Annotated in this window: 69 protein-coding genes (2 of these 69 running past the window's edge); 35 read left to right on the top strand and 34 right to left on the bottom strand. The window is 64.2% G+C overall.

Annotated elements, in window-relative coordinates; translation table 11 throughout:
• On the top strand, positions 1-5 hold the 3' portion of the coding sequence (locus AC2FNS_RS10855; RefSeq protein ID WP_496711198.1) for a Dabb family protein. Its footprint begins 313 nt before the window's first position; the window shows 5 of its 318 coding nt (coding positions 314-318); the start codon falls outside the window, past its left edge; it ends in the stop codon at positions 3-5.
• Positions 6-64: 59 nt separating this feature from the next.
• Here the strand turns inward: AC2FNS_RS10855 and rpmE are convergent, their stop codons facing one another.
• Both rpmE and rplS read right to left on the bottom strand, forming a co-directional pair.
• On the bottom strand, positions 65-286 hold the full coding sequence (gene rpmE, locus AC2FNS_RS10860; protein ID WP_496679373.1) for a 50S ribosomal protein L31: 222 nt from the start codon (positions 284-286) through the stop codon (positions 65-67).
• 11 nt (positions 287-297) lie between these two features.
• The gene (rplS, locus tag AC2FNS_RS10865) at positions 298-687 is read right to left on the bottom strand and encodes a 50S ribosomal protein L19 (protein WP_496679371.1); all 390 of its coding nucleotides are present in this window, start codon (positions 685-687) and stop codon (positions 298-300) included.
• A gap of 380 nt (positions 688-1,067) precedes the next feature.
• Here rplS and AC2FNS_RS10870 point away from each other — a divergent pair, with 380 nt between their 5' ends.
• Positions 1,068-1,871: a glycoside hydrolase family 25 protein gene (locus AC2FNS_RS10870; protein ID WP_496711199.1), complete on the top strand. Its 804-nt coding sequence runs from the start codon at positions 1,068-1,070 to the stop codon at positions 1,869-1,871.
• Here the strand turns inward: AC2FNS_RS10870 and trmD are convergent.
• The 10 genes from trmD to ffh all read right to left on the bottom strand — a co-directional run bounded on the left by trmD (position 1,868) and on the right by ffh (position 8,189).
• Positions 1,868-2,671 (bottom strand): tRNA (guanosine(37)-N1)-methyltransferase TrmD, encoded by an 804-nt coding sequence (gene trmD, locus AC2FNS_RS10875; RefSeq protein WP_496711200.1) that lies wholly within the window; start codon positions 2,669-2,671, stop codon positions 1,868-1,870. The two genes, AC2FNS_RS10870 and trmD, sit on opposite strands and share 4 nt — an antisense overlap.
• On the bottom strand, positions 2,668-3,483 hold the full coding sequence (locus tag AC2FNS_RS10880; RefSeq protein WP_496711201.1) for a hypothetical protein: 816 nt from the start codon (positions 3,481-3,483) through the stop codon (positions 2,668-2,670). Before AC2FNS_RS10880 ends, trmD begins: the two co-directional genes overlap by 4 nt.
• Positions 3,483-3,986: a ribosome maturation factor RimM gene (gene rimM / locus AC2FNS_RS10885; protein ID WP_496679364.1), complete on the bottom strand. Its 504-nt coding sequence runs from the start codon at positions 3,984-3,986 to the stop codon at positions 3,483-3,485. The genes AC2FNS_RS10880 and rimM overlap by 1 nt, the downstream gene beginning before the upstream one ends.
• Complete coding sequence (locus tag AC2FNS_RS10890; RefSeq protein WP_496679363.1) at positions 3,979-4,128, bottom strand: hypothetical protein; 150 nt, start codon at positions 4,126-4,128, stop codon at positions 3,979-3,981. Before AC2FNS_RS10890 ends, rimM begins: the two co-directional genes overlap by 8 nt.
• A gap of 6 nt (positions 4,129-4,134) precedes the next feature.
• On the bottom strand, positions 4,135-4,770 hold the full coding sequence (bluB, locus tag AC2FNS_RS10895) for a 5,6-dimethylbenzimidazole synthase (protein ID WP_496711202.1): 636 nt from the start codon (positions 4,768-4,770) through the stop codon (positions 4,135-4,137).
• 12 nt (positions 4,771-4,782) lie between these two features.
• Positions 4,783-5,160, bottom strand: coding sequence for a 30S ribosomal protein S16 (rpsP, locus tag AC2FNS_RS10900; protein ID WP_496679359.1), 378 nt, complete (start codon positions 5,158-5,160; stop codon positions 4,783-4,785).
• Between the two features lie 70 nt (positions 5,161-5,230).
• Positions 5,231-5,527: a chorismate mutase gene (locus tag AC2FNS_RS10905; RefSeq protein ID WP_005981236.1), complete on the bottom strand. Its 297-nt coding sequence runs from the start codon at positions 5,525-5,527 to the stop codon at positions 5,231-5,233.
• Positions 5,524-6,075, bottom strand: a complete 552-nt coding sequence (locus tag AC2FNS_RS10910) for a GNAT family N-acetyltransferase (protein WP_496711203.1) — start codon at positions 6,073-6,075, stop codon at positions 5,524-5,526. Before AC2FNS_RS10910 ends, AC2FNS_RS10905 begins: the two co-directional genes overlap by 4 nt.
• Positions 6,072-6,680 (bottom strand): GNAT family N-acetyltransferase, encoded by a 609-nt coding sequence (locus tag AC2FNS_RS10915; protein WP_496797763.1) that lies wholly within the window; start codon positions 6,678-6,680, stop codon positions 6,072-6,074. Before AC2FNS_RS10915 ends, AC2FNS_RS10910 begins: the two co-directional genes overlap by 4 nt.
• Complete coding sequence (gene ffh / locus AC2FNS_RS10920; protein ID WP_496711205.1) at positions 6,681-8,189, bottom strand: signal recognition particle protein; 1,509 nt, start codon at positions 8,187-8,189, stop codon at positions 6,681-6,683.
• Positions 8,190-8,447: 258 nt separating this feature from the next.
• Here ffh and AC2FNS_RS10925 point away from each other — a divergent pair, with 258 nt between their 5' ends.
• The gene (locus AC2FNS_RS10925; RefSeq protein WP_496711206.1) at positions 8,448-8,978 is read left to right on the top strand and encodes a prolyl-tRNA synthetase associated domain-containing protein; all 531 of its coding nucleotides are present in this window, start codon (positions 8,448-8,450) and stop codon (positions 8,976-8,978) included.
• Between the two features lie 70 nt (positions 8,979-9,048).
• Here the strand turns inward: AC2FNS_RS10925 and AC2FNS_RS10930 are convergent, their stop codons facing one another.
• Positions 9,049-9,630, bottom strand: a complete 582-nt coding sequence (locus AC2FNS_RS10930) for an FMN-dependent NADH-azoreductase (RefSeq protein ID WP_496688756.1) — start codon at positions 9,628-9,630, stop codon at positions 9,049-9,051.
• A 121-nt stretch (positions 9,631-9,751) separates the two neighbouring features.
• Here AC2FNS_RS10930 and AC2FNS_RS10935 point away from each other — a divergent pair, with 121 nt between their 5' ends.
• The 3 genes from AC2FNS_RS10935 (at position 9,752) to AC2FNS_RS10945 (ending at position 12,031) form a co-directional block, all read left to right on the top strand.
• On the top strand, positions 9,752-10,630 hold the full coding sequence (locus AC2FNS_RS10935) for a LysR family transcriptional regulator (protein ID WP_170367906.1): 879 nt from the start codon (positions 9,752-9,754) through the stop codon (positions 10,628-10,630).
• Positions 10,627-11,541 carry a DMT family transporter gene (locus AC2FNS_RS10940; protein WP_496688758.1) on the top strand — a complete coding sequence of 305 codons (915 nt, stop codon included), beginning with the start codon at positions 10,627-10,629 and terminating at the stop codon, positions 11,539-11,541. The genes AC2FNS_RS10935 and AC2FNS_RS10940 overlap by 4 nt, the downstream gene beginning before the upstream one ends.
• Positions 11,542-11,617: 76 nt before the next feature.
• Positions 11,618-12,031 (top strand): universal stress protein, encoded by a 414-nt coding sequence (locus AC2FNS_RS10945; RefSeq protein ID WP_496688760.1) that lies wholly within the window; start codon positions 11,618-11,620, stop codon positions 12,029-12,031.
• Here the strand turns inward: AC2FNS_RS10945 and AC2FNS_RS10950 are convergent.
• A complete protein-coding gene (locus AC2FNS_RS10950; protein WP_496679344.1) occupies positions 12,028-12,363 on the bottom strand; it encodes an ArsR/SmtB family transcription factor in 336 nt (111 codons plus the stop codon). The two genes, AC2FNS_RS10945 and AC2FNS_RS10950, sit on opposite strands and share 4 nt — an antisense overlap.
• 231 nt (positions 12,364-12,594) lie before the next feature.
• On the opposite strand from AC2FNS_RS10950, the gene AC2FNS_RS10955 reads away from it, so the two are divergent.
• From AC2FNS_RS10955 to AC2FNS_RS10980, 6 genes are all read left to right on the top strand, one after another.
• Positions 12,595-12,927 (top strand): AtpZ/AtpI family protein, encoded by a 333-nt coding sequence (locus AC2FNS_RS10955; RefSeq protein WP_490359927.1) that lies wholly within the window; start codon positions 12,595-12,597, stop codon positions 12,925-12,927.
• A gap of 2 nt (positions 12,928-12,929) precedes the next feature.
• Entirely contained in the window at positions 12,930-13,718 is a 789-nt protein-coding gene (locus AC2FNS_RS10960) for a F0F1 ATP synthase subunit A (RefSeq protein ID WP_496679342.1), read from the top strand.
• Positions 13,719-13,787: 69 nt separating this feature from the next.
• Positions 13,788-14,012, top strand: coding sequence for a F0F1 ATP synthase subunit C (locus AC2FNS_RS10965; protein WP_005981269.1), 225 nt, complete (start codon positions 13,788-13,790; stop codon positions 14,010-14,012).
• 86 nt (positions 14,013-14,098) lie between these two features.
• The gene (locus AC2FNS_RS10970) at positions 14,099-14,644 is read left to right on the top strand and encodes a F0F1 ATP synthase subunit B' (RefSeq protein ID WP_496679340.1); all 546 of its coding nucleotides are present in this window, start codon (positions 14,099-14,101) and stop codon (positions 14,642-14,644) included.
• 5 nt (positions 14,645-14,649) lie between these two features.
• Positions 14,650-15,210: a F0F1 ATP synthase subunit B gene (locus AC2FNS_RS10975; RefSeq protein ID WP_496679339.1), complete on the top strand. Its 561-nt coding sequence runs from the start codon at positions 14,650-14,652 to the stop codon at positions 15,208-15,210.
• Positions 15,211-15,379: 169 nt separating this feature from the next.
• Positions 15,380-16,240, top strand: a complete 861-nt coding sequence (locus tag AC2FNS_RS10980; protein WP_496711207.1) for a glycosyltransferase family 2 protein — start codon at positions 15,380-15,382, stop codon at positions 16,238-16,240.
• Between the two features lie 10 nt (positions 16,241-16,250).
• Here the strand turns inward: AC2FNS_RS10980 and AC2FNS_RS10985 are convergent, their stop codons facing one another.
• On the bottom strand, positions 16,251-17,021 hold the full coding sequence (locus AC2FNS_RS10985; RefSeq protein WP_496711208.1) for an FCD domain-containing protein: 771 nt from the start codon (positions 17,019-17,021) through the stop codon (positions 16,251-16,253).
• A gap of 159 nt (positions 17,022-17,180) precedes the next feature.
• Here AC2FNS_RS10985 and AC2FNS_RS10990 point away from each other — a divergent pair, with 159 nt between their 5' ends.
• From AC2FNS_RS10990 to AC2FNS_RS11005, 4 genes are all read left to right on the top strand, one after another.
• Positions 17,181-18,374 carry an aminotransferase-like domain-containing protein gene (locus tag AC2FNS_RS10990; RefSeq protein ID WP_496803845.1) on the top strand — a complete coding sequence of 398 codons (1,194 nt, stop codon included), beginning with the start codon at positions 17,181-17,183 and terminating at the stop codon, positions 18,372-18,374.
• 44 nt (positions 18,375-18,418) lie between these two features.
• The gene (locus tag AC2FNS_RS10995) at positions 18,419-18,823 is read left to right on the top strand and encodes a hypothetical protein (RefSeq protein ID WP_496688771.1); all 405 of its coding nucleotides are present in this window, start codon (positions 18,419-18,421) and stop codon (positions 18,821-18,823) included.
• 137 nt (positions 18,824-18,960) lie between these two features.
• Positions 18,961-22,416: a chromosome segregation SMC family protein gene (locus tag AC2FNS_RS11000; protein WP_496711210.1), complete on the top strand. Its 3,456-nt coding sequence runs from the start codon at positions 18,961-18,963 to the stop codon at positions 22,414-22,416.
• A gap of 54 nt (positions 22,417-22,470) precedes the next feature.
• On the top strand, positions 22,471-22,830 hold the full coding sequence (locus tag AC2FNS_RS11005) for a hypothetical protein (RefSeq protein WP_496711211.1): 360 nt from the start codon (positions 22,471-22,473) through the stop codon (positions 22,828-22,830).
• A gap of 73 nt (positions 22,831-22,903) precedes the next feature.
• On the opposite strand, the gene AC2FNS_RS11010 is transcribed toward AC2FNS_RS11005, so the two are convergent.
• From AC2FNS_RS11010 to AC2FNS_RS11025, 4 genes are all read right to left on the bottom strand, one after another.
• Entirely contained in the window at positions 22,904-23,437 is a 534-nt protein-coding gene (locus tag AC2FNS_RS11010; RefSeq protein ID WP_496679326.1) for an extensin-like domain-containing protein, read from the bottom strand.
• A gap of 470 nt (positions 23,438-23,907) precedes the next feature.
• A complete protein-coding gene (locus AC2FNS_RS11015) occupies positions 23,908-25,071 on the bottom strand; it encodes a lytic murein transglycosylase (protein WP_496679325.1) in 1,164 nt (387 codons plus the stop codon).
• Positions 25,072-25,085: 14 nt separating this feature from the next.
• Positions 25,086-26,006: an adenosylcobinamide-phosphate synthase CbiB gene (gene cbiB / locus AC2FNS_RS11020; protein ID WP_496711212.1), complete on the bottom strand. Its 921-nt coding sequence runs from the start codon at positions 26,004-26,006 to the stop codon at positions 25,086-25,088.
• Entirely contained in the window at positions 26,003-26,968 is a 966-nt protein-coding gene (locus AC2FNS_RS11025; protein ID WP_496711213.1) for a threonine-phosphate decarboxylase, read from the bottom strand. Before AC2FNS_RS11025 ends, cbiB begins: the two co-directional genes overlap by 4 nt.
• A 181-nt stretch (positions 26,969-27,149) precedes the next feature.
• Here AC2FNS_RS11025 and AC2FNS_RS11030 point away from each other — a divergent pair, with 181 nt between their 5' ends.
• Positions 27,150-27,512 (top strand): response regulator, encoded by a 363-nt coding sequence (locus tag AC2FNS_RS11030; RefSeq protein WP_490359939.1) that lies wholly within the window; start codon positions 27,150-27,152, stop codon positions 27,510-27,512.
• Here AC2FNS_RS11030 and AC2FNS_RS11035 read toward each other — a convergent pair.
• Positions 27,494-28,483 (bottom strand): glutathione S-transferase family protein, encoded by a 990-nt coding sequence (locus tag AC2FNS_RS11035; protein ID WP_496711214.1) that lies wholly within the window; start codon positions 28,481-28,483, stop codon positions 27,494-27,496. The two genes, AC2FNS_RS11030 and AC2FNS_RS11035, sit on opposite strands and share 19 nt — an antisense overlap.
• A 181-nt stretch (positions 28,484-28,664) precedes the next feature.
• On the opposite strand from AC2FNS_RS11035, the gene AC2FNS_RS11040 reads away from it, so the two are divergent.
• Positions 28,665-29,018: a hypothetical protein gene (locus tag AC2FNS_RS11040; protein WP_496679319.1), complete on the top strand. Its 354-nt coding sequence runs from the start codon at positions 28,665-28,667 to the stop codon at positions 29,016-29,018.
• 11 nt (positions 29,019-29,029) lie between these two features.
• On the opposite strand, the gene AC2FNS_RS11045 is transcribed toward AC2FNS_RS11040, so the two are convergent.
• Positions 29,030-30,202, bottom strand: a complete 1,173-nt coding sequence (locus tag AC2FNS_RS11045; RefSeq protein WP_496711215.1) for a MalY/PatB family protein — start codon at positions 30,200-30,202, stop codon at positions 29,030-29,032.
• A gap of 94 nt (positions 30,203-30,296) precedes the next feature.
• Here AC2FNS_RS11045 and def (AC2FNS_RS11050) point away from each other — a divergent pair, with 94 nt between their 5' ends.
• The 5 genes from def (AC2FNS_RS11050) to AC2FNS_RS11070 are packed head-to-tail and all read left to right on the top strand — an operon-like array spanning position 30,297 to position 32,707.
• On the top strand, positions 30,297-30,815 hold the full coding sequence (def, locus tag AC2FNS_RS11050) for a peptide deformylase (RefSeq protein ID WP_170361514.1): 519 nt from the start codon (positions 30,297-30,299) through the stop codon (positions 30,813-30,815).
• On the top strand, positions 30,812-31,306 hold the full coding sequence (def, locus tag AC2FNS_RS11055) for a peptide deformylase (RefSeq protein ID WP_496679312.1): 495 nt from the start codon (positions 30,812-30,814) through the stop codon (positions 31,304-31,306). The genes def (AC2FNS_RS11050) and def (AC2FNS_RS11055) overlap by 4 nt, the downstream gene beginning before the upstream one ends.
• A 6-nt stretch (positions 31,307-31,312) precedes the next feature.
• On the top strand, positions 31,313-32,233 hold the full coding sequence (fmt, locus tag AC2FNS_RS11060) for a methionyl-tRNA formyltransferase (RefSeq protein WP_496711216.1): 921 nt from the start codon (positions 31,313-31,315) through the stop codon (positions 32,231-32,233).
• On the top strand, positions 32,233-32,469 hold the full coding sequence (locus AC2FNS_RS11065) for a hypothetical protein (RefSeq protein ID WP_005981317.1): 237 nt from the start codon (positions 32,233-32,235) through the stop codon (positions 32,467-32,469). Before fmt ends, AC2FNS_RS11065 begins: the two co-directional genes overlap by 1 nt.
• Position 32,470: 1 nt before the next feature.
• On the top strand, positions 32,471-32,707 hold the full coding sequence (locus AC2FNS_RS11070; RefSeq protein ID WP_149776373.1) for a GlsB/YeaQ/YmgE family stress response membrane protein: 237 nt from the start codon (positions 32,471-32,473) through the stop codon (positions 32,705-32,707).
• A gap of 9 nt (positions 32,708-32,716) precedes the next feature.
• Here the strand turns inward: AC2FNS_RS11070 and AC2FNS_RS11075 are convergent, their stop codons facing one another.
• The 8 genes from AC2FNS_RS11075 to AC2FNS_RS11110 form a co-directional block, all read right to left on the bottom strand.
• Positions 32,717-33,133 carry a hypothetical protein gene (locus AC2FNS_RS11075; protein ID WP_496711217.1) on the bottom strand — a complete coding sequence of 139 codons (417 nt, stop codon included), beginning with the start codon at positions 33,131-33,133 and terminating at the stop codon, positions 32,717-32,719.
• On the bottom strand, positions 33,105-33,329 hold the full coding sequence (locus AC2FNS_RS11080) for a hypothetical protein (protein ID WP_496711218.1): 225 nt from the start codon (positions 33,327-33,329) through the stop codon (positions 33,105-33,107). Before AC2FNS_RS11080 ends, AC2FNS_RS11075 begins: the two co-directional genes overlap by 29 nt.
• A 41-nt stretch (positions 33,330-33,370) precedes the next feature.
• Complete coding sequence (locus AC2FNS_RS11085; RefSeq protein WP_496679303.1) at positions 33,371-33,994, bottom strand: trimeric intracellular cation channel family protein; 624 nt, start codon at positions 33,992-33,994, stop codon at positions 33,371-33,373.
• Positions 33,991-34,458 carry a ribonuclease HI gene (gene rnhA / locus AC2FNS_RS11090; RefSeq protein ID WP_496711219.1) on the bottom strand — a complete coding sequence of 156 codons (468 nt, stop codon included), beginning with the start codon at positions 34,456-34,458 and terminating at the stop codon, positions 33,991-33,993. Before rnhA ends, AC2FNS_RS11085 begins: the two co-directional genes overlap by 4 nt.
• Positions 34,451-35,035 (bottom strand): class I SAM-dependent methyltransferase, encoded by a 585-nt coding sequence (locus tag AC2FNS_RS11095; RefSeq protein ID WP_496711220.1) that lies wholly within the window; start codon positions 35,033-35,035, stop codon positions 34,451-34,453. Before AC2FNS_RS11095 ends, rnhA begins: the two co-directional genes overlap by 8 nt.
• Positions 35,032-35,484: a DUF3429 domain-containing protein gene (locus AC2FNS_RS11100; protein WP_496679296.1), complete on the bottom strand. Its 453-nt coding sequence runs from the start codon at positions 35,482-35,484 to the stop codon at positions 35,032-35,034. The genes AC2FNS_RS11095 and AC2FNS_RS11100 overlap by 4 nt, the downstream gene beginning before the upstream one ends.
• Complete coding sequence (gene ispH, locus AC2FNS_RS11105) at positions 35,481-36,431, bottom strand: 4-hydroxy-3-methylbut-2-enyl diphosphate reductase (protein ID WP_496803846.1); 951 nt, start codon at positions 36,429-36,431, stop codon at positions 35,481-35,483. Before ispH ends, AC2FNS_RS11100 begins: the two co-directional genes overlap by 4 nt.
• Positions 36,432-36,623: 192 nt before the next feature.
• Positions 36,624-37,196 (bottom strand): LabA-like NYN domain-containing protein, encoded by a 573-nt coding sequence (locus AC2FNS_RS11110; protein WP_496679293.1) that lies wholly within the window; start codon positions 37,194-37,196, stop codon positions 36,624-36,626.
• A 136-nt stretch (positions 37,197-37,332) separates the two neighbouring features.
• Here AC2FNS_RS11110 and folK point away from each other — a divergent pair, with 136 nt between their 5' ends.
• From folK to AC2FNS_RS11160, 10 genes are all read left to right on the top strand, one after another.
• On the top strand, positions 37,333-37,911 hold the full coding sequence (gene folK, locus AC2FNS_RS11115; protein WP_496679292.1) for a 2-amino-4-hydroxy-6-hydroxymethyldihydropteridine diphosphokinase: 579 nt from the start codon (positions 37,333-37,335) through the stop codon (positions 37,909-37,911).
• 86 nt (positions 37,912-37,997) lie between these two features.
• The gene (rpoZ, locus tag AC2FNS_RS11120; protein ID WP_496679290.1) at positions 37,998-38,351 is read left to right on the top strand and encodes a DNA-directed RNA polymerase subunit omega; all 354 of its coding nucleotides are present in this window, start codon (positions 37,998-38,000) and stop codon (positions 38,349-38,351) included.
• Between the two features lie 26 nt (positions 38,352-38,377).
• On the top strand, positions 38,378-40,510 hold the full coding sequence (locus AC2FNS_RS11125) for a RelA/SpoT family protein (protein ID WP_496688800.1): 2,133 nt from the start codon (positions 38,378-38,380) through the stop codon (positions 40,508-40,510).
• Positions 40,511-40,526: 16 nt separating this feature from the next.
• Complete coding sequence (locus tag AC2FNS_RS11130; RefSeq protein WP_496688802.1) at positions 40,527-41,225, top strand: DUF2062 domain-containing protein; 699 nt, start codon at positions 40,527-40,529, stop codon at positions 41,223-41,225.
• The gene (locus AC2FNS_RS11135) at positions 41,218-41,991 is read left to right on the top strand and encodes a pyridoxine 5'-phosphate synthase (RefSeq protein ID WP_496679286.1); all 774 of its coding nucleotides are present in this window, start codon (positions 41,218-41,220) and stop codon (positions 41,989-41,991) included. Before AC2FNS_RS11130 ends, AC2FNS_RS11135 begins: the two co-directional genes overlap by 8 nt.
• A gap of 1 nt (position 41,992) precedes the next feature.
• Entirely contained in the window at positions 41,993-42,436 is a 444-nt protein-coding gene (gene acpS / locus AC2FNS_RS11140; RefSeq protein WP_496679283.1) for a holo-ACP synthase, read from the top strand.
• Positions 42,437-42,465: 29 nt separating this feature from the next.
• The gene (lepB, locus tag AC2FNS_RS11145; protein ID WP_496679280.1) at positions 42,466-43,302 is read left to right on the top strand and encodes a signal peptidase I; all 837 of its coding nucleotides are present in this window, start codon (positions 42,466-42,468) and stop codon (positions 43,300-43,302) included.
• Positions 43,299-43,979: a ribonuclease III gene (gene rnc, locus AC2FNS_RS11150; RefSeq protein WP_496711222.1), complete on the top strand. Its 681-nt coding sequence runs from the start codon at positions 43,299-43,301 to the stop codon at positions 43,977-43,979. The genes lepB and rnc overlap by 4 nt, the downstream gene beginning before the upstream one ends.
• Positions 43,980-44,116: 137 nt before the next feature.
• Entirely contained in the window at positions 44,117-45,025 is a 909-nt protein-coding gene (gene era / locus AC2FNS_RS11155) for a GTPase Era (RefSeq protein ID WP_496803847.1), read from the top strand.
• Positions 45,022-45,351 (top strand): DUF1491 family protein, encoded by a 330-nt coding sequence (locus AC2FNS_RS11160; RefSeq protein ID WP_496711224.1) that lies wholly within the window; start codon positions 45,022-45,024, stop codon positions 45,349-45,351. Before era ends, AC2FNS_RS11160 begins: the two co-directional genes overlap by 4 nt.
• Positions 45,352-45,363: 12 nt before the next feature.
• On the opposite strand, the gene AC2FNS_RS11165 is transcribed toward AC2FNS_RS11160, so the two are convergent.
• Positions 45,364-46,137 carry an FkbM family methyltransferase gene (locus tag AC2FNS_RS11165; protein ID WP_496711225.1) on the bottom strand — a complete coding sequence of 258 codons (774 nt, stop codon included), beginning with the start codon at positions 46,135-46,137 and terminating at the stop codon, positions 45,364-45,366.
• Between the two features lie 98 nt (positions 46,138-46,235).
• The gene (gene trhA, locus AC2FNS_RS11170; protein WP_496711226.1) at positions 46,236-46,898 is read right to left on the bottom strand and encodes a PAQR family membrane homeostasis protein TrhA; all 663 of its coding nucleotides are present in this window, start codon (positions 46,896-46,898) and stop codon (positions 46,236-46,238) included.
• A 159-nt stretch (positions 46,899-47,057) separates the two neighbouring features.
• Here trhA and recO point away from each other — a divergent pair, with 159 nt between their 5' ends.
• On the top strand, positions 47,058-47,783 hold the full coding sequence (gene recO / locus AC2FNS_RS11175; RefSeq protein ID WP_496711227.1) for a DNA repair protein RecO: 726 nt from the start codon (positions 47,058-47,060) through the stop codon (positions 47,781-47,783).
• Here the strand turns inward: recO and AC2FNS_RS11180 are convergent.
• From AC2FNS_RS11180 to AC2FNS_RS11190, 3 genes are all read right to left on the bottom strand, one after another.
• Positions 47,767-48,159 (bottom strand): META domain-containing protein, encoded by a 393-nt coding sequence (locus tag AC2FNS_RS11180; protein WP_496711228.1) that lies wholly within the window; start codon positions 48,157-48,159, stop codon positions 47,767-47,769. The two genes, recO and AC2FNS_RS11180, sit on opposite strands and share 17 nt — an antisense overlap.
• A 25-nt stretch (positions 48,160-48,184) precedes the next feature.
• Positions 48,185-48,712 (bottom strand): hypothetical protein, encoded by a 528-nt coding sequence (locus tag AC2FNS_RS11185; protein ID WP_496679268.1) that lies wholly within the window; start codon positions 48,710-48,712, stop codon positions 48,185-48,187.
• A gap of 246 nt (positions 48,713-48,958) precedes the next feature.
• Entirely contained in the window at positions 48,959-50,650 is a 1,692-nt protein-coding gene (locus tag AC2FNS_RS11190; protein WP_496711229.1) for an acyl-CoA dehydrogenase family protein, read from the bottom strand.
• A gap of 143 nt (positions 50,651-50,793) precedes the next feature.
• On the opposite strand from AC2FNS_RS11190, the gene AC2FNS_RS11195 reads away from it, so the two are divergent.
• Positions 50,794-51,360, top strand: partial view of a sulfite exporter TauE/SafE family protein gene (locus tag AC2FNS_RS11195; protein WP_496803848.1) — the 5' portion only. It continues 198 nt past the right edge of the window; 567 of the gene's 765 nt are visible here — the first part of the coding sequence; the start codon lies at positions 50,794-50,796; its stop codon lies beyond the right edge, outside the window.

Consider the following 51,360-nt stretch of genomic DNA (forward strand, 5'->3'; position numbering starts at 1 on the left):
ATTGAGCCACACAAACAAAAAAGGCCGTCCCGACGGGACGGCCTTGAAACGCGATAGCGTGGGATCAGAAGCCCAGACCTTCGTATTTCTTCTTGAATTTCGACACACGGCCGCCCGCGTCCATCAAGCGCGACGAACCGCCGGTCCAAGCCGGGTGCGAGGACGGGTCGATTTCCAGGGCCAGCTGGTCGCCCTCGGCGCCCCAGGTGGATTTCATTTGAACCACGGTGCCGTCGGTCATCTTGACGTCGATGATGTGGTAGTCGGGATGGATGTCTTTTTTCATGGGTCCGCTCCTTACGCTTCGGCCTCGGCGTCAGCCTTGGGCTTGTAGTTGGTGACCTCTGCGATCCGGGCCGATTTGCCGCGGCGCGAGCGCAGGTAGTACAGTTTGGCGCGGCGGACGCGACCGCGGCGGACAACGGTGATGCTGTCGATATTGGTCGAATACAGCGGGAACACGCGTTCCACGCCTTCGCCGAACGAAATCTTGCGGACGGTGAACGAACCGGCAATGCCATTGCCGTTCTTGCGCGCGATGCAGACGCCTTCGTAGTTTTGCACGCGGGTGCGCGAGCCTTCGGTCACCTTGTAGCCGACACGGATGGTGTCACCGGCTTTGAAATCGGGGATCTCTTTCCCCAGGGCGGCAATCTGTTCCGCCTCAAGCTGTGCGATCAGGTCCATCGCAGGTACTCCTATCTGCTCGTGGTTGGTCCACGAAGTTGGCACGGCCCGAGAGCTCTTGGTCTTCCCCGGGTCCCGCTTGCGCAGCCCGCCAGAGATCAGGTCGACTGTTCCTTTCGTGCGGTTTCGTGTGCAGCTTCCCCGATCCGAAGAAAGCCGGGTGCGATCCTGCGACACAAACCAAAACACCGGAGTCGCCGCAGGGCGCCACCGGATTGCGCCCGTTTAGGCAATTCGCGGAGGTAGATCAAGCCCGATTCACCGGGTTTAACTGGCGCAGCGGTGAAAATCCGCCGCCGTGGAACGCAAATGTTGCGATATTCGGGCACTCAGGCATGCTGGTGATAATCGGGCAACGTTATCTGAGGCAGGACGATAGGATGCGCAAAGTCATACTCGGTGTGGCCATCGGCCTGTTGCTGCTGTCTTGCGGACGCCGCACGCCCGCGCCGCAGGTGACCGACCTGCCGGCCGGGTACGACCGCTCGGCGCCGCAGGCCCTGTATCCAGCCTTTGCCGATGCCGATCCGCATGACTGGGACCGCCGCCGACCAGAGCATTATCCCGTTCACGGGCTGGACGTGTCGCGCTGGCAGGGCCAGATCGACTGGCGCCAAGCCAAGGCCGCGGGCATCAGCTTTGTCTTCATCAAGGCGACCGAGGGCGGCGACGTGGCCGACCCGATGTTCGAAAACCACAGCAGCGGCGCGGCGGCGGCGGGTGTGCCCTGGGGCGCCTATCACTACTACTATTTCTGTCGTCCGGCGGCCGAGCAGGCCCGATGGTTCATCCGCAACGTGCCGCGTGGGGCCGACCTGCCGCATGTGCTCGACATGGAGTGGACGCCGCATTCGAAAACCTGCACCTTGCGCCCCGACGGCAAGACCGTCCGGGCCGAGGCGCAGCGGTTCCTTGATATCCTCGAACGTCACTACGGCCGCCGGCCGATCGTCTACACCACGGTCGATTTCTACGCGGACACTAGCATTGGCCGACTGCCCAAGACCGAGTTTTGGCTGCGCTCGGTCGCGGGGCATCCGCGCAATGTCTATCCCCGGGCGGTCTGGCGGTTCTGGCAGTACACGGGCACCGGGCTTGTGCCGGGCGTGCAGGGGCGGGTGGACATCAACGCCTTCAACGGCTCGCCCGATCTGTGGACGCGGTGGAAGGCCGGCGGGCCCTAGTCCTCGCCCTGTTCCTTGCGATAGGAGGCCCAAAGATCGGGGCGGCGTTCGCGGGTGATCTTTTCCGACATCTGCTGCCGCCATTCGGCGATGCGGCCGTGATGGCCCGACATCAGGACGTCGGGGATCGGGCGGCCTTTCCATTCGGCCGGGCGGGTATACTGCGGGTGTTCCAGCAGCCCCGAGGCAAAGCTCTCCTCCTCGGCCGAGGCCTGGTTGCCCAGAACGCCGGGAAGCAGCCGGACGGTGGCGTCGATCAGCGCCTGCGCGGCGATCTCGCCGCCGGTCATCACGAAATCGCCCAGCGAGACCTCTTGGATGCCGTAGTGCTCCAGCACCCGTTCATCCACGCCTTCGAACCGGCCGCACAGCAGGGTCAGGCCGTCGCAGCGGGCGAAATTCTGCATCATGCGCTGGTCCATCCGGCGGCCGCGCGGGCTGAGATAGACCAACGGCCAGTTGCCCCGCACGCCGTCCATCGTGTGTTCGATCGCCGCGCCCAGCACGTCGGCGCGCAGCACCATGCCGGCGCCGCCGCCAGCGGGCGTGTCGTCGACATTGCGATGCTTGCCGATGCCGAACTGTCGCAAATCGACGGTTTCCAGCTGCCAAAGCCCGTCTTGCAGGGCCTTGCCGGTCAGGCTTTCGCCCAGAACACCGGGAAAGGCCGAGGGGAACAGCGTGATCACCTTGGCCTTCCACACGCCGTACAGGTCCGGCGTCGGCGTCAACAGCTCGCGCGGCTTCAGGGTGGGGCGGATGGCCTTGCGGCCGTGGGATTTGGCGGGTTTGTCCGTCATGGCTGAGGGGTCAGGCTGTTCCGGGCGTCTTCGACGATGCGGGCCTTCTGCCGGACCAGCGCCGCCTCGTCCAGCCCCGATCGGTTCAGATCCAGCATCGCCTTCAACGTGGCCTCGGGCAGGGCGGGGTTGGACCGGGTCGGCGTGATCAGCTGCGCGGCCTTTTCGCGCGGCAGGTTCAGGAATTCGGCGAAGGGCGTGCCGGGGCCGAACGGGCGCTCGCGCAGTTCTTCCAGCCATTCCGTCTGCACACGGACCGACGGCAGCCGGTCACGGATCGCCTCGGCGGTCTGCTGGGGCGAGGGCAGGTCGGCCAGCTTGTCGCGGAAGGCGTCGAAATCCAGAACCAGCCGGGTGCGCTGCAGGTCGTGTGCCCACAGGCTGCGCAGCCAACTGCCGCGCTGGCGCAGCGACAGATAGACGGTGATGTCCAGCGGATCCCCCGCCAGCCGGTTGCGCACCATGTCCACGATGCAGGCCGCCAGTTCGGGCGCCGCGTCATAGCCCACCGCCGGATTGCGACTAGGCCGAAGCCCGGCGAAATTCTCCTCGCTCAGCACCAGCCCGCGCTTTTCGCCGAAATCCAGCGAGTCGAGAAGGGCATGAAACTGCGAACCGAACTCGGCCAGCGTGCCCACCGTGCCATAGAGCGAATGGCGGGTGGCCGCCTCGGACAACCCGCGCTTGCGGGTGACATAGGGCAGCACCAACGCGTGGTGTGGCCAGATGAGTTCGCGGTTTTCGAACAGAAACGACTGGGCCGCCGTGGTGCCCGTCTTGTGCAGGCCCAGATGCAGCAGGATGCGCCGCATCACAGCAGCCCTTCGGGCGGGTCGGCGACGATGCGGCCGGCCTCAAGGTCAACCGTGGGTACTGCCGCCTTTGTGAAGGGCAGCAGAACGGTGGTTTTCAGCCCCGGCCCGTGCAGTTCCAGCAGGTCGTCGGCGCCGTGGTTCTGCACTGACTTGACCTTGCCCAGCAGGGTGCCGCCGGTGTCATAGACCTCAAGCCCGATCAGGTCGGCGTGATAGAATTCGTCATCCGGCAGCGACGGCAACTGATCGCGCCGGGCAAAAAGGCGCAGCCCCTTCAGGGCGTCAGCCTGCTCCTTGGTCTCGACCCCGCCCAAGCGCGCGGCAAACCCGTTCTTGATTGCGCGCGTGATGATCAGCGGATAGCGCTCGGTGCCGGTCTCGTCGGTCAGGGGGGAGTAGTTCTCAATATCCTCGGGAACCGCGCAATAGCTTTTCAGGCGGACCTCGCCGCGTACGCCGAAGGACCCGGCGATGCTGCCGACACAGATCAGATCAGTCATTGGGCATTTCCGTCGTCACACAAGTTCCGTTCATCCACCGGCCGATTTCGGCGCAGACTTCGCGTTGATTGCTGCGTTCAAAGAACACGCCCACAATAAAGGCGATCAGCAACAGGATGGGAAGGCGTATCAATCCGAACATGGCATCCTACCGCACGTCCACCGGCAGGCTGCCGCGGCGGGCTTCCCAGCCCAGAGTTTCCAACTCGGGCGTGTCCGAGCTTTCCTCGGGCCAGCCCACGCAGAAATAGCCGATCAGCCGCCAGTCGTCGGGCACCGACAGGTCGCGGGCCAGCCGGTCGGGATCGAGGATCGAAACCCAGCCCAACCCCATCCCATGCGCGCGCAGCGCCAGCCAAAACAAAGTGACGGCCGAGACCACCGAATAGCGGCGCATTTCGGGCATGGTGCCCGCGCCCAGCCCCTGGCCCTTGTCGGTGGCGTCATCGCAGAACACCGCCAGCTGCACCGGAGCCTCTTGCATACCCGATAGCTTCAACTGGCTGTACAGATGCGCCCGGTCGCCGAAATAGCCCGCAAGCGCGGCGTCATTGGCGGCCTTGAAATTCTCCAGCGCCGCGGTACGGGCCGCGTCGCTTTCGACGCGGATCACGCGCCAGGGTTCGCTCAGACCCACCGAAGGGGCCAGCTGAAACGCGTCGAGGCAGCGCGTCAGCACTGCCTCGTCCACCGCGTCGGTGCGGAACCGGCGCACGTCGCGCCGGAGCCGCATCAACAGATCGAACTGCGTGCGGAATTCGTCGGTAAAGGCCTGATCCTGCACGCGCCCGCCTGTTTATTCTTCTGCAGCGGCTTCTTCTGCCGGAGCAGCGGCTTCGGCTGCCTTTGCGGCCTTCTCTTCGGCGCGCTCTTGGGCTTTCTTGCCCGGGGTGCCCTTCTTGGGGTTGTTGCGCTCGGTCTTCTCCTTGGCGCCGGCGGCTTCCAGCATGCGGGCGATCCGGTCGGTCGGCTGCGCGCCTTGGTCCAGCCAGTACTGGATGCGCTCCATGTTCATCTTCACGCGCTCTTCGCTGTCTTTCGGCAGCAGCGGGTTGTAGGTGCCCAGCTTCTCGATGAAGCGGCCATCACGCGGCATGCGGCTGTCCGCTGCAACGATGCGGTAGAAGGGGCGCTTTTTCGAGCCGCCACGGGCCAGACGAATTTTCATTGCCATTGTGGTATCTCCTTTGGATGGCGTTGGCCGGATTGCTCCGGCTATTTCTGGTGTTTGCTGAACCTCGGGTTCACTTCTGGTGTTTCTTGTGGTGTCGAATGACTTCCTGAATGATGAAATTCAGGAAAGCCTTGGCAAAATCGGGGTCCAGATCCGCCTCTTTCGCCAGGTCTTCAAGCCGTGCGATCTGCGCGGCCTCGCGCGAGGGATCGGACGGGGGAAGGTCGTGTTCGGCCTTTAGCTTGCCAACGGCCTGCGTGTGCTTGAACCGCTCGGCCAGCGTATAGACCAGGATCGCGTCCAGCCGGTCGATGCTTTCGCGGTGGTCTTTCAGCAAGGCCGCGGCCCGCGTCACGGGATTGTTCATTGGCCGGTCCTTTCGGTGTTCAGATCGGTCGTTGACGTGTCGAGTTTCGGGTGCCGCCAGATCTGTGCGGACTTGCCCAGCACTTCGCCCTCGCGCTCGTAGGTCGCGCCGAGGCGCTGTGCCAGAGCGCGCGAACGGTCATTGGCGTGGGCGATATAGCTGATGACGCCGTTCAGTCCCTGATGGCGCGCCGCGTGGTCGCGGGCGGCCTGCGCGGCCTCGAAGCCCAGCCCCTTGCCCTCGGCCTGTTCCATGAGGGTCCATCCTAGCTCGGGTTCGTCCCAGCCCGGTACATCGATCATGCCGGTCCAGCCCACGAAAGCGCCGCTGGCCTTTTCGGTCAGGTGCCACAGGCCATAGCCACGAAGTGCCCAGTGGCCCAGACGGTTCGCCAGCACGCTCCAGCAGTCTGCCGCATCCCTTGGCCCGCCCACCATGTGGCTGCGCTCGGTCGCGTAGAAGGCGGTCATGGCCGGCAGGTCGTCCAGATGCGGCGCCCGCAGGATGAGGCGCTTGGTCTCAAGGGTTGGGATGGCGAAGGTCGTCATGCGTAGGCCTCCATCCCGCCATCGCCGTCGCCGGGCAGGTGGCGATAGACCAGAACCGGCTCGCCGAACCCGGCCTCGGCCTGCAGGTCGCGCTGGGCGCCCAGACGCTCGGCCACGCGGGCCGAGGCCGCGTTGTCGTGGTCTACATAGCTGACCAGTGACGGCAGGGCCTGCGGACCCAGTGCAAAGTCGCGGGCGGCTTCGGCCGCTTCGGTTGCGATGCCACGCCCTTCGGCGGCTTCGGTCAGCAAATAGCCCAACTCGTGCTCGCGGTCGCCGAATTCCATGCCGATTGACACGAAGCCCAGAACCTGACCGCCCGCGCGGTCCTCGATGGCCCACATTCCCGCGCCACGCAGCAGCCATCCAGCAACGTATTGCGTGAAATCCAGCCAGGCCGCTTGCCGGTCAAACGGGCCGTCCATGTGTTCGGCGCGGTTCGACGTCAGGATGTCGGCATAAGTGTCGAAATCCCCGATCCGCGGCGCGCGCAGCACAAGCCGCGCGGTCTCCAGCTGCAGCAAGTCCGCCGCCAGCCGCGCCGACAGGGCGGCAGCGGGGCCGGAGGCCGGAGCCTCCCAGGGATATGCGACGGGCGCGGTCACTTACTTCTTCTTTCCGAATCCGCTCAGGCCGGGGGGCAGGGCCATGCCGCCGCCCATGCCGGGCATGCCGCCGGGCACCTTGCCGCCCATCGCCTTGGCCGCGGCTTCCAGCGCCTTGGGGTCCATGCCGGCGGCCATTTCCTCGGGGCTGGGCCCGCCTTTGCCGAACATGCCCTTCATGGCCTGTTTCAGCATCTTGCCTTTGCCCATCTTGCCCATCTTCTTCATCATGTCCGACATCTGTCGGTGCATCTTGAGCAGCTTGTTGACGTCGCTGACCTCCATGCCCGAACCGGCCGCGATGCGTTTCTTGCGGCTGGCCTGCAGCAGCGCGGGGTTGGCGCGTTCCTTCTTGGTCATCGACTGGATCATGGCGATCTGCTGGCGCAGGATCCGGTCGTCCAACCCGGCCTGATCCATCTGCTTGGCCATCTTGCCCATGCCCGGCATCATGCCCATCAGGCCTTGCATGCCGCCCATCTGGATCATCTGTTCCAGCTGCATCTTCAGGTCGTTCATGTTGAACTGACCCTTCATCATGCGCTTCATCATGCGCTCGGTCTGCTCGAGCTCCATGGTCTCCTGGGCTTTTTCGACCAGGGCCACGATGTCGCCCATGCCCAGGATCCGGCCGGCGATGCGGTCGGGCTCGAAGGTTTCCAGCGCGTCCATCTTCTCGCCCAGACCGACGAAGCGGATGGGCTTGCCGGTGACCGCGCGCATCGACAGGGCCGCACCGCCGCGCCCGTCGCCGTCCATCCGGGTCAGGACCACGCCCGAGATGCCAACCTTGGCGTCGAACTCCTCGGCGACCTCGACGGCGACCTGACCGGTCAGGCCGTCAACCACCAGCAGGGTCTCGCGCGGGTCGACCACGTTGCGGACCTGCTCGACCTCGTCCATCAGGACTTCGTCGATATGCAGACGGCCCGCGGTATCCAGCATGTAGACGTCATAGCCGCCCAGCGTGGCCTGCTGTTTGGCGCGCTTGGCGATATCCACCGGCTTCTGCCCCGGCACGATCGGCAGGGTGTCCACCCCTATCTGGGTGCCCAGAACCGCCAGCTGGTCCATCGCCGCCGGGCGGTAGACGTCCAGCGAGGCCATCAGGACCTTCTTGCCCTCTTTTTCTTTCAGGCGTTTCGCCAGCTTGCCGGTGGTGGTGGTTTTACCCGAGCCCTGCAGGCCGACCATCAGGATCGGCGCGGGCGGGTTGTCGATTTTCAGCTTGCCGGGGTCTTCCTCGCCGCGCAGGGTATCGACCAGCGCATCATGCACGATCTTGACGACCTGCTGGCCCGGCGTAATCGACTTGGTCACCGCCTGGCCGGTCGCCTGTTCCTGCACCCTCTTGACGAACGCACGCGCCACCGGCAGCGAAACGTCAGCCTCAAGCAGCGCCACGCGAACCTCGCGCAGGGCGGTCTTGACGTCTTCCTCGGACAGGGCGCCCTGTTTGGTCAGCCGGTCAAAGACGCCAGAGAGGCGTTCGGATAGATTTTCAAACATGCCTTCGGCCTCCTTCGCCGGTTGTCGGTTGGCGCCCCATAGATAGGGGCGGACGAGTCAATGCACAAACGCCCCCACGGGCGAAACTCGCTGGTGGGGGGCGATCCCTGAACGACTCAAGGGACCGGAAGAACAGACGCTTCCGGATGTTGCGTTGGCGTTTAGGCCCATTGGCTGCCTGAGTCAACCATCCGCGCTTGCCGGGTTGCATCGTCTTGCCCCGTCGGCCATGACTGGCGCGATATTCGGGAGAAGACCATGGACGCCTCATCCGCCTTTCAGGACACATTGCCACTCAGTTCCGATGCACTGCTGGCGCAGCTGGACGATTGGGGGCTGCCCTATCGCCTGCACAGCCACGTCCCGCTACGGACGGTCGAAGAGTCGAAGGCGGTCGAGGATCAGTTCATGGTTCCGGGCGAAAACGCATTGCGACTCAAAAACCTGTATCTGCGCGACAAGAAAAAGCGGAACTACTTGGTGACGCTGGAACAGAGCCGCGAGATCGACCTCAAGGCGCTGGGCTCCGAACTGGGGGTGGGCAACCTGACCTTCGGGTCGGCGGATCGGCTGATGCAGAACCTTGGCATTCGTCCTGGCGCGGTCAGCCCGCTGGCGATGATCAACGGTGTCGGCAACGGTGTACGGTTCTTCATGGACGACGCGGCGCAGCGCGTGGGCGTGATCTATATGCATCCGCTGGTCAACGACCGGACGGTGGCCATGGCGCGCGACGACCTGATGGCCTTCTTCGACCGGATCGGGTGCGAGGTCACCTGGCTGCCCTGAGAGGCGCGCCCGTCCGAGCGCGCCTGACGGGGAGTGGAAAACCGGGCGCCACCAGTGGCGCCCGGTCGCATCATGCGGCCAGTTCGGCGACGGCTTTCTGCGCGTTGCTCAGCGCGGCTTCCGGGTCCAGGGCCATGCGGTCGGCGGCCACCACATCCACGTCGTGGATGCCGATGAAGCCCAGAACATGGCGGGCGTATCCGGTTGCAAAGTCGATCTCGGACCCCACGGCGGTTCCGCCCGAAGCGATGGCGAGGATGGCGCGCTTGCCCTCCAGCAGGCCCTTGGGGCCATTCTCGGTATACGAGAACGTCAGCCCCGCGCGGGCGACCAGGTCGATCCAGGCCTTGAAGGCGGCGGGGACTGAGAAATTGTAGATCGGCAGCCCGATCACCACCGTGTCGGCCTGCTGCAGTTCCTTGACCAACTCGTCCGACAGGGCCAGCAGGTCGCGCTGGGTGGCGTCGCGTTGATCGGCGGGGGTGAAGTTTGCGGTGATCCAGTCCTCGGTCAGCAAGGGCAGGGGGGTGGCCAGGTCGCGGCGGATGATGCGGTTGGCGCCCAGATGCTGGACGATGCGGGCCGACAGGTCGCGGGTGGCCGAGCCGGTGCGGCGGGCCGAGGCGTCGATGTGCAGGATGGTCTTTGTCATGGTGTGTGTCCTTCTCAGGCTTCGGATTTTGCGTCTGAACCCAATATGAGTATTGCGTGAGCGAACGAAACTGGGATAATTCAACAGGCATTGTTGGAAATTGCACAGAATTGGTTTTGTCATGGACAATTGGGACGAGGTCCGCACCGCCTATCAGGTTGCGCGTATGGGCACGGTCAGCGGCGCGGCCGAGGTTCTGGGGGTGCACCACGCCACGGTGATCCGCCATATCGACGCGATCGAGGCCCGGCTGAAGGTCAAGCTGTTCCAGCGCCACGCGCGCGGCTACACCCCGACCGAGGCGGGCGAGGATCTGCTGCGTGTGGCCCAGGCCACCGAGGATCAGTTCAACCAGCTGGTCGGGCGGCTGAAGGGGCGCGGAGACGATGTCTCGGGCGAGCTGGTGGTGACCTCGCTGGCCTCGCTGGCGCCGCTGGTGGTGCCCACGCTGACCGCGTTCCAGCAGGACCATCCCGACCTGATCGTGCGCTATCTGACCGGCGACCGCCTGTTCCGCCTGGAATATGGCGAGGCGCATGTGGCCATCCGTGCCGGTGCGGCCCCCGACCAGCCGGACAATGTTGTGCAGCCCTTCATGACGCAAGAGGTGGGGCTGTATGCCAGTCAGGACTACATCGCGCGGCGCGGCCTGCCTGCGGGCGTCGAGGATTTCCCCAACCACGCCTTTGTCGGGGCGGATGACGAGAACAGCCGCGCGCCCTTTTCGCGCTGGCTGCGCGCCAATGTCCCGGCCGAGGCGATCACCTTCCGCTGCTCCAACAACTTCACCGTGGCCGAGGCGGTACTGGCCGGGGCGGGGATCGGCTTCATGGCCCGCTGGGAGGCCGCCCGCCATCCGCAGTTGCAGGAGGTGATGGAGCCGCTGCCGGAATGGGCCGGAAATCTGTGGCTGGTGACCCATGTGGATCTGCACCGCACCAACAAGGTGCAGACCTTCTTGAAATTCCTCAAGGAGCAGGCCAAGGACTGGCTGCCATGAGCCCGCAGGCGCGTGGCCATCTGGCCATGCTGGTGTTCTCGGCGCTGGTGGCGGGCAGTTTCTCGCTAGGCTCGATGATTGCCAACGAGATCGCGCCGGCGGCGCTGAACGCCGCGCGATTCGCGATTGCCGGCGTGGTGATCGGCATCGCGGCGCTGATGACGACCGGCCTGCCGCGCAGCGCGGCGCGCGCGCCTTGGCGGTATCTGGTGCTGGGCGGGCTGTTCTCGGCCTATTTCGTGCTGATGTTCTACGGTCTGAAAACCGCGCCGCCGGTCAGCGCGGCGGCGGTGTTCACCCTGACGCCGATCCTGTCGGCGGTGGCGGGTTGGGTGTTGCTGCGTCAGATCACCACCCCGCACATGGCCCTGGCGTTGAGCGTGGGCGCGGTTGGCGCGCTGTGGGTGGTGTTCCGCGCCGATTGGCTGGCCTTTCGCGCCTTCGAGATCGGGCAGGGCGAGATCATCTATTTCTGGGGCTGCGTGGCCCATGCGATCTATACGCCCATGGTGCGCAAGCTGAACCGGGGCGAGCCGCCGGTCGTGTTCACTTTCGGCACGTTGTTGGCCGGGTGCGCGGTGCTGACGGTGTTCGGCTGGTCCGACATCCGCGCGACCGACTGGGCCAACCTGCCGGCGATCGTCTGGATCGGCCTGCTCTATGTCGCCATCTGCGCCAGCGCGGCCACCTTCGTTCTGTTGCAATATGCAACGCTGCTGCTGCCATCGGCCAAGGTCATGGCCTATACCTACCTGACGCCAAGCTGGGTGATCATCTGGCAGATCGCGCTGGGCCAGCCGGCGCCGGACCTTTTGGTGCTGGTGGGAATCGGGCTGACGATCCTGGCCCTTGTGCTGCTGCTGAAGGGCGACGATCTGCGACGCGCCGACCGGCAGCCCGTGGCGCGCTGACGCCTACCTGTTGAGGCAGATCAAGGGGCAGACCGCGCGGCTCGGCTAGGCTGATACAAGGTCAAGGAGGTGTCCCATGTTCAAGCACATCATGTTTCCCGTCGATCTGCACTTGCCGCCCGAAGTGCGCAAAGCCGCCGAGGTTGCGGCCCAAGTCGCCCGATGGCAGGGGGCCCGGATCACCATCGTCAGTGTCACCAGCAACCAGCCCGGTGACCCGACCCAGACCGAAAGCGCGATCCACGATCATCTGTCCGATCTGGCGGACGAGCTGTCCCAAGCCAGCGGCGGCGGGGTCGATTTCCGCAATATCCATTCGGTGGACGTGGCGGCCGAGGTCGATGGCGATCTGGCCCGCACCGCCGAAGAGATCGGCGCCGACCTGATCGTAATCGGCACCCATGCGCCGCGGATCACCGATTTCATCCTGTCCAGCCATGCCGGATACCTGGCCAAACATGCCAGCATGTCGGTCTTCGTGGTGCGCTAGGCCTCGTCACCCGCGGACAACTGGTTTTCCAGGAACCGCTCGAACGCGTCCAGATTGACCGGTTCGAACTGCCCGAACCCTTGCATCCAGACCGAGGCCGCGCGCAGGGAGTCGGGTTCCAGCTTGCACCATTTCACCCGGCCGCGCTTCTCCTGGCTGATCAGCCCGGCCCGGGTCAGAATCGTCAGGTGTTTCGAGATCGCCGCCAGCGACATCTCGAACGGCTCGGCCACGTCGGTGACGGCCATGTCATCCTCGAGCAGCATCGCCAGAATTGCGCGCCGCGTGGGGTCGGCCAGGGCCGCAAAGACGGTATCGAGGTCATCGGACATGACCCCGCTGAACCACAGCGGGAAAGTTTGGTCAACCATTTGGTTGAATATGCGGATTCAGGGCTTTTAGGGCTGACGCGGACCCGATGCTCGGACGGTGAGACTGGCAGATACGAGAAAAGTGATGAAAAAACAGAGTCTTGAGCTGCGGCAATTGGGTCCATCAAGGCCGTTGACTCTGCGCCGCGTGCCGCTTAGCAACTGCGCCAAGACTGTGCGAGGAAACCGCCCGTGACCGATGACGACCCAAAGCAGCGCCTGACGCAGCTTGAGGCGCGGATCGAAGCGGCGAAAAAGGCCAAGCAACCGCAGGCCCGCGCAGACGCCGACATATCCGGGGGCGAACTGGCCTGGCGGATGGTCATCGAGATGGTATCCGGTCTGGGGATCGGATTTGGCATCGGGTACGGGCTGGACAGCCTGTTCGGGACGATCCCGATCTTCCTGGTGCTGTTTACATTGCTGGGTCTCGTCGCCGGGGTGAAGGTCATGCTCCGCAGCGCACAGGAGGCCCAAGAGAAACAAGCGGCCGCGACAAGGGCCGAGAAGGACGAGAGGGACTGAACGTGGCAAGCGAGACCACCGCAGCACACGGCGCCGCAGGCGCAGAACACGCAGCAGAAGGCAGCAGCCTGGTGTTCCATCCCATGGACCAGTTCATCGTCAAGCCGCTGTTCGGCGGCGACACGATCGCCTGGTACACGCCCACCAACGTGACCCTGTGGCTGTTCTTCGCGGTTCTGGCCATCATCGGTCTGCTGGTGCTGAGCACTTCGAAGCGCGCCATCGTCCCGACCCGCATGCAGTCGATCGCCGAACTGGCTTATGGCTTCATCTACAAGATGCTGGAAGACATCTGCGGTAAGGAAGGCGTCAAGTTCTTCCCCTATGTCATGACCCTGTTCATGTTCATCGTCACCGCGAACTTCCTGGGCCTGCTGCCCATGTCGTTCACAACCACCTCGCATTTCGCTGTGACCGTGGTGCTCGCGCTGGCGGTGTTCCTGACCGTGACCGTGCTGGGCTTTGTCAAGAACGGCGCCGGGTTCCTCAGCCTGTTCTGGGTGTCGAGCGCACCGCTGGCCCTCCGCCCAATCCTGGCGATCATCGAACTGATCTCGTATTTCGTGCGTCCGGTCAGCCACTCGATCCGTCTTGCGGGCAACGTCATGGCGGGCCACGCCGTGATCAAGGTTTTCGCCGGTTTCGCCGCGATTGCCGCGATCTCGCCTGTGTCGGTTCTGGCGATCACCGCGATGTATGGCCTCGAGGTCCTGGTGGCCTTCATCCAGGCCTACGTATTCACCATTCTGACCTGTGTTTACCTGAAGGACGCTCTGCATCCGCATCACTGATCGGGGCGTGACCCCGGCACAGGAACGATAACCCAAAATCGAAACTTCCAATTCGTAAGGAGATACATCATGGAAGGCGATCTCGCACACATCGGCGCAGGCCTGGCAGCAATCGGTTCCGGCGCGGCCGCAATCGGGGTGGGCAACGTGGCTGGCAACTTCCTGGCCGGCGCTCTGCGCAACCCCTCGGCGGCTGCTTCGCAGACCGCAACCCTGTTCATCGGTATCGCATTCGCAGAAGCCCTGGGGATCTTCGCATTCCTGGTCTCGCTGCTGCTGATGTTCGCCGTATAATCTGCGGAACCTGATCCTTACGCGCAGGTGGGCCCAAGCCATAGCGGCCCACCTGTTGTAAAGACAACGTTCCGACGGAGGACATCATGGCGACTGAAACAACCGGAGCAGTAGGAACCTGCGTCGACTCTCATGGCTCTGCCATCGGGATGCCGCAGCTTTGCTTCGACTGGTTCCCGAACCAGATCTTCTGGCTCGTCGTTACGCTGGTCGTCATCTTTCTGGTTCTGTCCCGCGTGGCCCTGCCGCGCATCGCGGCGATCCTGGCCGAGCGTCAGGGGACCATTACCAACGACCTGGCCGCGGCCGAAGACCTGAAGGCCAAAGCGGTCGAGGCCGAAGAAGCCTACAACAAGGCGCTGGCCGATGCCCGTGCCGAGGCGCAGCGGATTGCGGCCGAAGCCCGCGCCGAAATCCAGGCGGATCTGGATGACGCGATCGCCAAGGCCGACGCGGAAATCGCGGCCAAGGCGGCCGAGTCCGAAAAGGCGATTGCCGAGATCCAGGCCGGAGCGCTGGAAAGCATTCAAGTGGTTGCCAAGGACGTGGCGGCCGAGCTGGTCACCGCACTGGGCGGCAAGGCGGATGCCGATGCCATCGCAGGTGCCGTCGAAGCACAGCTGAAAGGATAAGTGACATGCGGAACATCCTTGCCCTTGTCCTGACTGCGGGCGCCGCCAGCCCGGCCTTTGCCGCAAGCGGCCCGTTCTTCTCGCTGGGCAACACCGACTTCGTGGTGTTGCTGGGCTTCATCGTCTTCATCGCGGTGCTGTTCTATTTCAAGGTACCCGGCATGATCGGCGGGGCGCTGGACAATCGCGCCCAGGGCATCCAGGCCGAACTGGACGAAGCCCGCGCCTTGCACGAAGAAGCGCGCGGCCTGCTGGCCTCGTACGAGCGCAAGCAGCGCGAGGTGCAGGCCCAGGCTGATGCCATCGTGGCCGCTGCCAAGGAAGACGCCGTTCTGGCGGCCGAGCAGGCCAAGGCCGACCTTGAGAAGTCGATTGCCCGTCGCCTTGCGGCTGCTCAGGATCAGATCGCCTCGGCTGAGGCCGCAGCGGTCAAAGAGGTTCGCGATCAGGCCGTCGCAGCGGCTGTCGTCGCCGCGCAGTCGGTACTGGCCAAGCAGATGACCGCGGCCCAGGCCAACAAACTGATCGATGAGGCCATCTCGACCGTGGCGCAGAAACTGCATTGATCCGGCGCAGAGGCGGTCTCGGCGCCTGGTGGCGAACGCGTCTCAGACTTCCTCGACGGTTGTAGGAGTTTCGGCGGGGGCAGAATTTGCCCTCGCCGTTTTATCGGATACTGTAGGTTCATCATATTAACACGTTTCAAGGCTTGCCCGATTGAGCCACGAGTAACACATGACACGACTGCCCCGGATCAGCGTTGTGATCCCGAACCTCAATTGCGCCGAGTTTCTCGAACGCACGATTCGGTCTGTCATCGATCAGAATTATCCAGACCTCGAACTGATCCTTTCGGATGGCGGCAGTACGGATGGGTCCCTCGAAATCGTCGAGAGGTACCGCAATTTCTTCTCTACGGTTCTGTCCGAACCGGATGACGGACAAGCCCACGCAATAAATCGGGGCTTTGCGGTGTCGACCGGAGATGTGATGGGATGGATCAACTCGGACGATGTCCTGTTGCCCGGAAGTCTGTCACTTGTGGGCTCGATATTTGCGTTCAATTCCTCGGTAGAATGGTTGACCGGTCGGGTGACCTGTATCGACGAGGCCGATCAGGTTTTGAGCATCCACCGCCCGCGACTTGTGACCCATACGCGGTTTCTTGCGGCCGACTATCAATGGATTCAGCAGGAATCGACTTTCTGGCGCCGCAGCCTGTGGGAAGTCGCAGGCGGTAGGTTGAACGAGTCGCTCCGCCTTGCCGTGGACGGAGAACTGTGGCTGAGGTTTTCGAAGCATACAACGATGTTGTCCGTTCATGACCAAATTGGCGCGTTCAGGTTCCGCAACGGACAACGGTCGGAAGATATCGAAGCCTACCATGCCGAAATGCTCGAGGTGATCGATGCCGAGCGCGCTTCGGTCGTGCCGCAGGATGATCTGGTCCGCCGTATCCTCGACGAACCACTCAAGTTGCGGACCCGCAAAGAGGCCGAAGCGACCTTTCCCGATCTGCGTAAATGCGACCCCAAGCCTTTTGCGCGACCCCAGCTGTGGAAGCACAGACTGATGCGAAAGTTGCATCGGATCTGACATCTGGCGCTTAACGCCCGGCGGTTTCGTGTTCCAGGCGCTGGCGCGCGATACGTTCGTTGCGCTGCGCTTTCTGCTGGTCCTGCATACAGCGTTCGACGAAGCTCAGGTGCTGTTCCACCGCCTGCCGGGCGGCCTCGGGGTCGCGGGCCTGAAGGGCTGTGTTGATTGCCCTGTGCTGGTTCAGGATTGCGTCGCGCGTGGTGCGCTGGTGGAACATGATCTGACGGTTGTAGAACACGCCCTGCCGCAACAGATCGAACATCGACCGCATCATGTGCAGCATCACCACGTTGTGGCTGGCTTCGATGATCGCCATGTGGAATTGCGCGTCCAGATGGGCCTCGTCATCGGCCGCGTTGCGGGCATGGGCGGCCTCCATCTTGTCGAAAATAGCCTGGATCACCTTCAGGTCGCTGTCCGAGCCCAGACGCGCGGCGCGTTCGGCCGCCAGCCCTTCCATGTCGCGCCGGAACGAAAGGTAATCGAACACGGCCTCGTCATGGCTGCTGAACAGACGGATCAGCGCCGGAGAAAAGGCCGAGCCCAGAACCTCGGCCACATAGATGCCCGACCCGGCCTTGGCAGACAGCAGGCCCTGATCCTGCAGTTGCGAGATCGCCTCGCGCAGCGACGGGCGCGATACGCCCAGTCGGTCGGCCAGTTCGCGCTCGGGCGGCAGGCGTTCACCGGGGCGCAGGATCCCGCGCAGGATCAGCAGCTCGATCTGTTTGACGACGGCCAGGGACAGTTTCTCGGTCTGGACTTTCTGAAAGGGCATCGGAACATCGCTGGAAATTGGTCAAATCATATGACCACACAAGCCCGGCCTGCGCAAGAACGGGCGGCGATCACATTGCCTGAAACAATAGGTCAGCATTATTGACTTTAAACGCGGAGGTCATAGCGTCGGTCCGACCCAGCGGAGGAGGCTCGGCCCATGCATCAGCTATTTGCCACGCGCGCCGCGCGAATGAAGGCGTCTGAAATCCGAGAGCTGCTGAAACTGCTGGATCAACCCGGCATCATTTCCTTTGCCGGCGGTATCCCCGACCCGGCGCTGTTTCCGGCCGAGGCCTTTGCCCAGGCATTCCAACAGGCGTTTGGGGCTGGCAGCGGCGCGCAGGCGCTGCAGTATTCCGTGTCCGAAGGGTACCTGCCGTTGCGGGAATGGATCGCCGACCACATGCGTCTGATCGGCATCGACTGCGGCCCCGATGACGTTCTGATCACCTCGGGCTCGCAACAGGCGCTGGACTATCTGGGCAAGCTGTTCCTGTCGCCCGGCGACACGGCGCTGGTCGGATGGCCGACATATCTGGGAGCCTTGGCGGCCTTTAACGCCTATGAGCCTCGCTTTGACCGGTTGCGCGCAGGCGGCAACGCGGGCGCGGCGCAATATCGGGCCGCGGCGGGGCCGGGGGCGGTCAAATACGCCTATCTGTCGCCCGACTTTGCCAACCCGACCGGCGAGACAGTCGATCGGCGGGGGCGTGAGGCCCTTTTGGATTTGGCCGAGGAGTTGGACTGCGCCCTGATCGAGGACGGTGCCTATCAGGCCCTGCGCTATGACGGGCAGGCGATTCCACCGATCCTTGCGCTGGAACTGGAGCGGAAGGGCGATCTGCAAGCGTGCCGAACCATCTATTGCGGCAGTTTTTCCAAGACTCTGTCGCCCGGGTTGCGAGTTGGCTGGGTCGTGGCGGCGCGGCCCGTCATCTCGCAGCTTGTGTTGATGAAACAGGCCGCCGACCTGCATTCGGCCACCATCAACCAGATGGCCGTGCACCAAGTTGCCCAAACCTGTTTCGACAGCCACATCCCGAAAGTGCGCGCAACCTACCGCGCGCGCCGCGACGCGATGCTGGCGGCGTTGGAACGGCACATGCCCGAAGGCGTGCAATGGACCCGGCCCGAGGGTGGCATGTTCATCTGGCTGACCCTGCTGCCCGGCTCGGATGGCGCACAGCTACTGGCCCGCGCGCTTGAGACGGTCAAGGTCGCCTTTGTGCCCGGACAGGCCTTTCACCCAGATGGCAGCGGCACCAATACGATCCGGCTGAGTTTCTCCAACTCGGACGAGGTCAGGATTGCCGAGGGCATTGCCCGGTTGGGCACGGTCCTGCGCGGGTAAGTTCGGGAAAGCTTTCGTTAACCATTTTGCCGCAAAGCTGCGGCATGATCCGGTTCCTCGCCTTGCTGTTGCTGGCCGGCTGCTCGGCCGGTACGACCCATTTCCGCGACCTGCCCGCGACTCGTGTGGCCGTGAACGGCAGCGTGTTCGACGTGCGCCTGCGCGGTGACCTCGCCGAGGCGGTCCGCGTCAACAGCCAATATGCCCCGCGGCTGGGGTCGATCCGGGATCGGGCCGCGTTGGCCATGGCGCAGGTCTCGGGCTGTCCGGTCGCCGACGTGCTCGGCGATGCGGCAGTGACCGTGGGCATTCTCGCCTGTGACCGCAGGGCGTCGAACCGGCTGTTGCTGGCTGCGGTCACGCCGACCAACTATGAATGCATCGACTTCGGCACCCATGACAGCGGATCGGACACCGGATACCAGGTGTTCGAGTGTTCGCCTTATTGACTCCGCGCAATTCCGCCCAAATCAGCAAGATATTGTGGATAACTTGGCCCAATATCCCATATCCTGCGCAACTTCGTTGACTCACGGCCATTCCCTTGTCCAGACTTTGAAGGAACGGGAATCATGGAAACCGGCCTTTGCGCTTTACCAAACTCAAACTCACCGGCTTCAAAAGCTTTGTCGATCCGACCGATCTGATCATCGCCGACGGGTTGACCGGTGTTGTGGGGCCTAACGGCTGCGGCAAGTCCAACCTGCTCGAGGCGCTGCGTTGGGTGATGGGCGAGAACCGCCCCAAATCGATGCGCGGCGGTGCGATGGAGGACGTGATCTTTGCCGGTGCCGCCACCCGTCCGGCGCGCAACTTCGCCGAGGTCGTCCTGACCATGGACAACTCGGAACGTCTGGCTCCGGCCGGGTTCAACGACAGCGATCAGATCGAAATCGTGCGCCGCATCACCCGCGACGTGGGCAGCGCCTACAAGGCCAACGGCAAAGACGTGCGCGCCCGCGACGTGCAGATGCTGTTCGCCGATGCTTCGACCGGCGCGCATTCGCCCGCGCTGGTGGGGCAGAACCGGATCGCCGAGCTGATCAACGCCAAACCCCGCGCTCGCCGCCGCATTCTGGAAGAGGCCGCCGGTATCTCGGGCCTATACCAGCGCCGGCATGAGGCCGAACTGAAGCTCAAAGGCACCGAGGCCAACCTGACCCGCGTCGATGACGTTCTGGAACAGTTGGGCACGCAGCTGGCGCAGCTGGCGCGCCAAGCCCGTCAGGCCGCGCGGTATCGCGAGATCGGCGAGCAATTGCGCCAAGCCGAAGGCATGTTGCTGTATCGCCGTTGGAAAGAGGCCGACATGGCCCGCCAGCAGGCCGAAGAGCGTCTGCGTGACCGCATCACCGAAGCCGCGCGCGCCGAGGCCGAGGCCCGCGCCGCCAGCGCGAAACGCGCCGAGATCGAAGAAACCCTGCCGCCGCTGCGCGAGGAGGAGGCCATCGCCGCCGCCGTCCTGCAGCGCCAGCAGGTGCAGCGCGATCAGCTGTCCGATCAGGAAACCCGCGCGCGCCAGACCATCGAAACCCTGACTGCCCGCATCCAGCAACTGAGCCGCGACATTGAGCGTGAAACCGGTTTGAACCGCGACGCCGGCGAGATGATCGAACGGCTGGAATGGGAAGCCCGCGAACTGGCCAAGGCCGCCGAGGGCCATGACGACAAGTTGGCCGAAGCCGCCGAAATTGCCCGAGAGGCCGCCGCGGTTCTGCAGGAGCGCGAGGATCTGCTGGCGCAGGAGACCGAGGACACCGCTCGTCTGGTCGCGCGTCACCAATCGGCGCAGCGCCTGGTCGAGGACAGCCGCAAGACGCTGGCACGCTCAGAGGCCGAAGAGGAAAAGGCCCGCGCGGCCGTTGCCGAGGCCCGCGCCGCGCTGACCCGCGCCGACGAAGCGTTCGAGGCCGCGCAAGCCGCTGAGGAAGAGGCGCGCGAGGCCGCCGAAGCCGCCGAAGAAGCGCTGGCCGCCGCCGACGAACTGCGCGGCGAGACCCAGGCGCGCGAGGCCGAGGCCCGCGCCCAACGGTCTGAGGCCGAGGGCGAGCTGGGGGCGATCCGGGCCGAGACCACTGCGCTGGCCAAGCTGGTCGAGCGCGATACCGCCGAGGGCGGACAGGTGCTGGACCTGCTTCGGGTCGAGCCGGGCTTTGAAAAGGCGCTGGGGGCCGCGCTGGCGGATGACCTCCGCGCCCCGCTGGTCGAAGGCGATGGCCCGTCGGGCTGGGTGCAGGTGCCGGGCTATGACGCCGATCAGCCTTTGCCGGACGGGGCCGAGCCGCTTGCGCTGCACGTCTCGGGGCCGGACCGTCTCAGCCGTCGCATCGCACAGATCGGCCTGATCGACGCGGATCAGGGCGCGCGGCTGCAACCTTTGTTGAAACCCGGCCAGCGGCTGGTGTCGCGCTCGGGCGATCTATGGCGCTGGGACGGGTTCCGCGCCTGGGCCGAGGATGCCCCCAGCGCCGCGGCGCTGCGGCTGGAGCAGCTCAACAAGCTCGAGGTGCTGAAACAGCAGCTGGCGCAGGTCGAAGCGCAGGCCGACGGTGCCCGCGCCGCGCACGAGGCCCTGTCGCGACAACTGGCCGAGGTGACAGAGGCCGACCGCCGCGCACGCGAGGCCCGCCGCGCCGCCGACCAACGCATGGCCGAAGCGGCCCGCGCGCTCAGCCGGGCCGAGGCCGACCGCAACCTGGCGCAGGGCAAACTGGAGAACCTGACGCTTGCGGTCGACCGTCACAAGCAGGATGCGATGGCGGCCCGCGCCCAGCTGCGCGAGGCCGAGGCCGCGCTGGCCGCGCTGGGCGATCTGGACACTGCCCGCGCACGGGTCGAGGACATCAAGCAGACGGTCGAGGCCGCGCGGATCACCATGCTGACGCACCGCTCGACCCATGACGAGCTGCGCCGCGAAGGCGAGGCCCGCACCCGCCGCGCGCAGGAGGTGGCCAAGGACCTGAGCGGCTGGAAACACCGCTTGGAAACCGCCGAGAAGCGCATCGCCGAGCTGGCCGAGCGTAAAGCCAGCTCGGAAGAAGAGCTGACCGAGGCGATGGCCGCGCCCGCCGAGATCGCCGAGGCGCGCGAAGAGCTGAAAGAGATGATCGAGGCCGCCGAGGCCCGCCGCGCCGAGGCCACCGACAAGCTGGTCCATGCCGAAACCCTGCAACGCGAAGCCGTGCTGGCTGAGCGCGAAGCCGAGCGCAAGGCCTCGGAGGCGCGCGAAGCCCGCGCCGCGGCCGAGGCGCGGTTCGAGGCGGCCAAGGAAAGTGTCGCCGCCGCCGCCGAGCGCATCGCCGAGGATCAGCAACTGACACCGAACCAGCTGTTGAACCAGCTGGACGTGAACCCTGACGACATGCCCGCCGCCGATGCCCTGGAAGCAGAGGTGAACCGCCACAAGCGCCAGCGCGACGCGATGGGTGCGGTGAACCTGCGCGCCGAGGAGGATGCCAAGGAGGTTCAGGAGGAGTTCGACACGCTCAACAGCGAGAAATCCGATCTTGAAGAAGCGATCAAGGCGCTGCGCAGCGGTATCGCCAGCCTCAACCGTGAGGGCCGCGAGCGCCTGCTGACCGCATTCGAGCAGGTCAACGCGAACTTCGCCATGCTGTTCAAGCATCTGTTCGGTGGCGGCGAGGCCAACCTAGTGATGGTCGAGAGCGACGACCCGCTGGATGCGGGGCTCGAGATCATGTGCCAACCGCCCGGCAAGAAGCTGTCGACGCTCAGCCTGCTGTCGGGCGGGGAACAGACCCTGACCGCCACCGCACTGATCTTCGGGGTGTTTCTGGCCAACCCGGCGCCGATCTGCGTGCTGGACGAGGTCGACGCGCCGCTGGACGATGCCAACGTGACCCGGTTCTGCGATCTGCTGGACGAGATGTGCCGCCAGACCGACACGCGGTTCCTAATCATCACCCACCACGCGGTGACCATGGCCAGGATGGACCGTCTCTTCGGCGTGACCATGCAGGAACAGGGCGTCAGCCAGCTGGTCTCGGTCGATCTGAAGAAGGCCGAGCAGATGGTCGCCTGACCGCTCACCGCAACGTTATTCCGCGATCCTGCCGGACCGGGCTAGGCTGGCCGCATGAAACATCTGTTGCTGATCGCCGCGGCTTGCGCCGCCTCGCCGCTCTGGGCTGCCGAATGGGCCACCCGCCCCGGCGACGTCCCCTTGAGCCCCGCTGAACTGGATGCGTTGGCAGGCCGCACGCTGACCTTCCATGACGACGGTCAGTCGAAATACTCGGCCGGTGGGTCTTATTCCTATACCTATTCAGCGGCCAATGGCGGCGGAACGGCCTTCGGGACCTACAGCATCGCCGCTGATGGCAGCATCTGTGTGCAGTATCGAAATGGGTTCGACCGCTGCGATCTGTATGTGCGCAACAAAGACCGGCTGATCCTGATCACCGAAAAAGGCGAACGATTTCCGGTGCGGCCTTGATGTCATGGCATTCAGATCCATCGGGCTCTGCCCCGATGCGTGGAGCCTGGCAGTGCATGGCTTTGGCCGGATGCTAGCGGCACAGCGCCCCCTTGCGGCGCTGTGCCGTGTCGAAGTGGAAGTGATCACGGTGGTACTTGTCCGCCGCCGGGCCGAGCACGGTACCGAACAGCCCGCAGGCTTCACGATGTAGGCGGCGTAGAATGGGGCCGAATTCCAGTGTATTCCACCCATCCCGCACGGACACGATCGTGCCATCCCTGAGTTGAAACGCCGAAATGTCTACGGCCCGACCGCGCGCATGTTCGGACAAAGGCGCATAGCGGTGGTTGTTCTGCGTCCGGCAGGAATAGTGTCCGACAAGCCGGACCTCGTCCAATCCGCCGCCCAGATCTGCAAAGGCCGGTTTGGCCATGGTCTCGATCCATGTATTGAGGGTGATTGCCGTTCGGCAATCCATCAACGCCTTCTGGCTCAGTCGGATGTCCGACATGCTGTGGACCTGAACCGGGCGGCCGATGCCGCAGCCCCGGTACGTTCCGGCGAAGCGTCTCCGAGGTTCGCCAACGATGGTCCAGTCATCGCACAAGGCGCCACGTTCGCGCATGCGCTGGCGGCCCTCTCCGATCTTGGAAAACTTGCACGGTCGTAAGGCAGGGCGGGGCGAGACTGCGACGGGCGTGCGGACAATGTCAGCGGGTACAACGACTGCTGCAGGCTGCGCGGTGTCGCCGGGATCAGGCGGCGCGGGAATGTCAAATCCTTGCAAGTTGGGTACCGGACCCTCGGCACAGTTGGGGGCGGCGAATGCCGGCCCGACACCAAGACACAGCAGAACACTCAGAACACGGATCACACCAACCTCCAGACAGCCGGGCAGGGTGCTTGCCCGATTGCAGCCGGACCGCACCGGGTGCGGATCGCCGCGTCCGCCCCTGCGATCCGGTCCGGGAAACTTTTCACCTCTGGAAGTTAAGCGGATGCCGCGCCGTCGGATCAACCGTTTTCTGCCGTCGGTCATCGGGCCGCCGGTTCGAGCGGTTGGCTTCGCACTGGCCTTTCCTGTGCCGCGCCCGCTCAGAGCTGGTTCAGCAGATCCACCGTTGGCCAAGCATCTGCGGGCAGGCCCAGCCGGGCCTGCTCGGCCTGAACTGCGGCCCGCGTACCGGCGCCCAGAATACCGTCGATCTTGCCCACGTCGTGCCCGCGCGCCTGCAGCTTGGCCTGCAGCTGCTTCATCTGAGCGCCGGTCAGGCCCGGTTCGGGGTTGCCCGCAGCATAGACTTGTGCGCCCTCGAGACGCGTTCCGAAATAGGCCGCGGTCAGGACATAGACAAAGCTCTGGTTCCACTCGAAATAGACATCGAAATTTGGATAGGCCAGAAAGGCCGGCCCCTTGCGCCCCTGCGGCAGGATCAGCGAGGCCGGCAGGTTGGCCAGCGACCCGCTACGCGCCTGCACACCCATCGCCTGCCAGTCTGACACCGGGCGCGGTTTGCCCGGCCCGCTCAGCGACCAGTCCATTTGCGCAGGCACGGTGACCTCCTGCAGCCAGGGCTGACCCGGCTGCCAACCCAGATGCGACAACATCTTGCCCCCGGACATCAGTGCATCGGGGGCCGACGTTTTCAACCGCACATGCCCGTCGCCATCACCGTCAACGCCGTTTTCCAGAATGTCACGGGGCAGCATCTGCACCATGCCGATCTCGCCCGCCCAGGCGCCGGTGGTGCGGTTCGGGTCGAAATCGCCGTTCCGGAACAGCTCGATCGCGGCGAAGATCTGCGGCCGGAACAGCTCGGGGCGGCGGCAATCATGGGCCAGCGTCACCAAAGCATTGCGGGTGTTGAAATCGCCCTGGAAGGCGCCGTAATCCGTCTCGAACGCCCAGAAGGCCAGCAGGACCCCGCGCGACACACCGTATTCGGCCTCGATCCGGTCGAACACGGCGTCGTATTTCTGCGCCATCGCCTGGCCGCGCCTGATCCGGTCCTGCGAGATCAGGCGGCGCGAGAATTCGATGAACGGTTTCTGGAACACGCCCTGTGCCCGGTCGGCCTTCAGCACCTTGGGGTCCTGTTGCACACCGTTGAAGAACGCATCGACCGTGGCCGTATCGAACCCCTGCTGCACCGCTTCGGCCTTCAGCCCGCGAACGAAGGCGCTGAAGCCGCCGCCGCATTGTGCAAGGGCCGGGGCAGCGAACAGGCAAGCGGCCACAAGGCCCGAGACAATGCGCATGACGAAAACCATCCTCAGAAAACCGTGTTCAGAACAACCCACACCGTCAGCCCCGCCAACGCAAGCCCCCAAACCTGCCAAAGCATTCCGCATGCGCGGAAAACCTCCGTTGCGCCGATCGAGCGCCGGGCTTCGCCGTTGACCCAGGCCAGATCGCGCATCTGCCCGCCATAGCTGCGCGGCCCGGCCAGTGCCACGTCCAGCGCGCGGGCCATTGCGGCCTCGGGCCAGCCGGCATTGGGCGAGATGTGGCGCCGCGCGTCCGCCAAGATGGCCCGCCATTGGCGCCACTGCCCCGACAGGGCCACGATCATCAGGCAAGTCAGCCGCGCCGGGATCAGGTTCAGCAGATCGTCCAGCCGAGCGGCGGCCCAGCCGAAGTCCCGGTACGTGTCGTTGCGGTATCCGATCATGCTGTCGGCGGTGTTCACCGCCTTGTAGACCAGTAACCCCGGCAGGCCGCCCAGCAAGAACCAGAAGGCGGGGGCGATCACCCCATCACTCAGGTTCTCGGCGGCGCTTTCGATGGCCGAGCGCGCCACCTGTGCCTCGGTCATCTGCGAGGTGTCGCGCGACACGATCATCGCAACCGTGGCGCGGCCCTCGGGCAGGGACTGCCGCAGTGCGACGCCCACGGCGCGGACATGCGCCACCAGAGAGTTCTGCGCCAACAGGATCGCACAGACCACGACCTCGACCACCCAGCCAAGCCACGTCAGCGCCGCACCGACCACCCAGCCGCTCAAGAGCAGCAGAAGGGCGACGAACACGCCCTTGGCGCGTCGATGCGTGCCGTGATTCAGGCGGCGGTCCAACCAGCCGATGGCGTTGCCCATCAGCACCGCCGGGTGCCGCAGACGCGACCACAGCCAGTCGGGCTCGCCCAATGCGGCGTCCAGCAGCATCGCCAGGGCCAGCGTCAGCGCGGCGCTCACAGCGCCGCCTCGAGCCGCAACCAGCCATGCTCGGGGGGCAGGCCCAGCCGCAGGAACCGGTCGGAATAGGGGAAGATGCGGCTCCAGATATGGGCCTGTGCCAGCCGGTCCTGCCAGGCGGCGGCATCGTCCACGTCATACAGGCGGAACAGGGTGGTGCCGCCGACCAAATGCGCGCCCTTGCCAGTCATCAGCGTATCTAGCCGATCCGCATCACGGACCAGCCGGGCGCGTGTGGCCTCGGCCCAGGCTGTGTCATTCAAGGCCTGCGCGCCGATGCGCAGGGCCGGGCCGGACACCGCCCAGGGGCCGATCAGATCGTTCAGACGCGCGATCAGGTTGGGGTCCCCGATGGCAAAGCCCAGTCGCAGGCCCGCAAGACCCCAGAACTTGCCAAAGCTTTTCAGAACGATCACGCCGGAGCGTTCCGACAGGCGGATCAGAGATACCTCGGGCGTCACGTCGCAAAAGCTTTCGTCGATCACGGTCAGCGGCGCGTCGGCGTCCTTAGCCTGCCAAATCCAGCCGTCGGGATTGTTGGGATGCACGATCACCCGTGCCGGCGCCGGACCGTCAGGCTGCACCCTCCAGCCCTGCGCGGCAAAGGCGGCAGCATGTTCGTTGTAGGTAGGCGTGGTGATCTGGACCGCACCAACGGGGGCCAGCGCCGGGATCCGCGCGATCAGGGCCGAGGCGCCCGGCGCGGGCAGGATTGCCGCGCCGTTCGGCACACCCCAGAAGCGACGGGCCGCATCGCTGAGCCGGGCAAAGGCCCCGTGATCCGGCAGGGCGGTCCAGTCTTCAGGCATGAGGTCCGCCATAGGATAAGGATGCGGGTTGATCCCGGTCGACAGGTCGATCCATTCCGCTCGCGCGCCGCCATGGCTGGCGATGGCTTGGTCCAGGCCGCCGCCATGGTCGCGCCGGCTGCGCGGGTTCAAATCCTCGATGCTGTCCGTCATGCGTTTTCTTGCCTGTTCGCGCGATTTACCCAGGTTCAAGCGGATTCACGCCGAATTTACAAGGGAATCCGCCCGTTCTGGAAATGTGGAAGTGACCGTTAACACTTTGTTAACGAAATCGCGGGATCAGGGGCGTAGGGGATGGCACTTCGGACTGTATCAAGTGCCAAGGTTGTTGCAAATGAAAGTTTTGATTGTTGAGAGTAACCCTGACCTCGGTCGGGTGTGGCAGCGGCACCTGGAGCGCCAGGGTGCCGAGGTAACGCTGGTTGACAGCCAGGAGACCGCGATCCTGGCGCTGTATGCGACGCCGTTCGAAGTCATCATTCTGGATTTGGTGCTGGAGTCCGGCAGCGCGCTGGCCGTGGCGGATTTTGCCAACTATCGCCGGCCGGACGCGCGGGTGATCTTTGTCACCAATACCACCTTCTTCTCGGACGGGTCGATCTTTGCGCACAGTTCGAACGCCTGTGCCTATGTCCAGAGCAACACGCCGCCCGAGGATCTGGCGGCCATGGTCGAACACTACGCAGCGGGGCGCTGATTGCGTCCGTGCGGCTGCCAATAGTCCAGAACCGGGTTGATCGGGATGATCCGGTGCGGATTGATGCTGTCGTGGCTGTAGTGATAGTGCCGCACGATGTGATGCAGGTTCACTGTGCTTTCCACCCCCGGCCACTGATACAGCTCGCGCGTGTAGGCCCACAGGTTGGGATAGTCGATCAGCCGTCTGCGGTTGCATTTGAAATGCAGGTGATAGACCGGGTCAAACCGGATCAGGGTCGTGAACAGGCGCCAGTCGGCCTCGGTCAGGCGATCCCCCATCAGATAACGGTTCGTGGACAGCCGGTCCTCCAGCCAGTCCAGCGTGTCGAACAGGGGGTGCACGGCCGTGTCATAGGCCTCTTGCGTGGTTGCAAAGCCCGACTTGTAGACACCGTTGTTCACGTTTGAATAGACCCGCGCGTTGACCTCTTCGATCGCGTCGCGCATTTCGGCGGGCCAGTAGTCGTCGGTGTTGCCGGTGATTTCGTCGAAGGCCGCATTGAACATGCGGATGATCTCGGAGCTTTCGTTCGACACGATTGTCTGTTGCGCCTTGTCCCAAAGGATCGGTACCGTCACCCGGCCCGAATACTGCGGATCGGCGCGGGTGTAGACCTGATAGGCATAGTCCAGGCCATAGAGCGTGTCTCCGGTGGCGCCGTGGTCGTCCGTCTGGAAGGTCCAGCCGTGTTCCAGCATGTCGGGATGAACGACCGATACGGTGATCAGGTCCTGCAGCCCCTTGAGCTGACGGAAGATCAGCGTGCGATGCGCCCAGGGGCAGGCCAGACTGACATAAAGGTGATACCGGTCGGCTTCGGCCTTGAACCCGCCCTTGCCCGACGGGCCGGGGCGGCCGTCGGCTGTGATCCAGTTGCGGAACTGGGCGGCCGAGCGTTTGAAGGCCCCACCAGTGGATTTTGTGTCATACCATTTGTCGTGCCACACGCCGTCGATCAAAAGGCCCATCCCGGCTCCTCCACTTTGCGTCTGGCCACAATGATAAGACGCATAGTCCTTCGTTCCTATGAGGTTCAGCGCGCAAGGTCCCTGCGCGGATGCACAACGCCGCCCGCGCTCATGCGACCAAGTTCACTGGATTTTTACGAAAATGAGGTCAGAATGGAATCGGCAACCGGGGGAGTTTTTCATGAGTACCTATGTTTCCAAGGAAATCAGCGCGGAATTGGACGCCGCCCGAATCGCCGCCCTGAAGAAGGCCAGCCGTTTGCGGGTGGAAGTGGGCGACAAAACCTACAGAGTCCTCAGATTGTGGAAGGACGGGTTCACGGTCGAATCTGATACCACGCCGCGCCTGCGCGGGCTGGTCGACATCTATGACGGAGCGCGGCATCTGTATCAGTGCCTGATCATTGCGGCAGATACTGAAGGCCCGGAAATGCGGTATGAGTTCAAACGCAGCACGGCCCATGTCGACACTGCGCCACTGGACTATGCGCGTGACCCCGACGCCCCGATTGCCCTGCTCGGGCCGGCGGAGTAGGCCTGCCAAGTCTACTGCAAATCGCTGAAGGCCGCCTTCAACCGCGTGCAGGCCTCTTCGACCCGCGTGCGTTGGGTGGCCAGGTTGAAGCGTTCGAACGTCTCGCCCCCAGTGCCAAAACCTGGCCCGGGTGAGGTGGCGATCCGTGCGTCCTGCCGCAGACGCCGCACGAATTCGGCATGGTTCATTCCGGTGCCCGAGAAATCGACCCAGGCCAAGTAGGTCGCCTGCAGGGGCATCGACCACAGGCCGGGGATCTCGGAAATCGTCTCATCGAACAGCGCACGGTTGCCGTTCAGATGGTCGATCTGGGCATCCACCCATTCGGCACCTTCCGGCGTGTAGGCCGCGGTGATCATGGCCACGCCAAGTGCGCTGGGGTCATAGTCCAAATTGTTCAGCCGGTGGCGCATCTGCGCCCTCAGCGTGTCGTCTGGAATGATCATGTTGCCGGTGCGCTGGCCTGCGATGTTGAAGGTCTTGGACGCCGCTGTCAGCGTCACCGTCCAGGGCCGCGCATCCGGCGCGGCCACGTCCATCGGCACGAATTTGTGGCCCGGATAGACCAGATCGTGATGGATCTCGTCCGAGATCAGGATCAGCCCGTTGCGTACGGCAAAGGCCGCCACCGCACGCAGCTCTTCCACTGTCCAAACCCGCCCGGACGGGTTCTGCGGCGAACACCAGATCAACATCCGTTCGGACCCGTCCAGCCGCGACTGTGCGTCGTCCAGGTCGATCTCATAGGTATCGCCGGCCCGCACCAGCGGGCATTCCACCACCCGGCGGCCGGTCTTGTTCACCTTGTGCGCAAACTCGTGGTAGACCGGCGTGAAGATCACCACTCCGTCCCCCGGTTCGCTCCACACATCGAGGCTCAGCGCGATGGCGTTGCCCAGACCCTGTGTTGTCAGAACCCAATCGGTCTCGATCGCCCAGTCGTGGCGGTTCTGCATCCACCACTGCACCGCCTGCAGATAGGCCGGGTGCTGCCAGGAATAGCCGAACACCCCGTGATCGGCCGCGCGGCGCACCGCGTCGATCACGCAGGGCGCGGTGGCATAGTCGGAATCGGCGGTCCACATGGCCAGCCCGTCCTCGGGCGAGACGCCGAACAGCTGCTCCATCTTGTCCCATTTCGAGCTGAAGGTGCCCCGGCGGTCGATCAGGTCGTTGAAAGTCATGTCTGCTCCATTTGTTGGCTTGAAAGCTATCGGGAAATTCGCCCGGTGCAAGGGGGGCGTTGCGGCCGCGCCCGCGATGACCTAAATCAGCCCCATGAAACGCAACATCCTGATCCATCCCGATCCCCGCCTGAAAAAGGTCTGTGCGCCCGTGGACGACCTGTCGGACGAGCTGCGCGCGCTGGCCGACGACATGCTGGAAACCATGTATGACGCGCCGGGCATTGGGCTGGCCGCGCCCCAGATCGGCGTGCTGGAACGGTTGATCGTGCTGGATTGCGTCAAGGAGGAAGGCGCCACCCCCCGCCCGCTGGTGATGTTCAACCCCGAGATCATCTCGGCCTCGGATGAGACCAGTGTCTACGAGGAAGGCTGCCTGTCGATCCCCGATCAGTTCGCCGAGGTCACCCGCCCCGCCGAGGTCGAGGTTGCCTGGATGGACAAGAACGGCAAGGCGCAGCGCGAAACCTTCGACGGGCTCTGGGCCACCTGCGTGCAGCACGAGATCGACCACCTGAACGGCAAGCTGTTCATCGACTATCTCAAGCCGCTGAAACGGCAGATGATCACGCGCAAGATGGTCAAGCTCAAGCGTGAGCTGGCCCGCGCATGACCGTCCGTCCCTGCCTGCCGTGGCCCGACAAGCGCCTGCGCACCAAGGCCGAGCCGGTAACCGAGATCACCGATGAGATCCGCGCCATCTGGGACGACATGATCGACACGATGGAGGCAATGCCCGGCGTCGGCCTGGCGGCGCCCCAGATCGGCGTGATGCTGCGGCTGGCGGTCGTGGATGGCTCGACCGAGCGTGGCCGCGCGGTGCGCCTGGCCAACCCCGAAATTCTGCACAGCTCGATCGAGCTGCGCGAGCATGACGAGGCCAGCCCGAACTTGCCGGGCGTGTCGGCCAAGATCAAACGTCCGCGTGCGGTGACGGTCCGATTCCTCAATGAAAAAGGCGAGATCGACCAGCGCGATTTCGTCGGCATCGAAGCCACCAGCGTGCAGCACCAGATCGACCATCTGAACGGTCGGATGTATTTCGACCGTCTCAGCAAGGTCAAACGCGACATGCTGCTGCGCAAGGCGAAAAAAGCGGGGTAGGGCGGCATGCGCGTCATCTTCATGGGAACGCCCGAGTTTTCGGTGCCGGTGCTGGATGCGTTGGTGCAGGCCGGGCATGAGATCGCCGCCGTCTATTGCCAGCCCCCGCGCCCGGCCGGTCGCGGCAAGAAGGACCGGCCCACGCCGGTGCATGCCCGCGCCGAGGCGCTGGGCCTGCCGGTGCGCCATCCCACCTCGCTGAAATCGCCCGAGGAACAGGCAGCCTTTGCCACGCTGAAGGCCGATGTGGCGGTGGTCGTGGCCTATGGGCTGATCCTGCCGCAGCCGATTCTGGACGCGCCCCGGCATGGCTGCCTGAACATCCACGCCAGCCTGCTGCCGCGCTGGCGCGGGGCCGCGCCGATCCACCGTGCGATCATGGCGGGCGATGCCGAGACCGGCATCTGCATCATGCAGATGGAGGCCGGTCTGGACACTGGCCCCGTTCTGCTGCGTCAGGCCACCCCGATCGGAGCCGAGGAAACCACCGCCCAGCTGCATGACCGCCTGTCGGCGATGGGCGCCGATCTGATCGTGCAGGCACTGGACCGCCTGCCCGAGCTAACCCCCGAACCGCAGCCCGAGGTCGGCGTGACCTATGCCGCAAAAATCGACAAGGCCGAGGCCCGCGTGGACTGGTCGCGCCCCGCTGTCGAGGTCGATCGCCAGATCCGTGGCCTGTCGCCCTTTCCCGGCGCCTGGACCGAGATCGAGGGCGAGCGCGTCAAGCTGCTCGCCTCGCGCCTGTCGGACAGGCAGGGCGTGCCGGGCGAGGTACTGGACGACGCGCTGCGCGTGGCCTGCGGCACCGACGCGGTCGAGTTGCTGCGCTTGCAACGGGCGGGCAGGGCGGCGCAGGATAGGGAAACCTTCCTGCGGGGCTGGTCGATCCCGGCCGGAACCCGCCTCAGCTCGGAGACGTCCTGATGTTCATGGTGATGATGGGCACCGTCGTGATTGCCGGCATCGTCGGCTATCTGTCCGAGGTGACGGGCTTTACCCACAACGGTTATCTGCAATCCATCATCATCTGCGTGGGCGGGGCGTTCCTGTTCTATTTTATCCGCATCATGTTCGGCATCAGCTTTGGGCCGCCCGGGCTGGATGCGGTGATCTCGTCGGTGGGGGCCTTGATCATCGTGCCCACGCATTGGAGGAAATGAGATACCCGTCCTTGCCCTGATCGTCATCGGCGCCGCGGCCGGATTTCTGGCCACCCGCCTGATGCGGATCGAGGCGGACATCCCCACCACCCTGCTGATCGGTATCGCCGGGGCAGTGGTGGGCGGGCTGATCATGCGCGCCTTGCTGACGGTCATGGGTTGGATGCCAGGCTTCGTCGGCGCGGTGCTGGGCGCGCTGCTGCTGATCTGGATCTGGAAGACCTATTTCCGGCGCTGACCCGAGGCCCTAGCGCGCGTCATAGATGTCCGCGGATCCAAGGCGCTGAACGGGCTGGGTTGTCATGTCGAACCGGTTCGCTTCGCCCGCAGTCATCCAGTGCATGTCCTCGGCCGAAGCCGCATCCAGAGTGAACCAGTAGAAATCCTCGTCCACGTCGATATCGCGGAAATAGTCCAGATACCTGTCATGCTTGGGGTGATCTTCCGGCAGCTCTGCGGCTATGAACCCACCGCCCGCCCAGCTGTGGACCCCGACACAGGCGCCCGGTTGCAGGGTCCGTCGATTGCCCGCCAGAAACAGATCGGTTCCGCCCGATGCCACCAGACCGTTTGACGGAACGACGGTATCGAACCCTTCGGCCCGTACGACGCGGCCGAAGATCACGTTGTCGTCGTCATCCACCGACCCTTCGATGCTCTGCAACACCAGCGTCCTGCAACCCCGGATTATGGGCGATGACCTCCTCGAAGGCGCTGAGCGAGGTGTGGTCGATCGTTCCCGTCACAATGATCTTGTCCCCGCGCGCAACGATCTTGTCCCCGCGCGCAACGAAACTCAGCGGCGTGTAGTCCTCGGCGCATCCAGCCAGCAGGGGCAGGCAGATCAGCAACCGTGTCATCGGATGAATCCTTGCGCCTTTCGCCCTTGTCCGGCGGGCGGTCATTGCCGCGGCGGGCGTGCCTTGTAGACCGGCAACTGCCAGCCGAACAGCAGCGATCCGGCCCGCAGCGCCCAGCAGGACAGCGCGCAAAGGCCCAGCGCCAGCAGCGTCTCCAGCCCCAGACGGGTCGCCATCACCGCCACCAGCGCCCCCGTGAAGGCGCAGGAGACATAGAGTTCGCCCTGTTTGAGCACCAGCGGCACCTCGTTGCAGACCACGTCGCGCATCAGCCCGCCCAGGCAGCCGGTGGTCACACCCATCAACACCACGATCACGCCCGACTGGCCAAGCGCCAGCGCCGCGCCGGTGCCCGCGGCAACGGCGATCGACAGCGCGAAACTGTCCAGCCAGACCAGCCAGTTGTAGCGGCTTTCAACCAGATGCGCGGTGAAGAACACGACCACCGCCGCCGCCACCGCGATCAGGATATAGTCGGGCTGACCCACCCAGAAGACCGGGTGCCGATCCAGCAGCAGATCACGCACCGTGCCACCGCCCACCGCCGTCAGACAGGCGATGAAGGCAAACCCCACAAGGTCCAGCTGCGCCCGGCTGGCCACCAGCGCCCCGGTCAGCGCAAAGACCAAAACCGAGGTATAGTCCAGCAGGGCCAGACCGCTCATGTGCGGGCCTTTTTCGGCTTGAACGGGGACATGCCCGCGCGTGCCAGTTCGTCGGCGCGTTCGTTTTCGGGGTGGCCGGCATGGCCCTTGACCCATTCCCAGGTCACGTCATGGCGCTGTTGCGCTTCGTCCAGCCGCTGCCACAGGTCCACGTTCTTGACGGGCTTCTTGTTTGCGGTCTTCCAGCCGTTGCGCTTCCACCCGTGGATCCAGCCCGTCACCCCGTTTTTCACATAGGCGCTGTCGGTCACGATGGTGATTTTCGAGGGCCGCTCCAATGTCTCGAGCGCGCTGATCGCAGCCAGCAGCTCCATCCGGTTGTTGGTCGTCTCGGCCTCGCCGCCGCTCAGCTCGCGCTCTTTCAGGACGGTTTCTCCATCCATGGCCCGCAGCAGCACGCCCCAGCCTCCGGGGCCGGGATTGCCGGAACAGGCACCATCGGTATAGGCAAACAGATCAGGCATGGGCCAGCACCAGAATGAAACCGTCATACGATCCGGCCAGCCCCTTTCCCATACCGGTGGTGACACGGTCAATGACGAACCCGGCCTCGACCAACGCGGTCTCGATCTCGGGGCGCGTGAAATAGGTGTAGTAGCGGTCAAGTTCGTCGCGATGCTCTCCGGTGCCCAGTTTCAGGCCCAGAAAGAACACACCGCCCGGCTTCAGGGCCTGGTGGATGGCGGTGAGGTGTCGCGGGAAATCGGCGCGCGGGGCGTGCAGCAGGGAAAAGCTGGCATAGACCCCATCGTATTCGGCTGTTTCGGTCACGTCGTCGAACGTGCCCAGATACGCCTCCACGCCATTTGCGCGGGCGTGTTCGACAAAGGCAGGTGTGGCGTCCAGCGCCCGAACCCGAAGCCCCTGGCACAGAAAGAATCCGCTGTCCAAACCCGGACCCGACCCCAGATCCAGCACCAGCCCGTCGCCGACCGCCTGCGCGAATGCTGCGCGCGATTCGATCTGTTCGGGCGGCAGCGGCACTTTCAGATAGTCGTCCACACGGGGTGTGTAGGCGTCGATGGTTCGTTTGTCGCTCACAGGAATACTCCAACGGCCAGGCAGGCCAGAACGACGGCGCTCAGCAGTAGCCGCAGTTTCATCCACCAGCGCGGGGTCAGGCCCCACGACCAGAACAGCGCGTCCAGCACCAGCAGACCGGCGAAGCCGATCATCAGGTTGGTACCCGCGTCGACCGGCCCGCCGCCGGTGGTGAAAAACGCCCACAGCGCCGGCAGGACCGACAGCCCATAACACAGCGCCGCCCGGTTGCCCGAGGTCTTGGTGGCAAAACCCCACAGAACGCCGGACATGAAGCTGAGGATCACAGCGCCATAGAACAGCTGCACATAGGGCCCCACGAACCGGGGGCCCAGCGCGCGGCTGCCCCAATCATTCAGGTCTCCGCTCAGGTAGGTCAGCGCGCCCCATACAAAGGGGATCAGACCGGCCAGGCCCAGAACTAACGGTGCGCGGGGGATGCCGCTCATGCGGGCACGCGCAGAATGCGAGGCACCTTGAACTCGACATTCTCGGTGGCGGTTTCGACGGTTTCGACGGTCACGTCATAACGGTCGCGGAAGGCGTCGATCACCTCGTTCACAAGGACTTCGGGCGCAGAGGCGCCGGCGGTGATGGCGATGCTGGAAATCCCTTCCAGCGCGCGCCAGTCGATGTCGGTGGCCCGCTGCACCAGCTGGGCATAGGTGCAGCCCGCTTTGGACGCCACTTCGACCAGACGGCGCGAGTTTGAGGAGTTGGGCGCACCCACCACCAGCAGCGCATCCGACTTGGGTGCGACGGTCTTCACCGCCTCCTGACGGTTGGTGGTGGCATAGCAGATGTCTTCCTTGTGCGGGCCGACGATGGCCGGGAAGCGGTCCTGCAGCGCGGCCACGATGTCGCGCGTGTCGTCCACTGAGAGGGTAGTCTGGGTGACAAAGGCCAGTTTTTCGGGGTCGCGGACCTGCACCTTGGCCACATCGTCGACCGTTTCCACCAGCAGAACCTCGCCCTCGGGCAGCTGGCCCATGGTGCCGACGGTTTCGGGGTGGCCCTTGTGCCCGATCATGATCATCTGCAACCCGGCCTCGGCGTGGCGCTGGGCCTCGATATGGACCTTGGATACCAGCGGGCAGGTGGCATCGACATAGAGCATCTCGCGCGCGGCTGCGGCGGCGGGCACCGACTTGGGCACGCCATGGGCGGAAAAGATCACCGGCCGGTCATCGGGGCATTCGTCCAGCTCTTCGACAAAGACGGCACCGTTGGCGCGCAAGCCGTCCACGACGAACTTGTTGTGCACGATCTCGTGCCGGACATAGACCGGGGCGCCCCATTTCTGCAGGGCCATTTCCACGATCTTGATCGCGCGGTCCACACCAGCGCAGAACCCGCGCGGGGCGGCCAGATACAGGGTCAGGGGGGGCTTGGTCATGCGTCTGTCTCCTTGACAGGGACAGGTAAGGCTTTTCCGCCCTCGGGTCCAGACGGGACGGGTGTCATTTCGCTGACACAAACACATGCCAAGGTGCCGGTGTTTGAGCACAGGTTCTTTTTTGAAGACGCGCGGCTGGGGCTTTCCGTCCCGGCCGCGCCATTGATCCGCAGGTGTGGGCCGTGAGAGACGTTACTTTCCGGCCACCGCCACATTGCGCGGCTCGTCCGACGCCTCGCGCGGCGGGCGCCCGATCACGTCGCGCAGATCGTCCAGTTCGATGAAGTTGTCGGCCTGGCGCCGCAGTTCGTCCGAGATCATCGGCGGCTGGCTGCGGATGGTCGAAACCACCGACACGCGCACGCCCTGACGTTGCAGGCTGGCAATCAGCGGGCGGAAATCCCCATCGCCCGAGAACAGCACGATATGATCCACCCGTGGCGCCAGTTCCATGGCATCGACTGTCAGTTCGATATCCATGTTCCCCTTGACCTTACGGCGCCCCATGCTGTCGGTGTATTCCTTGGCCGGTTTGGTCACCATGGTGAAACCGTTGTAGTTCAGCCAGTCGACCAAGGGGCGGATCGGCGAATATTCGTCGTTTTCCAGCAGCGCTGTGTAGTAAAAGGCCCTCAGAAGCTTGCCGCGACGCATGAATTCCTGACGCAGCAACTTGTAATCAATATCAAATCCCAGGGCTTTCGCGGCGGCGTACAGATTCGAGCCGTCGATGAACAGCGCCAGCCGTTCGTCCTTGTAAAACATAAAATCGTCCTTCCGGTATTGACCAGCGCGCGGTGGTGTAAGTGAGTGAGTGATGAGAAATCACGCGCCGGCCGCTTTAAAATAAGAGATTCCGCATGTATCGCAAGTGCGCTCAGGTCTGAACATAGGGTTATTTATGGTCAACTCCACGTCAAAAGCGGTCATCGCGCTGGGGGCAAATCTCAAACTGAGATCATATGAACCCAAGGTGACACTTCGCAGGGCTGTCGACGCGTTGGCCGGTGAGGGCTTGGTGATTCGCGCTGTCAGCCGGTTCTTTTCGACCCCGTGTTTTCCGGCGGGCGCCGGACCAGATTATGTCAATGCCGCCGCGCTGGTCGAGACCGAGGCGGCCCCGCAGGAGGTTCTGACCCTTCTGCACAGGGTCGAGGCCGATTTCGGCCGTGCCCGCCAGCAGCGCTGGGGGATGCGCACACTTGACCTGGACCTCGTCTGCTGGGGCGATCGCGTTCTGCCCGATGCTGCCGCGTTCGACCATTGGCTGAACCTGCCGCCCGACCGGCAGCGAGAGGCGGCTCCCGAGCAGTTGATCCTACCGCATCCGCGCCTGCAGGACCGCGCCTTCGTTCTGGTTCCGATGGCGGAGGTGGCGCCGGGCTGGCGGCACCCGGTGCTGGGCCTGACGGTTAATGAAATGATCGAACGCCTGCCGCCGGACGATGTCGCCGCGGTCACGCCGCTGGATGCCGCGTGAAAAAGGGCATTTCCCGCTTGTCATGGCGGGGATTCGCGCTTAGATAAGCGTCTTCCTGACATGGATTCATTAGTGGAGAGCGCCTCATGGCCCGCGTGACGGTCGAAGATTGCGTAGACAAGGTTCCGAACCGGTTCGAACTGGTGATGCTCGCTGCCCACCGCGCGCGCGAAATTTCCGCCGGCGCGCCGATCACGATCGACCGCGACAACGACAAAAACCCGGTCGTAGCCCTGCGCGAGATTGCCGAAGAAACCCAGACCTCGGACGAACTGCGCGAGCGTCTGATAGAGGCCAACCAGACCCAGATCGAGGTCGACGAGCCTGAAGAGGATCAGATGGCGTTGCTGATGGGGGCCGAATCGGACAAGCCCGCAGATGACGACATGTCGGAAGAAAAACTCCTGCGCGCCCTGATGGAGGCTCAGGGCCAGGGGTAAGCCCTGAACACGAAGGTGCGGACCGGATGATTTCAGCTGAAGACCTGGTTGCGCTGGTCCGCAACTACAACCCCAAGACAAATGCCGATCGCATCATCCGGGCCTACGAGTTTGGCAAGAAGATGCACGAAGGCCAGTTCCGGCACTCGGGCGAGCCCTATTTCTCGCACCCAGTCGCGGTGGCGGCCATTCTGACCGAACAGCGTCTGGACGATGCGACCATCATCACGGCGCTGCTGCACGACACGATCGAGGACACCAAGGCGAGCTACTCCAAGATCGCCGAGTTGTTCGGTGACGAGGTGGCGATGCTGGTCGACGGTGTCACCAAGCTGACCAATCTCCAGCTTTCCAGCCGCGAAACCAAGCAGGCCGAGAATTTTCGCAAGCTGTTCATGGCCATGTCCAAGGACCTGCGGGTCATTCTGGTCAAGCTGGCCGACCGTCTGCACAATATGCGCACGATCAAGGCGATGCGCCCTGAAAAGCAGGTGCAGAAAGCGCGCGAGACGATGGACATCTTCGCGCCTCTGGCCGGCCGGATGGGCATGCAGTGGATGCGTGAAGAGCTTGAGGATCTGGCCTTCCGTGTCCTCAACCCCGAAGGTCGCCAGTCGATCATCCGTCGTTTCATCACGCTGCAGCGCGAAACCGGTGACGTGATCCACCGCATCACAGGGGACATGCGGCACGAGTTGGAGAAAGCGGGGATCGAGGCCGAGGTGTTCGGCCGCGCCAAGAAACCCTATTCGATCTGGCGCAAGATGCAGGAAAAGGATCAGGGCTTCTCGCGCCTGTCCGACATCTATGGCTTCCGCATCATCACGCAGACCGAGGAAGACTGCTATCGCGCGCTGGGCGCGATCCATCAACGCTGGCGCGCGGTGCCGGGGCGGTTCAAGGATTACATCAGTCAGCCCAAATCGAACGGCTATCGCTCGATCCACACGACCGTTTCCGGGCGTGACGGCAAGCGGGTCGAGGTGCAGATCCGAACCCGGCAGATGCACGATGTTGCCGAGTCCGGTGTGGCGGCGCATTGGTCCTACCGGGACGGGGTGCGGACCGAGAACCCCTTTGCGGTGGACCCTGCCAAGTGGATCGCGAGCCTGACCGAACAGTTCAACGCCGAGGAAGACCACGAGGATTTTCTCGAAGCGGTCAAGCTCGAGATGTATTCCGACCAGGTGTTCTGCTTCACGCCCAAGGGCGATGTGGTCAAGTTGCCGCGTGGGGCAACGCCGATCGATTTCGCCTATGCGATCCACACCCGCATCGGCCATGCCTGCGTGGGGGCCAAGGTCGACGGCATCCGGGTGCCGCTGTGGACCCGGCTCAAGAACGGCCAATCGGTCGACATCATCACCGCAGACGGCCAGACGCCGCAGGTGACATGGCTTGAGATTGCCGTGACCGGCAAGGCCCGCACCGCCATCCGCCGCGCCCTGCGCGAGGTCGACCGCGAAAGATTCATCAAGCTGGGCCGCGAATTGGTGCGCGCGGGGTTCGAGCACGTGGGCCGCAAGGCGACCGACAAGGCGCTGGAGACCGCTGCCAAGCAACTGCGGATCAAGGACAGCGACGAGTTGCTGGCCCGGGTCGGCAGTGCCGAACTGACAGCCCATGACGTGGTCGCCGTGGTCTATCCCGAGCTGACCAAGGATGAGGGCGAGGCGATCCCGCTGCGCCGCGCGGTGATTGGCCTGGAACCGGGCCAGAAATTCGAGCGTGCGCCCTGTTGTCAGCCGCTTCCGGGGGAAAGGATCGTGGGCATCACTTCGCGCGGGAAAGGTGTAGTGGTGCATGCCATCGACTGCGGTCGCCTGACCGAATTCGAAGACCAGCCGCAGCGCTGGGTTGATCTGCACTGGCATTCGGGTACGCACCCGGCGGCGTACGGCGCCACGCTGGATCTGACCATCGGCAACGATGCCGGGGTGCTGGGGCGTATTTGCACATTGATCGGCGAGAAAAAGGCCAATATCTCGAACTTGGAATTCGTGGACCGCAAACCGGATTTTTACCGCCTTTTACTCAGTGTCGAGGTGCGCGACCTGCAACAGCTGCATTCGCTGATGCTGATGCTCGAGGCCGAAAGCGATGTCGCGGCGGTCGAACGGTATCGAAACACGCGGGACGCTGCGGTCGCAGCAAGCTGAGAGGGGACACGCAGGAGTGGTATTCAAGCGCCGTGATCGCCGCTCTGCTCTTCAGGCCGCCTCGGAGTTCGTTTATCCGCGCGGCGGTTGGACCCGGGCCTTTCACTATGTCAAACACCGCGTCCGGCGTCTGCCCGATACGCCCGAGCGTATCGCGCGCGGCATTGGCGCCGGAGTGTTCGCCTCGTTCACGCCGTTCTACGGGTTGCATTTCGTGGTGGCTGCGGTGCTGGCCCGGCTGATCAACGGCAACATTCTGGCCGCGCTCAGCGGCACGTTTTTCGGCAATCCGCTGACCTATGTGCCGATCGGGGTGATCTGCCTGCAGACCGGGCATTTCCTGCTGGGCACAAAATATGATGAGGGCGACACCCAGGGGCTGATGCGCAAATTCGCCGATGCGCTTGGGGATCTGAAGAACAATTTCGTGGCTCTGTTCACCGACCGCGTCGCCGACTGGCATGGCTGGGCGCAGTTCTATGACGGCGTATTCTACCCTTACATGATCGGCGGTATCATCCCGGGTATCGTGGCCGGAGTGATCTGCGGCTATATCAGCCTGCCGTTGATCCGCACCTATCAACAGCGCCGCCGGGCCAAGATCAAAGCCAAGTTCGAGGAAATCAAACGCCGCGCCGAAGCAGCCCCTGCCGTTTCGCAAACAAACCCTCTAGGTTCGGCGCGGGCGACCAGAAAGGAATCGAAAGATGTCTGACACTCACCTGCGTCTGGGCGTGAACATCGACCACGTGGCCACCGTGCGCAACGCGCGCGGCGGGGCATATCCCGACCCGCTGCGCGCGGCCAAACTGGCCGAAGAGGCCGGTGCCGATGGCATCACCGCGCATCTGCGCGAAGACCGCCGCCACATTTCCGACGCCGACATCGAAGGCTTGATGCAGGTGCTGTCTGTGCCGCTGAACTTTGAAATGGCTGCCACCCCCGAGATGCAGGCGATTGCCCTGCGCCACAAGCCGCACGCGGTCTGCATCGTCCCCGAAAAGCGCGAGGAGCGCACCACAGAGGGCGGGTTGGAAGTCGCGCGCGAGGAAAATCGCCTTGCCCATTTCATCGCGCCACTGCGTGACGCGGGCTGCCGCGTATCGATCTTCATCGCCGCCGACCGCAAGCAGATCGAGGCCGCCCACCGCATCGGCGCGCAGGTGATCGAGCTGCACACTGGCGCCTATTGCGACGCCCATGCCGAAGGCCGGATGGATGACGCGCGACGAGAACTGGACGCGTTGCGTGAGATGTCCGCCTTTGCTCATGCGCTGGGGCTCGAAGTACACGCCGGCCACGGTCTGACCTATGACACGGTGCAGCCCGTGGCAGCCTTCCCCGAACTGCGCGAACTCAACATCGGCCATTTCCTGATCGGTGAGGCCATCTTCCGCGGTCTGGGTCCGGCCATCCATGAAATGCGCCGCCTGATGGACGAGGCGCGAGCGCCGTCGCATTCAGGAAAGGTCGACGCCTGACATGATCCTCGGCATCGGCACCGATCTGGCGAATATCGACCGTATCCAGGGCACGCTTGACCGGTTCGGCGACCGGTTCCGCAACCGTGTCTTCACCGAGACCGAGCAGCGCAAGGCCGAGCGGCGCGCCGACACCGCCGGCACCTATGCCAAGCGCTGGGCCGCGAAAGAGGCCTGCTCCAAGGCGCTGGGCACCGGCTTGCGCATGGGCATCGCCTGGAAGGACATGGCCGTGACCAACCTGCACACCGGGCAACCCGTGATGCACGTCACCGGCTGGGCGGCTGAGCGGCTGCGCGAGATGACGCCCGATGGGCACGAGGCCATCATCCACGTCACCCTGACTGATGACCACCCCTGGGCCCAGGCTTTCGTTGTGATCGAGGCCCGCCCCGTGGCCGATTCGGACGCGGCCTTGACTTGGCCTCGATCGCCCCGCATGTAGCCCCAACGACGCAAGGACTGGAGAGCAGTATGGCCGAGCAAGCCAAATCCGGAAACGCCATCTGGGAGACGATCAAGACCATCGTCTATGCCCTGCTGATCGCGGGCGTTTTCCGCACTCTGTTCTTTCAGCCTTTCTGGATTCCGTCGGGATCGATGAAACCCACGCTGCTGATCGGCGACTTCCTGTTCGTCAACAAGATGGCCTATGGCTACTCCTACGCCTCGTGCCCCAGCCTGATCATCCCCAGTGTCGGACTCAACATCGATGCCGAAGACATCTGCGGCTGGATGGGTGGAGACAACACCCGTCTGCTGGGCGGAGAGCCGGAACGCGGCGATGTGATCGTGTTCCGCCACCCGGTCACCGGCCGCGACTACATCAAACGGCTGATCGGCCTGCCGGGCGACCGCATCCAGGTGCGCGGTGGGGTGGTCTACATCAATGGGGTCGAGGTCAAGCAGACCCCCGACGGCACCTTCACCGAGATCGCCGAGCCGCAAGGCCCGCAGCGCCTGCGCCCGCGCTGCGAAAACGGCCCGGTCGGTGTCGGCGGCACCTGCGAGAAGTCACGCTTCATCGAAACCCTGCCCAACGGCGTTCAGCACGAAATCCTGAACATCGGCAACCAGGGATCGGACAACACCGGTATCTACCTCGTACCCGAGGGCCACTATTTCTTCATGGGTGACAACCGCGACAACTCGGCCGACTCGCGCCTGCCGCAATCGGCTGGCGGGGTCGGTTACGTGCCTTATGAAAACCTGATCGGTCGCGCCGATCGCATCATGTTCTCGTCTGCGGGCCGGTCGATGCTGTTCTTCTGGACCTGGCGGGGTGACAGGTTCTTCAAGGCAATCCATTGAAGCTGTCGGCTGACATGAAGGCGTTCCAGAAACGCCTCGGGCACCAGTTCGCCAATCCCGAACTGCTGGTGCAGGCGCTGACGCACGGGTCGGTCTCTTCGGCCACACGGCCTGACAACCAGCGGCTCGAATTCCTCGGTGACCGGGTGTTAGGCCTGGTGATGGCCAGCGCACTGCTCGAGGCCGACAAGACCGCCACCGAAGGCCAGTTGGCGCCGCGGTTCAACGCGCTTGTGCGCAAGGAGACCTGTGCCGAGGTCGCCCGTCAGATCGACCTGGGCGCAGTGCTGAAGCTGGGGCGGTCCGAGATGATGTCGGGCGGCCGCCGCAAACAGGCGTTGCTGGGCGACGCGATGGAGGCGGTGATTGCCGCCGTCTATCGCGATGCCGGGTTCGAGGCTGCACGTGACGTGATCCTCAAGCTCTGGGGAGATCGGATCCATACGGTTAAGGCTGATGCCCGCGACGCCAAGACCGCGCTTCAGGAATGGGCCCAGGCCCGCGGTCAGAAACCGCCCAGCTATGTCGAGCTGTCGCGCACAGGCCCTGATCACGCTCCGGTCTTCACCATCGCCGCCCGGCTGGAATCCGGCCCCGAGGCTCAGGCCACTGCGCCCTCCAAGCGTCAGGCCGAACAGGCCGCCGCACGTGCCTTGCTGGACAGTCTGCCCAAATAATCGGCCCGCCTTCATCTGGCTGAAAATATCCCGGTGGTCCGGGGGGCTGGCCCCCCGGCTCACGACGCAGTCTAGGGCTGGCCCCCGACGCCGTTCTGCGCTAGGGAAACAGACTTGCAACCAGGACCAACGACACCATGACGACACGCGCCGGATTCATCGCCCTGATCGGAGAGCCCAACGCAGGCAAATCCACCCTTCTGAACCGCATGGTCGGGGCCAAGGTCTCTATCGTGACGCACAAGGTGCAGACCACGCGCGCCCGTATCCGCGGCGTTGCGATGGAGGGTGATGCGCAACTGGTCTTCGTTGACACGCCGGGTCTGTTCAAACCCCGCCGCCGACTTGACCGCGCGATGGTCGCGGCGGCCTGGGGCGGGGCGGCCGATGCTGACATCATCGTTCTGATGGTCGAGGCGCATCGCGGTATCACCGAAGGCGTTGAGCGTATCCTGGATGGCCTGTCCGAGATCGCGCAAGACCGCAAGGTGGCGCTGGCGATCAACAAGATCGACCGGGTCGAGGCCCCCGCGCTGCTGTCACTGACCCGCGAACTGAATGACCGCTTCCCCTTTGCCGAAACCTTCATGATTTCGGCTGAAAAAGGCCACGGCGTCGATGACCTGCGCAAATGGCTGGCGCAGCAATTGCCCGAAGGCCCCTGGCTCTACCCTGAAGACCAGATCGCCGATCTGCCGCTGCGCATGATCGCGGCCGAAATTACGCGCGAGAAGCTGACCCTGCGCCTGCATCAGGAATTGCCCTATCAGCTGACTGTCGAGACCGAGAACTGGGAAGAACGCAAGGATGGTTCGGCCAGGATCGACCAGGTGATCTATGTTATGCGCGACGGCCACAAGGGCATCGTGCTGGGCAAGCGCGGCGAGACGATCAAAGCCATCAGCCAGGCCGCGCGGGCCGAGTTGGAGGATTTCCTTGATCGCAAAGTCCACCTGTTCCTGCAGGTGAAGGTCCGGCCCAACTGGCTGGAAGAGGCCGAGCGCTACTCGGAGATGGGGCTGGATTTCAAAGACGGCAACACATGACCCGCCTGACGGCCGAGTTCTGGGTCCACGCCTACCTGGCCCGGCTGCGCCTGCACGAGATCCCCGCCTTTGTCGTAGCCCATGGCGACGACACTGCCGGCGCGGTTCTGGTCAAGCTCAACACGCTCGACGGCAATGCCACCGCCTTTCAGCGCAGCTTCGACCTGCTCAGCGGCGCACGCAAATGGATCGAGCTGGCCAAAGGTCCCGAGGCTGAGGTGGACGAGGCGATCGCCCGCCAGCGCAGCTTTGACCCCGACCTCTGGGTAATCGAGGTCGAAGACCGGCAAAGCCGGCATCTTTTGAACGAGGAAGGGCTGGACTGAGACCTGGACCTTTCAGGTCAGCCGATACAGCGCGTTGCGCCCGAATTTACCGCGTAATTCATATCCGTTTTGCTCCAAAAGACCCGCAATATCGACCGACCAGAAGCGTTCGTGCTGGAGTTCGAAGAAGATCGATTTGGGTTTCTGGGTGGCCGAAGCTTCGGTGATCAGCGGGGCAAGCACCCGGTCTTCCTGGCCCTCGACATCCACCTTGACCAGGTCGATCGGCGTATCCGGGTCGGATGGCAGAAACTCGGTCAGCGTCCGCACCTGAACCGATATGCCGTTGGCGCCGCGCATCGGTTTGCCCAGTCTGGCCAGCCCCAGGTTTCCCTGCGCCGGCACAAACAGCTCCATCTCGCCGCTATTGTCCGAAATCGCGCAATCATGGACCCGGATACAGTCAAATGCGTTCAGGTGGATGTTTTCTTCCAGCCTTGCCCGCATGACAGGGTTGGGTTCGAATGCATGGATCACCGATCCGGGTGCCGCGACCGCTGCCAGGCGCAAGGTGTGAGCCCCGGCATTGGCGCCAACGTCATAGGCCACGATCGGGCGGTCTTTGGGCAGGTCTTTCAGAATATGCCGCAAAGCACGTTCTTCCTGGGTGCGCCCCATGCGCCAGATCTGAAATTCCGTGTTGTTGTCGGCGGGATGAATGCGCATCCGGCACCCGCGATAGTCGACCTCGGTGGGTTTCAATTCGCGGCGGATGCGTTTTCTGATCTTGTTGGGGGTGTCCGGGTCATTGAAGATGTCGCGTAGAAGGTCATTCGGCCAGTCCATGGCGGTAGATCCCGTTTTAGTTCCCCGTTCCGAGTGCTTTCTATCAGTGGGATCTGCGCTGAAAAACACTTATTCCTGATCGGGCCTTTCCGCGCCCGTCAGGATGCTCCGGGCACCCACAGGGGCGACAGTGCCAGCCAGACTCCCGCGAACATGGCGACCCCGCCCAGGTTCACCCAGACGTGCCAGATCGCATAGCGGTAGGGCAACGTCTTGCGGGCATAGAACGCGGTTCCGACTACATAGCAGCCCGACCCGGCCAGAATGCACCAAAGTGTCGCTACGGGTACGCTCCGCAGGTCGGGCAGGGCCAGCAGCCCCAGCGCTCCCAGTCCTAGGTAGGACGCGGTCGACCAGCGCGATTTCACGGTTTCATTGCTTGTCTTGTTCCAGACCGCCACCGCCGTCAGAGCCCAGCACACCACCAGCAGACCCATCGTCCAGGGCGTGCCAGCCAGAACGAAGAACGGCGTGAAGGTGCCGGCGATGCTGGGATAGATCGCCGCGTGGTCGATGCGCCGCAGCAGCGTCCGCCGCTCGTGCAGCGGCAGAAAGTGATAGGCCCAGGACGCCAGGTTCGACGCCAGCGCGCAAGCCACATAGACCAAGACCGCAGCCACCAGCGCACCTTGCAGATGGGCCATCGCTTTTGACAGCAGCGTGCCGCCCGCGCCCAAGATCAACGCCAGCCCCAGCGCATGCACCGCCATGTCCGCGCGGCGGAAGGCGGGGGAAATGCTGGGAAAGGTTGCGTCGGTCATGTCTGGCCTCGTGGCTGCCCGTTCCGGGTAATGCCGCTGCGAATTCAAGTCCACAATTCCGGCGCGTCAGTTGGAGTTCTTCGATTGAATTTGCTTCTTTTTGCGCCGCGCCGTACCGTCACGGTTCGACGCGACCTCAAGGCAAACCAAAGGCCCCGCATGGACTGGCGCGACCATGGCATTCTTCTGACCACCCGCCGCCACGGCGAAACTGCGGCCATCATCGAGGTGTTCACCGAAACCCATGGCCGCCATGCGGGCGTGGTGCGCGGGGGTGCCAGCCGCAAGATTGCGCCCATCCTGCAACCCGGCGCGCAGTTGGACGTGCTATGGCGGGCGCGATTGCAGGAACATATCGGCACCTTCCAGGTCGAGCCGCTGCGCTCGCGCGCGGCGGCGGCGTTTTCGGGGCGGTTGGCGTTGTCAGGGCTGAACGCGGTCGTGGCGCTGCTGTCTTTTTGTCTACCTGAACGAGAACCGCACCCGGGCCTCTTCCGGCAGACGGAACAGCTGATGGATCTGCTGGGCCAGGACGAGATCTGGCCGCTGGCCTATCTGCGCTGGGAACTGGCCTTGCTTGAAGAGTTGGGCTTTGGGCTGGACCTGACACGCTGCGCCGTGACCGGCACGACCGAGGGGCTGGCCTATGTCTCACCCAAGACAGGTCGGGCGGTCAGTGCCGAAGGCGCCGGGGATTGGGCCGACCGGCTGTTGCCTCTGCCGCCGGTGTTGCGCGGGCAGGGGGCCGCCCCGGATGACGAGGTCGCCGCCGGGCTGCGCACAACCGGCTATTTCCTGGCGCATCGCGTGGCGCCATCGCTGGGTCACACGCCGCTGCCCGAAGCCCGCGCCCGCTTTGTCGATCAGTTCACTCGGCGGCTTTGAACACCATCTCGTGCCCGTCCTCGTTGCGCAGGATCAGCACGTCGCCCGACACCTCGGACTGCGTCATCGCCAGCAGCGCGGCGAAATAGAACCCTTCGGCCTCAAGCCCGGCGCAAGCGGCGCGGGTGGCGGTCAGGTCGGCGATTTCGAACCACGGATAGGGCGCGCTCAATGTGCCCGAGTAGCTGTTGCAGGGCGCGTTGCCGGCAATCTTGCCTTCTTCGGGAAAGCGCAGCAAGGCGCGCGCGTCATAGGACTGGCCGTTCACCTCCTGCAGCACCCAGGTGCGGTCGGCCGCGCCATAGGCGGCGACGCTTTCGTCGCGATCACATTGCAACAGGGCAAGGGCGGGCAGGATCAGGCTCAGGCGCAGCATGAGGGCTTTCTATCCCGACTTGGCGTCATTGCGCCAGCAGTTCGGTGCGCACCTCCATCCGTGGACGCCAGTTGTAGCGCGTGTCCTCGCGCACCGGCGCCCAGAACAGGTCACCCCCGTTGCGCCAGCCGTCCAGCACGATCGCGTCATAGGGCCCGCCGCCCTTGGCGCTGATCGCGGCGGAGTGGTGGATGATGCGGAACGGGGTCGGTGGCGAGGTGATCCAGTGCAGGTCCAGCGTGCGGAAGTTCTCTTGCCGCAGCCGCTTCAGGATATCCTCGGCCCAGTCATTGCACAGCCCGCGTTCGCGAAAACCGTTGATGACCTTGGCGTTGTGAATGATCGCCGGATCGGTGACCCGATACTCGGCCCTCAGCTGCAGCGCATAGTCATGAGCGATTCGTGCCGCGCGGGCGGCTTCCTGCGGATCGACATCGGGGCCGAGGTTCTGAATGGCGCGGGTCAGACCGGCAACATCGCCCGAGGGTGTGCCGGACGGCGTGCTGCATCCCGCAAGCAGGAAGCCAAGAACAAGGATCAGAAGGCGCGCCATCGTCACTCCGCAAAGATCAGGTCGGCATCTGCGTAGCCGCGGCGCAGCATGATGCGGTTCGATAGCTACTTAGCTGAAACCTGTACCGGGGCCCAAGCGGGAATTTAGCGCGCCATCGTGTCTGGTGGGTCGAGTTGGGTGAATTGAATACGGCAGATCTGGTCATTCGGCACTACTGGATTGCCACAAAAGAAAAGACCCGGCACCGGGCCGGGTCAAGTTGGGGAAACCGCGACATACTGGCGCTCAGGCCAGCAGACGCCGCGCGATGACTTGCGCCTGGATCTCGGCGGCGCCTTCAAAGATGTTCAGAATGCGGGCGTCGCACAGAACGCGGCTGATCTTGTATTCCAGCGCGAAACCGTTGCCGCCGTGGATCTGCAACCCGTTGTCGGCCGCCGCCCAGGCAACACGCGCGCCCAGCAGCTTGGCCATCCCGGCCTCCAAGTCGCAGCGGTGGCCGTTGTCCTTCTCCCAGGCGCTGAAATAGGTCAGCTGACGGGCGATTATGATCTCGACCGCCATCATCGCCAGCTTGCCCGACACGCGCGGGAAGTTGATCAGGGCCTTGCCGAACTGCTTGCGCTCCTGCGCGTATTGCATGGCGATGTCCAGCGCGCTTTGGGCCACGCCGATGGCGCGGGCGGCGGTCTGGATGCGCGCGGACTCGAAGGTTTCCATGAGCTGCTTGAAGCCCTTGCCTTCCTCGCCGCCGAGCAGGTTCTCGCCCTTGACGTGGAAGCCGTCGAAGGCCAGCTCGTATTCCTTCATGCCGCGATAGCCCAGCACCTCGATCTCGCCGCCGGTCATACCGGGGGTCGGGAATGGGTTGTCGTCGGTGCCGGGCGTCTTTTCGGCCAGGAACATCGACAATCCGCGATGGTCGGTGGTTTCGGGATCGGTGCGTGCCAGCAGCGTCATCACATGGGTGCGCGCGGCATGGGTGATCCAGGTCTTGTTGCCGGTGATCTTGTAGTCGCCGTTCTCGTCCTTGACCGCGCGGGTGCGCAGGCTGCCGAGGTCCGAGCCGGTGTTCGGTTCGGTGAAGACGGCGGTGGGCAGGATCTCCGCGCTCGCGATCTTGGGCAGCCATTGGGCCTTTTGTGCATCGGTGCCGCCCGCCAGGATCAGTTCGGCCGCGATCTCGGACCGGGTGCCCAAGCTGCCGACGCCGATGTACCCGCGGGACAGTTCCTCGGAAACCACGCACATCGACGCTTTGGACAGGCCGAACCCGCCATATTCCTCGGGGATGGTCAGGCCAAAGACGCCCATCTCGGCCAGTTCCTCGATGATTTCCATCGGGATCAGTTCGTCCTTCAGGTGCCACTCGTGCGCGTTGGGCTCGACCCGATCCAGCGCATAGCGGCGGAACTGCTCGCGGATCATCTCAAGCTCTTCATCCAGGCCCGAGGCGCCGAACATCGTGGCCCCGGACTGGTCTTGCATCAGCTGAACCAGACGGCTGCGCGCGGCCTGGCTGTTGGCCTGTGCCATCAGCGTCTGCACCTCGGCGCATTGGAAGCCCGACAGCGCATCCCAGCCCAGCCCCAGATCCTGCAGGCGCACGACCTCGCCCTGGTTCATCGGGATGCCGCCGGCGACCTGGTGCAGGTATTCACCAAACGCGATTTGGTGCAGCAACTGCTCCATCTCGCCGAACTTGCCCTGGGCGTCCAGCGCCTCGGCCCATTTCTGCATCTGCTGCAGCGACTGGTTGTAGGTGGCCAGCCAGGCCAGCCCATGCGCGGCGGTCTGGTTCGCTTCGACCAAGGCGCCCGAGACGCGACCCTCGGCCGTGACCATCTCGCGCACTGCATCGCGCGCCCGGTCAAAGACGGACTGAACCGCCGGCAGCGCGGCCCCCGTCAGGGTCAGAAGATCGGGCAGAACCGGCTGAGAAGTCATGTTCGTCATATCTTGTCCGTCATGGGCCATGAATCACGTCCTTTGCTGGGTTGTCTGGTCATATCATGCTGCAAGTGCAGCGCAACAAAAATTCACAAAATGCGTCGAAAAGGTCCAAAAATTACGCAACGATTTTTGCGATGCAGAAGAAATGCAGGGTGTTATTTAAGGGCATGACACTGTTTTCGATGCTGAGTTGGCCCGAGCTCTGCCTTGCCTTCGCGGTGGCCTTTCTGGCCGGTGCGGTCAAAGGCATGGTCGGGTTTGCCATGCCGATGGTTCTTGTTTCGGGGCTGAGCATGATGCTGCCGCCGCAACTGGCCCTGGCCGGGCTCATCCTGCCCACGTTGGTCACGAACGGGTTTCAGGCCCTGCGCGAAGGGCGTGCGGCGGCGGTGTCGGCCATTCGGCAGTTCCGGGTGTTCCTGATGGTGGGGCTGGTGTTCCTGCTTGCCAGCGCGCAGTCGGTCAGCCTTGTGCCGGCGCGGGCGTTCTTGTTGCTGGTCGGTCTTCCCGTCACGTTTTTTGCCGCGATGCAGTTGCTGGGGTTCGGGCTGAGCCTGTCCCGGCCTTCGGCGCGGATCGAAGCTGCGATTGGCGCGATGGCCGGGTTCGTCGGGGGCATTTCCGGGGTTTGGGGGCCGCCAACCGTGGCTTATCTGACCGCGCTGAACACGCCCAAGTCCGAGCAGCTGCGGATACAGGGGGTGATTTACGGATTGGGTGCCGTGGCGCTGGCC

Source organism: Ruegeria sp. BHSA191 (assembly GCF_059613325.1).

What these genes read in the sequence shown, in the direction of transcription:
- rpmE (WP_496679373.1), bottom strand. Translation starts at nt 286, where the DNA reads ATGAAAAAAGACATCCATCCCGACTACCACATCATCGACGTCAAGATG.
- rplS (WP_496679371.1), bottom strand. Translation starts at nt 687, where the DNA reads ATGGACCTGATCGCACAGCTTGAGGCGGAACAGATTGCCGCCCTGGGG.
- AC2FNS_RS10870 (WP_496711199.1), top strand. Translation starts at nt 1,068, where the DNA reads ATGCGCAAAGTCATACTCGGTGTGGCCATCGGCCTGTTGCTGCTGTCT.
- trmD (WP_496711200.1), bottom strand. Translation starts at nt 2,671, where the DNA reads ATGACGGACAAACCCGCCAAATCCCACGGCCGCAAGGCCATCCGCCCC.
- AC2FNS_RS10880 (WP_496711201.1), bottom strand. Translation starts at nt 3,483, where the DNA reads ATGCGGCGCATCCTGCTGCATCTGGGCCTGCACAAGACGGGCACCACG.
- rimM (WP_496679364.1), bottom strand. Translation starts at nt 3,986, where the DNA reads ATGACTGATCTGATCTGTGTCGGCAGCATCGCCGGGTCCTTCGGCGTA.
- AC2FNS_RS10890 (WP_496679363.1), bottom strand. Translation starts at nt 4,128, where the DNA reads ATGTTCGGATTGATACGCCTTCCCATCCTGTTGCTGATCGCCTTTATT.
- rpsP (WP_496679359.1), bottom strand. Translation starts at nt 5,160, where the DNA reads ATGGCAATGAAAATTCGTCTGGCCCGTGGCGGCTCGAAAAAGCGCCCC.
- AC2FNS_RS10905 (WP_005981236.1), bottom strand. Translation starts at nt 5,527, where the DNA reads ATGAACAATCCCGTGACGCGGGCCGCGGCCTTGCTGAAAGACCACCGC.
- AC2FNS_RS10910 (WP_496711203.1), bottom strand. Translation starts at nt 6,075, where the DNA reads ATGACGACCTTCGCCATCCCAACCCTTGAGACCAAGCGCCTCATCCTG.
- ffh (WP_496711205.1), bottom strand. Translation starts at nt 8,189, where the DNA reads ATGTTTGAAAATCTATCCGAACGCCTCTCTGGCGTCTTTGACCGGCTG.
- AC2FNS_RS10925 (WP_496711206.1), top strand. Translation starts at nt 8,448, where the DNA reads ATGGACGCCTCATCCGCCTTTCAGGACACATTGCCACTCAGTTCCGAT.
- AC2FNS_RS10930 (WP_496688756.1), bottom strand. Translation starts at nt 9,630, where the DNA reads ATGACAAAGACCATCCTGCACATCGACGCCTCGGCCCGCCGCACCGGC.
- AC2FNS_RS10935 (WP_170367906.1), top strand. Translation starts at nt 9,752, where the DNA reads ATGGACAATTGGGACGAGGTCCGCACCGCCTATCAGGTTGCGCGTATG.
- AC2FNS_RS10940 (WP_496688758.1), top strand. Translation starts at nt 10,627, where the DNA reads ATGAGCCCGCAGGCGCGTGGCCATCTGGCCATGCTGGTGTTCTCGGCG.
- AC2FNS_RS10945 (WP_496688760.1), top strand. Translation starts at nt 11,618, where the DNA reads ATGTTCAAGCACATCATGTTTCCCGTCGATCTGCACTTGCCGCCCGAA.
- AC2FNS_RS10950 (WP_496679344.1), bottom strand. Translation starts at nt 12,363, where the DNA reads ATGTCCGATGACCTCGATACCGTCTTTGCGGCCCTGGCCGACCCCACG.
- AC2FNS_RS10965 (WP_005981269.1), top strand. Translation starts at nt 13,788, where the DNA reads ATGGAAGGCGATCTCGCACACATCGGCGCAGGCCTGGCAGCAATCGGT.
- AC2FNS_RS10970 (WP_496679340.1), top strand. Translation starts at nt 14,099, where the DNA reads ATGGCGACTGAAACAACCGGAGCAGTAGGAACCTGCGTCGACTCTCAT.
- AC2FNS_RS10975 (WP_496679339.1), top strand. Translation starts at nt 14,650, where the DNA reads ATGCGGAACATCCTTGCCCTTGTCCTGACTGCGGGCGCCGCCAGCCCG.
- AC2FNS_RS10980 (WP_496711207.1), top strand. Translation starts at nt 15,380, where the DNA reads ATGACACGACTGCCCCGGATCAGCGTTGTGATCCCGAACCTCAATTGC.
- AC2FNS_RS10985 (WP_496711208.1), bottom strand. Translation starts at nt 17,021, where the DNA reads ATGCCCTTTCAGAAAGTCCAGACCGAGAAACTGTCCCTGGCCGTCGTC.
- AC2FNS_RS10990 (WP_496803845.1), top strand. Translation starts at nt 17,181, where the DNA reads ATGCATCAGCTATTTGCCACGCGCGCCGCGCGAATGAAGGCGTCTGAA.
- AC2FNS_RS10995 (WP_496688771.1), top strand. Translation starts at nt 18,419, where the DNA reads ATGATCCGGTTCCTCGCCTTGCTGTTGCTGGCCGGCTGCTCGGCCGGT.
- AC2FNS_RS11005 (WP_496711211.1), top strand. Translation starts at nt 22,471, where the DNA reads ATGAAACATCTGTTGCTGATCGCCGCGGCTTGCGCCGCCTCGCCGCTC.
- AC2FNS_RS11010 (WP_496679326.1), bottom strand. Translation starts at nt 23,437, where the DNA reads ATGCGCGAACGTGGCGCCTTGTGCGATGACTGGACCATCGTTGGCGAA.
- AC2FNS_RS11015 (WP_496679325.1), bottom strand. Translation starts at nt 25,071, where the DNA reads ATGCGCATTGTCTCGGGCCTTGTGGCCGCTTGCCTGTTCGCTGCCCCG.
- AC2FNS_RS11025 (WP_496711213.1), bottom strand. Translation starts at nt 26,968, where the DNA reads ATGACGGACAGCATCGAGGATTTGAACCCGCGCAGCCGGCGCGACCAT.
- AC2FNS_RS11030 (WP_490359939.1), top strand. Translation starts at nt 27,150, where the DNA reads ATGAAAGTTTTGATTGTTGAGAGTAACCCTGACCTCGGTCGGGTGTGG.
- AC2FNS_RS11035 (WP_496711214.1), bottom strand. Translation starts at nt 28,483, where the DNA reads ATGGGCCTTTTGATCGACGGCGTGTGGCACGACAAATGGTATGACACA.
- AC2FNS_RS11040 (WP_496679319.1), top strand. Translation starts at nt 28,665, where the DNA reads ATGAGTACCTATGTTTCCAAGGAAATCAGCGCGGAATTGGACGCCGCC.
- AC2FNS_RS11045 (WP_496711215.1), bottom strand. Translation starts at nt 30,202, where the DNA reads ATGACTTTCAACGACCTGATCGACCGCCGGGGCACCTTCAGCTCGAAA.
- def (WP_170361514.1), top strand. Translation starts at nt 30,297, where the DNA reads ATGAAACGCAACATCCTGATCCATCCCGATCCCCGCCTGAAAAAGGTC.
- def (WP_496679312.1), top strand. Translation starts at nt 30,812, where the DNA reads ATGACCGTCCGTCCCTGCCTGCCGTGGCCCGACAAGCGCCTGCGCACC.
- fmt (WP_496711216.1), top strand. Translation starts at nt 31,313, where the DNA reads ATGCGCGTCATCTTCATGGGAACGCCCGAGTTTTCGGTGCCGGTGCTG.
- AC2FNS_RS11065 (WP_005981317.1), top strand. Translation starts at nt 32,233, where the DNA reads ATGTTCATGGTGATGATGGGCACCGTCGTGATTGCCGGCATCGTCGGC.
- AC2FNS_RS11080 (WP_496711218.1), bottom strand. Translation starts at nt 33,329, where the DNA reads ATGACACGGTTGCTGATCTGCCTGCCCCTGCTGGCTGGATGCGCCGAG.
- AC2FNS_RS11085 (WP_496679303.1), bottom strand. Translation starts at nt 33,994, where the DNA reads ATGAGCGGTCTGGCCCTGCTGGACTATACCTCGGTTTTGGTCTTTGCG.
- rnhA (WP_496711219.1), bottom strand. Translation starts at nt 34,458, where the DNA reads ATGCCTGATCTGTTTGCCTATACCGATGGTGCCTGTTCCGGCAATCCC.
- AC2FNS_RS11100 (WP_496679296.1), bottom strand. Translation starts at nt 35,484, where the DNA reads ATGAGCGGCATCCCCCGCGCACCGTTAGTTCTGGGCCTGGCCGGTCTG.
- ispH (WP_496803846.1), bottom strand. Translation starts at nt 36,431, where the DNA reads ATGACCAAGCCCCCCCTGACCCTGTATCTGGCCGCCCCGCGCGGGTTC.
- AC2FNS_RS11110 (WP_496679293.1), bottom strand. Translation starts at nt 37,196, where the DNA reads ATGTTTTACAAGGACGAACGGCTGGCGCTGTTCATCGACGGCTCGAAT.
- folK (WP_496679292.1), top strand. Translation starts at nt 37,333, where the DNA reads ATGGTCAACTCCACGTCAAAAGCGGTCATCGCGCTGGGGGCAAATCTC.
- rpoZ (WP_496679290.1), top strand. Translation starts at nt 37,998, where the DNA reads ATGGCCCGCGTGACGGTCGAAGATTGCGTAGACAAGGTTCCGAACCGG.
- AC2FNS_RS11125 (WP_496688800.1), top strand. Translation starts at nt 38,378, where the DNA reads ATGATTTCAGCTGAAGACCTGGTTGCGCTGGTCCGCAACTACAACCCC.
- AC2FNS_RS11135 (WP_496679286.1), top strand. Translation starts at nt 41,218, where the DNA reads ATGTCTGACACTCACCTGCGTCTGGGCGTGAACATCGACCACGTGGCC.
- acpS (WP_496679283.1), top strand. Translation starts at nt 41,993, where the DNA reads ATGATCCTCGGCATCGGCACCGATCTGGCGAATATCGACCGTATCCAG.
- lepB (WP_496679280.1), top strand. Translation starts at nt 42,466, where the DNA reads ATGGCCGAGCAAGCCAAATCCGGAAACGCCATCTGGGAGACGATCAAG.
- era (WP_496803847.1), top strand. Translation starts at nt 44,117, where the DNA reads ATGACGACACGCGCCGGATTCATCGCCCTGATCGGAGAGCCCAACGCA.
- AC2FNS_RS11160 (WP_496711224.1), top strand. Translation starts at nt 45,022, where the DNA reads ATGACCCGCCTGACGGCCGAGTTCTGGGTCCACGCCTACCTGGCCCGG.
- AC2FNS_RS11165 (WP_496711225.1), bottom strand. Translation starts at nt 46,137, where the DNA reads ATGGACTGGCCGAATGACCTTCTACGCGACATCTTCAATGACCCGGAC.
- trhA (WP_496711226.1), bottom strand. Translation starts at nt 46,898, where the DNA reads ATGACCGACGCAACCTTTCCCAGCATTTCCCCCGCCTTCCGCCGCGCG.
- recO (WP_496711227.1), top strand. Translation starts at nt 47,058, where the DNA reads ATGGACTGGCGCGACCATGGCATTCTTCTGACCACCCGCCGCCACGGC.
- AC2FNS_RS11180 (WP_496711228.1), bottom strand. Translation starts at nt 48,159, where the DNA reads ATGCTGCGCCTGAGCCTGATCCTGCCCGCCCTTGCCCTGTTGCAATGT.
- AC2FNS_RS11185 (WP_496679268.1), bottom strand. Translation starts at nt 48,712, where the DNA reads ATGGCGCGCCTTCTGATCCTTGTTCTTGGCTTCCTGCTTGCGGGATGC.
- AC2FNS_RS11190 (WP_496711229.1), bottom strand. Translation starts at nt 50,650, where the DNA reads ATGGCCCATGACGGACAAGATATGACGAACATGACTTCTCAGCCGGTT.